General features: G+C 54.7%; 59 protein-coding genes. 37 read left to right on the top strand and 22 right to left on the bottom strand.

Annotated elements, in window-relative coordinates; translation table 11 throughout:
- Positions 1-85 precede the first annotated feature (85 nt).
- The 22 genes from N9C89_RS15895 to N9C89_RS15790 form a co-directional block, all read right to left on the bottom strand.
- Complete coding sequence (locus N9C89_RS15895) at positions 86-1,210, bottom strand: tyrosine-type recombinase/integrase (protein WP_263955017.1); 1,125 nt, start codon at positions 1,208-1,210, stop codon at positions 86-88.
- 144 nt (positions 1,211-1,354) lie between these two features.
- The gene (locus tag N9C89_RS15890) at positions 1,355-1,726 is read right to left on the bottom strand and encodes a hypothetical protein (protein WP_263955016.1); all 372 of its coding nucleotides are present in this window, start codon (positions 1,724-1,726) and stop codon (positions 1,355-1,357) included.
- A complete protein-coding gene (locus tag N9C89_RS15885) occupies positions 1,719-1,970 on the bottom strand; it encodes a hypothetical protein (protein ID WP_263955015.1) in 252 nt (83 codons plus the stop codon). Before N9C89_RS15885 ends, N9C89_RS15890 begins: the two co-directional genes overlap by 8 nt.
- Positions 1,967-2,371: a hypothetical protein gene (locus N9C89_RS15880; protein WP_263955014.1), complete on the bottom strand. Its 405-nt coding sequence runs from the start codon at positions 2,369-2,371 to the stop codon at positions 1,967-1,969. The genes N9C89_RS15885 and N9C89_RS15880 overlap by 4 nt, the downstream gene beginning before the upstream one ends.
- Complete coding sequence (locus N9C89_RS15875) at positions 2,368-2,754, bottom strand: hypothetical protein (RefSeq protein ID WP_263955013.1); 387 nt, start codon at positions 2,752-2,754, stop codon at positions 2,368-2,370. The genes N9C89_RS15880 and N9C89_RS15875 overlap by 4 nt, the downstream gene beginning before the upstream one ends.
- Entirely contained in the window at positions 2,751-2,966 is a 216-nt protein-coding gene (locus N9C89_RS15870; RefSeq protein WP_263955012.1) for a Lar family restriction alleviation protein, read from the bottom strand. Before N9C89_RS15870 ends, N9C89_RS15875 begins: the two co-directional genes overlap by 4 nt.
- Positions 2,959-3,240, bottom strand: a complete 282-nt coding sequence (locus N9C89_RS15865; RefSeq protein WP_263955011.1) for a hypothetical protein — start codon at positions 3,238-3,240, stop codon at positions 2,959-2,961. The genes N9C89_RS15870 and N9C89_RS15865 overlap by 8 nt, the downstream gene beginning before the upstream one ends.
- Complete coding sequence (locus N9C89_RS15860) at positions 3,230-3,559, bottom strand: DUF550 domain-containing protein (RefSeq protein WP_263955010.1); 330 nt, start codon at positions 3,557-3,559, stop codon at positions 3,230-3,232. Before N9C89_RS15860 ends, N9C89_RS15865 begins: the two co-directional genes overlap by 11 nt.
- A 67-nt stretch (positions 3,560-3,626) precedes the next feature.
- Positions 3,627-3,851 (bottom strand): hypothetical protein, encoded by a 225-nt coding sequence (locus N9C89_RS15855; protein ID WP_263955009.1) that lies wholly within the window; start codon positions 3,849-3,851, stop codon positions 3,627-3,629.
- A 37-nt stretch (positions 3,852-3,888) separates the two neighbouring features.
- The gene (locus N9C89_RS15850; protein WP_263955008.1) at positions 3,889-4,581 is read right to left on the bottom strand and encodes a hypothetical protein; all 693 of its coding nucleotides are present in this window, start codon (positions 4,579-4,581) and stop codon (positions 3,889-3,891) included.
- A 29-nt stretch (positions 4,582-4,610) separates the two neighbouring features.
- Positions 4,611-5,102 carry a hypothetical protein gene (locus tag N9C89_RS15845; RefSeq protein ID WP_263955007.1) on the bottom strand — a complete coding sequence of 164 codons (492 nt, stop codon included), beginning with the start codon at positions 5,100-5,102 and terminating at the stop codon, positions 4,611-4,613.
- Positions 5,103-5,360: 258 nt separating this feature from the next.
- Complete coding sequence (locus N9C89_RS15840) at positions 5,361-5,681, bottom strand: Lar family restriction alleviation protein (RefSeq protein WP_263955006.1); 321 nt, start codon at positions 5,679-5,681, stop codon at positions 5,361-5,363.
- Positions 5,674-5,862 carry a hypothetical protein gene (locus N9C89_RS15835; RefSeq protein WP_263955005.1) on the bottom strand — a complete coding sequence of 63 codons (189 nt, stop codon included), beginning with the start codon at positions 5,860-5,862 and terminating at the stop codon, positions 5,674-5,676. The genes N9C89_RS15840 and N9C89_RS15835 overlap by 8 nt, the downstream gene beginning before the upstream one ends.
- Complete coding sequence (locus tag N9C89_RS15830; RefSeq protein ID WP_263955004.1) at positions 5,859-6,287, bottom strand: hypothetical protein; 429 nt, start codon at positions 6,285-6,287, stop codon at positions 5,859-5,861. The genes N9C89_RS15835 and N9C89_RS15830 overlap by 4 nt, the downstream gene beginning before the upstream one ends.
- Before the next feature lie 3 nt (positions 6,288-6,290).
- On the bottom strand, positions 6,291-6,680 hold the full coding sequence (locus N9C89_RS15825; protein ID WP_263955003.1) for an HNH endonuclease: 390 nt from the start codon (positions 6,678-6,680) through the stop codon (positions 6,291-6,293).
- Positions 6,680-7,618, bottom strand: coding sequence for a hypothetical protein (locus tag N9C89_RS15820; RefSeq protein WP_263955002.1), 939 nt, complete (start codon positions 7,616-7,618; stop codon positions 6,680-6,682). Before N9C89_RS15820 ends, N9C89_RS15825 begins: the two co-directional genes overlap by 1 nt.
- 48 nt (positions 7,619-7,666) lie before the next feature.
- On the bottom strand, positions 7,667-8,449 hold the full coding sequence (locus N9C89_RS15815; protein WP_263955001.1) for a hypothetical protein: 783 nt from the start codon (positions 8,447-8,449) through the stop codon (positions 7,667-7,669).
- A gap of 11 nt (positions 8,450-8,460) precedes the next feature.
- Positions 8,461-8,838, bottom strand: a complete 378-nt coding sequence (locus N9C89_RS15810) for a hypothetical protein (protein ID WP_263955000.1) — start codon at positions 8,836-8,838, stop codon at positions 8,461-8,463.
- Positions 8,838-9,032 (bottom strand): hypothetical protein, encoded by a 195-nt coding sequence (locus N9C89_RS15805; RefSeq protein WP_263954999.1) that lies wholly within the window; start codon positions 9,030-9,032, stop codon positions 8,838-8,840. The genes N9C89_RS15810 and N9C89_RS15805 overlap by 1 nt, the downstream gene beginning before the upstream one ends.
- Positions 9,029-9,403, bottom strand: coding sequence for a hypothetical protein (locus tag N9C89_RS15800; protein WP_263954998.1), 375 nt, complete (start codon positions 9,401-9,403; stop codon positions 9,029-9,031). The genes N9C89_RS15805 and N9C89_RS15800 overlap by 4 nt, the downstream gene beginning before the upstream one ends.
- Positions 9,400-9,759, bottom strand: a complete 360-nt coding sequence (locus N9C89_RS15795; RefSeq protein WP_263954997.1) for a DUF2761 domain-containing protein — start codon at positions 9,757-9,759, stop codon at positions 9,400-9,402. The genes N9C89_RS15800 and N9C89_RS15795 overlap by 4 nt, the downstream gene beginning before the upstream one ends.
- A gap of 235 nt (positions 9,760-9,994) precedes the next feature.
- Entirely contained in the window at positions 9,995-10,351 is a 357-nt protein-coding gene (locus N9C89_RS15790; RefSeq protein ID WP_263954996.1) for a helix-turn-helix domain-containing protein, read from the bottom strand.
- Positions 10,352-10,410: 59 nt separating this feature from the next.
- On the opposite strand from N9C89_RS15790, the gene N9C89_RS15785 reads away from it, so the two are divergent.
- From N9C89_RS15785 to N9C89_RS15605, 37 genes are all read left to right on the top strand, one after another.
- Entirely contained in the window at positions 10,411-10,611 is a 201-nt protein-coding gene (locus N9C89_RS15785; protein WP_263954995.1) for a hypothetical protein, read from the top strand.
- Positions 10,612-11,064: 453 nt separating this feature from the next.
- On the top strand, positions 11,065-11,328 hold the full coding sequence (locus tag N9C89_RS15780) for a DUF2312 domain-containing protein (RefSeq protein ID WP_263954994.1): 264 nt from the start codon (positions 11,065-11,067) through the stop codon (positions 11,326-11,328).
- Positions 11,329-11,357: 29 nt separating this feature from the next.
- Positions 11,358-11,927, top strand: a complete 570-nt coding sequence (locus N9C89_RS15775; RefSeq protein ID WP_263954993.1) for an MT-A70 family methyltransferase — start codon at positions 11,358-11,360, stop codon at positions 11,925-11,927.
- 14 nt (positions 11,928-11,941) lie between these two features.
- Positions 11,942-12,298 (top strand): helix-turn-helix domain-containing protein, encoded by a 357-nt coding sequence (locus N9C89_RS15770; RefSeq protein ID WP_263954992.1) that lies wholly within the window; start codon positions 11,942-11,944, stop codon positions 12,296-12,298.
- Positions 12,291-12,884, top strand: a complete 594-nt coding sequence (locus tag N9C89_RS15765; RefSeq protein WP_263954991.1) for a hypothetical protein — start codon at positions 12,291-12,293, stop codon at positions 12,882-12,884. Before N9C89_RS15770 ends, N9C89_RS15765 begins: the two co-directional genes overlap by 8 nt.
- 107 nt (positions 12,885-12,991) lie before the next feature.
- On the top strand, positions 12,992-13,255 hold the full coding sequence (locus N9C89_RS15760) for a hypothetical protein (RefSeq protein WP_263954990.1): 264 nt from the start codon (positions 12,992-12,994) through the stop codon (positions 13,253-13,255).
- A complete protein-coding gene (locus N9C89_RS15755; protein ID WP_263954989.1) occupies positions 13,252-14,052 on the top strand; it encodes a YdaU family protein in 801 nt (266 codons plus the stop codon). Before N9C89_RS15760 ends, N9C89_RS15755 begins: the two co-directional genes overlap by 4 nt.
- Positions 14,053-14,069: 17 nt before the next feature.
- The gene (locus N9C89_RS15750) at positions 14,070-14,522 is read left to right on the top strand and encodes a hypothetical protein (RefSeq protein ID WP_263954988.1); all 453 of its coding nucleotides are present in this window, start codon (positions 14,070-14,072) and stop codon (positions 14,520-14,522) included.
- Between the two features lie 214 nt (positions 14,523-14,736).
- Positions 14,737-15,231 (top strand): hypothetical protein, encoded by a 495-nt coding sequence (locus N9C89_RS15745; protein WP_263954987.1) that lies wholly within the window; start codon positions 14,737-14,739, stop codon positions 15,229-15,231.
- Positions 15,232-15,252: 21 nt separating this feature from the next.
- Entirely contained in the window at positions 15,253-15,783 is a 531-nt protein-coding gene (locus N9C89_RS15740; protein WP_263954986.1) for a hypothetical protein, read from the top strand.
- Positions 15,784-15,792: 9 nt separating this feature from the next.
- Entirely contained in the window at positions 15,793-17,346 is a 1,554-nt protein-coding gene (gene terL / locus N9C89_RS15735) for a phage terminase large subunit (protein WP_263954985.1), read from the top strand.
- A 266-nt stretch (positions 17,347-17,612) separates the two neighbouring features.
- Complete coding sequence (locus tag N9C89_RS15730) at positions 17,613-19,877, top strand: hypothetical protein (RefSeq protein WP_263954984.1); 2,265 nt, start codon at positions 17,613-17,615, stop codon at positions 19,875-19,877.
- Between the two features lie 12 nt (positions 19,878-19,889).
- Positions 19,890-20,507 carry a DUF2829 domain-containing protein gene (locus N9C89_RS15725; protein WP_263954983.1) on the top strand — a complete coding sequence of 206 codons (618 nt, stop codon included), beginning with the start codon at positions 19,890-19,892 and terminating at the stop codon, positions 20,505-20,507.
- The gene (locus N9C89_RS15720; RefSeq protein ID WP_263954982.1) at positions 20,504-20,995 is read left to right on the top strand and encodes a hypothetical protein; all 492 of its coding nucleotides are present in this window, start codon (positions 20,504-20,506) and stop codon (positions 20,993-20,995) included. Before N9C89_RS15725 ends, N9C89_RS15720 begins: the two co-directional genes overlap by 4 nt.
- The gene (locus N9C89_RS15715) at positions 20,992-21,258 is read left to right on the top strand and encodes a hypothetical protein (protein WP_263954981.1); all 267 of its coding nucleotides are present in this window, start codon (positions 20,992-20,994) and stop codon (positions 21,256-21,258) included. Before N9C89_RS15720 ends, N9C89_RS15715 begins: the two co-directional genes overlap by 4 nt.
- The gene (locus N9C89_RS15710) at positions 21,255-21,635 is read left to right on the top strand and encodes a hypothetical protein (RefSeq protein WP_263954980.1); all 381 of its coding nucleotides are present in this window, start codon (positions 21,255-21,257) and stop codon (positions 21,633-21,635) included. Before N9C89_RS15715 ends, N9C89_RS15710 begins: the two co-directional genes overlap by 4 nt.
- 89 nt (positions 21,636-21,724) lie before the next feature.
- On the top strand, positions 21,725-22,912 hold the full coding sequence (locus N9C89_RS15705; protein WP_263954979.1) for a hypothetical protein: 1,188 nt from the start codon (positions 21,725-21,727) through the stop codon (positions 22,910-22,912).
- 36 nt (positions 22,913-22,948) lie between these two features.
- Positions 22,949-23,905: a phage major capsid protein gene (locus N9C89_RS15700; protein ID WP_263954978.1), complete on the top strand. Its 957-nt coding sequence runs from the start codon at positions 22,949-22,951 to the stop codon at positions 23,903-23,905.
- A gap of 70 nt (positions 23,906-23,975) precedes the next feature.
- A complete protein-coding gene (locus N9C89_RS15695; protein WP_263954977.1) occupies positions 23,976-24,806 on the top strand; it encodes a hypothetical protein in 831 nt (276 codons plus the stop codon).
- A gap of 12 nt (positions 24,807-24,818) precedes the next feature.
- A complete protein-coding gene (locus N9C89_RS15690; RefSeq protein WP_263954976.1) occupies positions 24,819-25,769 on the top strand; it encodes a hypothetical protein in 951 nt (316 codons plus the stop codon).
- Positions 25,770-25,945: 176 nt separating this feature from the next.
- On the top strand, positions 25,946-27,262 hold the full coding sequence (locus tag N9C89_RS15685) for a hypothetical protein (protein ID WP_263954975.1): 1,317 nt from the start codon (positions 25,946-25,948) through the stop codon (positions 27,260-27,262).
- The gene (locus N9C89_RS15680; RefSeq protein WP_263954974.1) at positions 27,223-27,711 is read left to right on the top strand and encodes a GNAT family N-acetyltransferase; all 489 of its coding nucleotides are present in this window, start codon (positions 27,223-27,225) and stop codon (positions 27,709-27,711) included. The genes N9C89_RS15685 and N9C89_RS15680 overlap by 40 nt, the downstream gene beginning before the upstream one ends.
- Positions 27,692-28,759: a hypothetical protein gene (locus N9C89_RS15675; protein WP_263954973.1), complete on the top strand. Its 1,068-nt coding sequence runs from the start codon at positions 27,692-27,694 to the stop codon at positions 28,757-28,759. Before N9C89_RS15680 ends, N9C89_RS15675 begins: the two co-directional genes overlap by 20 nt.
- Positions 28,759-28,962, top strand: coding sequence for a hypothetical protein (locus N9C89_RS15670; RefSeq protein ID WP_263954972.1), 204 nt, complete (start codon positions 28,759-28,761; stop codon positions 28,960-28,962). The genes N9C89_RS15675 and N9C89_RS15670 overlap by 1 nt, the downstream gene beginning before the upstream one ends.
- Positions 28,963-28,971: 9 nt before the next feature.
- Positions 28,972-29,748, top strand: coding sequence for a hypothetical protein (locus tag N9C89_RS15665; protein ID WP_263954971.1), 777 nt, complete (start codon positions 28,972-28,974; stop codon positions 29,746-29,748).
- Positions 29,748-45,764, top strand: a complete 16,017-nt coding sequence (locus N9C89_RS15660) for an LPD38 domain-containing protein (RefSeq protein WP_263954970.1) — start codon at positions 29,748-29,750, stop codon at positions 45,762-45,764. Before N9C89_RS15665 ends, N9C89_RS15660 begins: the two co-directional genes overlap by 1 nt.
- Positions 45,765-45,783: 19 nt before the next feature.
- On the top strand, positions 45,784-46,032 hold the full coding sequence (locus tag N9C89_RS15655) for a hypothetical protein (protein WP_263954969.1): 249 nt from the start codon (positions 45,784-45,786) through the stop codon (positions 46,030-46,032).
- A gap of 75 nt (positions 46,033-46,107) precedes the next feature.
- Positions 46,108-47,859: a phage tail protein gene (locus N9C89_RS15650; protein ID WP_263954968.1), complete on the top strand. Its 1,752-nt coding sequence runs from the start codon at positions 46,108-46,110 to the stop codon at positions 47,857-47,859.
- Positions 47,860-47,873: 14 nt separating this feature from the next.
- Positions 47,874-48,416 (top strand): hypothetical protein, encoded by a 543-nt coding sequence (locus N9C89_RS15645; RefSeq protein WP_263954967.1) that lies wholly within the window; start codon positions 47,874-47,876, stop codon positions 48,414-48,416.
- A gap of 88 nt (positions 48,417-48,504) precedes the next feature.
- Positions 48,505-48,882, top strand: a complete 378-nt coding sequence (locus tag N9C89_RS15640) for a hypothetical protein (protein ID WP_263954966.1) — start codon at positions 48,505-48,507, stop codon at positions 48,880-48,882.
- Entirely contained in the window at positions 48,879-49,367 is a 489-nt protein-coding gene (locus N9C89_RS15635) for a hypothetical protein (protein WP_263954965.1), read from the top strand. Before N9C89_RS15640 ends, N9C89_RS15635 begins: the two co-directional genes overlap by 4 nt.
- Positions 49,364-50,332 (top strand): TIGR02594 family protein, encoded by a 969-nt coding sequence (locus N9C89_RS15630; protein WP_263954964.1) that lies wholly within the window; start codon positions 49,364-49,366, stop codon positions 50,330-50,332. The genes N9C89_RS15635 and N9C89_RS15630 overlap by 4 nt, the downstream gene beginning before the upstream one ends.
- A 183-nt stretch (positions 50,333-50,515) precedes the next feature.
- A complete protein-coding gene (locus N9C89_RS15625; protein WP_263954963.1) occupies positions 50,516-50,767 on the top strand; it encodes a hypothetical protein in 252 nt (83 codons plus the stop codon).
- Positions 50,754-51,215: a hypothetical protein gene (locus tag N9C89_RS15620; RefSeq protein ID WP_263954962.1), complete on the top strand. Its 462-nt coding sequence runs from the start codon at positions 50,754-50,756 to the stop codon at positions 51,213-51,215. Before N9C89_RS15625 ends, N9C89_RS15620 begins: the two co-directional genes overlap by 14 nt.
- 8 nt (positions 51,216-51,223) lie before the next feature.
- Positions 51,224-52,090, top strand: coding sequence for a hypothetical protein (locus tag N9C89_RS15615; protein ID WP_263954961.1), 867 nt, complete (start codon positions 51,224-51,226; stop codon positions 52,088-52,090).
- A gap of 4 nt (positions 52,091-52,094) precedes the next feature.
- Positions 52,095-52,943, top strand: a complete 849-nt coding sequence (locus tag N9C89_RS15610) for a hypothetical protein (protein ID WP_263954960.1) — start codon at positions 52,095-52,097, stop codon at positions 52,941-52,943.
- Positions 52,944-52,946: 3 nt separating this feature from the next.
- Positions 52,947-53,303: a hypothetical protein gene (locus tag N9C89_RS15605; RefSeq protein ID WP_263954959.1), complete on the top strand. Its 357-nt coding sequence runs from the start codon at positions 52,947-52,949 to the stop codon at positions 53,301-53,303.
- Positions 53,304-53,455: the final 152 nt, after the last annotated feature.

Raw genomic sequence — 53,455 nt, 5'->3', positions numbered from 1 at the left:
CTGCCCTCCGAAGGCAGAGGTCACAGGTTCGAATCCTGTCGGGTGCGCCAATAATTACAATGGTTTACGCGAATAATTAGGGCGATCAATTTTCGCCGCGCCCACGTTTCGCCCACGATACGCGCTTGTCGATTGCATCAACAACGCTGCTTTGACAGTGCGGAGAATGGTGCCAGTACGTTGATTCTATTGTTTGAATAGACGTTGAGAAGAAAGAGGCTGCGTCTTCTTTGCTCGCGCCGGATTGCATCGCCCAAGTAATCGCCGTGTGCTTTAGGGTGTGGGGTGTAACGCCGGTGAAATCCATGCCTAGTTTGTGGTCGTCTGAGTACGCTTGCGCCAGCTCGATAGCCCTAGCCCAACCCTTGCGAACCTCTTTGACGCGCAAGCCGGTGTGGTCCTCACAAACGAAGCGGGAGCCAAGGCGTTTCCATCGCTTGACGTGCGCCAGTAAGCGCTCTGGGCATCGAGCGACCGAGCGGCGTTTCTTGGTCGCGCTTTCTCCTGTTCCCATGCGGTAAATGATACCGCGTTCGGTGTCGATCCAACCCGCGTGTGCGCTCGGCTGGTCTATGGAAAGGTTTAGAGCTGCTGCTTTACGTGTCCCTGTGTATAGGCTGACGATAATAAACCGTTGAAGCTGCTGCCGCCCATCAATCCGAAGCTGGCGGCAAACCCACAAAAGCAACGCGGCCTGGCTTCTCGTTAGCCATACCTCTTTCGCTCGTGGTTTGTCAGGAAGCGTTACGATGGGTGCGCCTAGCAGATAGCCTTCACGCGCACAATAATTCAGGGCTGCTTGCAGGGTTCCTAGCTCGCGCCGGATGGTGCCGTTCGATTTGTCTCTAAACGCGGCATATCGGCGGCACGTTGGCCCTTTGATCTCGCTGGCGTGTAAATCCCCCCAAAACGCATCCAGAGCGTCCAGCGCGTAGCCAATCCGCGCAGGATCGGCAACGTGTGGCGCGTGTTCTTCTGCGTATATGGCGAGAATATGGCCAATCTTTATTTCGCTTGCCGGTACTGGACCACTTGGGCGGAATTTTTGGCTGATATATTCCGCGAGGATTGTTTCAGCTTCCGCGCGGCTGCTTGTGCCGGTCGAGATTTCAACTCTCTTGCCGTTCTCTGTGTCGAGGATAACGTAGGTTGTCTTCCGGCCCTTGCGTTTTCTGGCAAGCAATCTTGCGCCTTTGGGGTCACGCGGCATACTTCCACCAGCCTTTCAATTTCATCTTCTCGGATTTTGGACGTGCGACCGCATTTAATAACGAGTCCGTTATCCGTTGCAATCTTCATCAAAGCGTCTTTAGGGAAGCCCAATTTCCGAGACAGATCATCAAATGACCACAAGTTAATCATCGCTTCCCTCCTGAATAGACTTTCTTAGCTCCGCAATTTCTTCCTTCGCTTCGGTCAGCTTGTCCCGAAGATCGGCGTTCACCCTGCGAATGTCGGCGAGTCCTTTTTTGATTTTGTCTTCATCTGATACTCGCAACCTCTTCACTTTGACCGTTTCAATTGGGCAAAGGAGGCCGGAACGGAAAGAGGTGTATTTGCGCGGCGCGTTCTCTGGAGCGTGTAGCACCCACAACGCAAGCCGAAAGCCAAGCCAGTAAAGAATCTGCTTCTTTCGATAGTACCGATAGCGCGGAGGGGCGGTGAAGGCGTCATAGTAAACCGCGACACGCGCCGGTGCATTTTTCTTGTCTCGCCTCTTAAACATCATCCTGCTCCTCAATCACCTCGCGGGACTTCGTGGGCTTGTCTATGAGGTCCAACGGGCTAGGTTCGAATGCTCCATGATACCCTTCTTTTGAGAAACAACACGGCTGACCCTGAATAGTGGCCCAAATGTGGTAGCGGTACGTTGAAACACCGACCATAATATCCGAAACCTCCCGACCATCGCGGGTTTGCCATTCGTGGCCCTCTGGTGCGTCATTTGGGTGTGTGAATTTATCGGTCATTGGGTGTCTCCTGCTGCTGGGCGATTGACGCGGCGGTATCCGAGATATTCCAAACCTTCGGGCGGGTCGGTCAGGAAGTGAGGAGTTCCCTTGTCGTCCTTCCAATAGGTGCCTTCTGACGCCTTTTCGTAGACGCAAACACGTCCTTTCCATCGCGTTTTTCGTCCGCCCTTGCGCCACATGACATAGCCAAGCCAGAAGGGGTGTCGCTCGCTTATGGGCTGTCGCTCCGAAATAGACCCGCCTTTATTCAGGAGTGCGGGGCCAAACAAATCGCTATCTTCAAACGTGTAACGCTTGCCCTTTACGCGAATTGCAAATGGTCCTTCGCCCCATCCGTCCGAGAAGAATGGCCGGCCATTAATTACGCCCTTGATTGCTTTGTGTCCAAATTCGCTCATTCCGATTTCTCCTGCGTTTCACGGTGGGCGGCGAGGGCTTTTCGGGCGGCAATAACCTCTGTGATTTTCTCCGCATCCCAAAATCCACCGTCACGGCTTTCAAATTCCTCGACTATCCAGTTCACGCTACCTTCCAGCGCTTCGACGAGCTGCTTTATGGTGGCGTCCTTGGCTTCAAATCGAGCCGCGTAATACTTCGCTTGGCTGTCGAAAATATCGCCATCCACGTACTTATGAAAATCGCGGTCGCGTTCTTCGTCACCCTCCCAACGCGCGACTGTCGCGGCTTCTGAAAGGACCGCGTAGGCCGAACCATTGTGATTGTCCTCAAGTTCGCCCATGAATATTTCGCGGGGCCAAGGGTTTGCTCGCTCTTCGGTCATGCTTCACTCTCCTGCGTTTCACGGTGGGCGGCGTCTTTGGCTTCGGCGTCGGCGCGGGTGTTCCAGTCGGCTCCGCTGTCGTCGTAGGCAGGGTGTGGCCCATACGCTCCGCAGTTGTTGCAGAACATTTGACCTTTACTCGACTGCACAATCCCCTCTGGCGAGGCGTTCGTTGAACCGCAAAATGGGCAGGGCTTTAGGGCTTCACTCATGGGTTGGCTCCTCTGCTGGCACGATGTCAAACTCCAAGGCACTCAAGTCCACACGCCCAAACAGGGCGCGGTTTTCTAGGGCGTGGAGATTATAGCTTTGGGTTGAGGTGATCTGACCTTCGGCGTCTATACCTACCAAGTGCGCAGCTCTTCCAACGACACTAAGAACCACCCAAGCAACAGTTTTGTGCGTGTTCTTGGACTTGTATACGTTCCCCTCCTCGACGGGGATTGGTCCTTGAGGTTTACGGCCTTCTGGGAAGTTAAATTGCATCACTTTTCTCCTCATTACGCACATGCTCGACAGACCCGTCTTCATTCGGCTCCTGCCATTTGCGCTTTATGTTGATGACCAGTTTATCCTCAGCCTCTTGCAGTAGGTCAGTTGCGGAAAAGCCTGCACGACGAGCAGCATCCAGTAACAGCAGGAAAGCATCCGCCCATTCTGACCCGTCAGCCGGTGCTAGGCGTATCTCACCAATCTCTTTTTCAAGATGGTTGAGTGGGCCGGTGTAGTCGCGCTCATTGTCAGCACCAAAGGTTGCTTGGCTCCACTCTGCATGTCGGGCGGCTAGGCGTTCAAATCTTTCCATCACTCTCTCCTCTGGCTTTTTGCAGGGCTGCGGGGCGGCTGTTCTTGCGGGGCATGGGATTCTCCGTTTAGGTGGGCGTTTCGATTTCGCGGATGATTTGCGTAAGACTGTCTCGGAAAACTAAGCTATCTCCTGCGCCCTTATTGCGGGTCAACGGAGACAGCATTTTCGCGTCGCCGCACACAATCCGACAGTGAACCCACGGGGTTTCGACGGATACTATTTTCGCCACGAACTTTCCCTTTCGGCTGTGGGAAATTTCGTAGGTTTTCCCTACTTCAAAGTCAGGCATGGGGTTCTCCGTTCTTGACTTGTGCATATCTCTCTCCTTAATCCGTGGGGCGGGGGCTATGGGCGTCGATGTTTATGCGCTCAACCGTGAAGGTGTAGGCGACTACCCACGGGTTTTCGGCCCATCCATAGCCGCGCTTGGCGTTCAGGCTGTCCCAGAGGGTGCGAAAACTCTTTACTGGGGGGAGCCACCAGCCATCTTCGCTTTGGGTTTGATAATTTAGGTATCCGGTGCAGCAAGGGTCTATGCCGCTGTAGGGTTCAATCCCTTCGGCTTCTGCATCGCTCTCGCTTATGTCCTGCAAGCGCTGTACGCGCACGTCAGTAACGGTGAGCGTAAGGCGTGAGGCCCAACGGGGCATAAACATTGATGGACGGTTGCGGCCATATACCTGCGAGTGTTCCCATCCCCATTTTTGCTCGGCACCGTCTGCCATGTATTTCAGGCATTCTTCCCCGCTTAAATCGCGCGGCGGTAGGTCGTCATAAGCTGGTCCGACCTTCCAAGCTTCACGCACCCAGAGGCGGTCGCCAACGGCGTATTTGACCCCGCTAATTGGGCTTTGATGACCACCTTCGCTGTCCATCACAATTGGCTCGCCGTCAGGAAAATAACCAACTTGGTCAAGATCACCGATTTGCGGCTTAAGCACCCGCCGTGTTTGGGTCTTTCTCCCGTCGAGTAGAGCGCGAACCATTTCGCCGCTGAATAAGATCGGTTTGTCTGTCATTTGCTTGTCCTTAATCCGTGGGGCGGGGGCTATGCGGGAGCGCCCTCTAGTCGCTTAAAACAAGCGACCAGAGCGACAAATGCATTCTGGGAACCAGCGAGAGACCAAGCGGTGACATCTGCTCCCTCGGGATCAATCAGAGTTATGGAATTTCCCTGGATTACGTCCTCAAAGAAAGCAGCAGCGTCATCTCGTTGGAAGGTAAAGGCCATATGGCTTTGGTTCCAATCAGCGTCTGGTAAGGTCCAGTCTGTCTTGCCGATATTGAATTTGGCGTCGTACACTTCGTCATACCAGAGGTCGTACTCAGTGTTAAAAAATGCAAACATCTGCATCTCACCATCATCCCAAATAGTGAAGTCTAGGATGTGCCCAGCATTGTTTTGGCTGGTCATGGAACATGCATCCCTATTTGTGAAATTCTGGAAAGCAACATCCCAGGCTTTATGAGAGCTCAGGGTGTGTGATTCAGCAGCAGCTTGGGAGGCACAGAAGAGAATAGCTAAGAGAATGCGTTTCATGATTTTCTCCTTATTTGGTTCGCCAGACTCGGTAGGAACCGTCAGTCTGTTTACGTGTGGTGAATTTCTTTTCTGCTTTGCGCCCGTAGGCATAAGCAGCATGAAACACCCGAGGGGTGCTCCTCCCATCTACGAGACGAGCTGAAGGGCTATCCGCGGGGACAAGAAAGGACTCTCCGATCTCCATCTGAGCAAAGGGGTACTTTGCGTTTGGTCGATCCAAGGGAGGTAGCGGTATGTCTTTATCTACAGCGAAGTTCATGAGGTCTCCTTACGTCGCTGGTCTATGGCATCAGCCACAGATTTTCCTCCGAAGCACATAGTTGCCGCCTCCTCGAACGCCGCTTTGCGCACTTCGGCGACAGAGCGGGTGTTCCAGAGGTTGCGTAGGTCTTCATAGAACAGAGGGCAGTCATTCCCGTTGCTGTAATATTTCTCAGGGGATTTTCCGCCGCACTTGCTGCATTTAACGGCGCAGTAGTACCCCATGCCTTCAACGCAAGGTTCACGGTGAATGTGGGCTTTCCCTTCACAGAACGGGCAGGGCAGTAGCTTGGGCGGTTTGCTTAGGTCAGTCATTTTCTAATTCTTTTTCTTCGAGTTGCCGCATTTCTTCTTGATGCTGTTGTTCGTCCAATTCTGCGAGTTCATCTGAGCGGCGGGTGGCGCATTCCATGCAGGTGGTCGGTATCCCTTCAACATGGCAAGGCATGTATGTCGGGCCTCCACATTCATCGCAGGGCAATCCAAGGTCAGTCATTTGTCAAAGCCTTCCATCCAGTACAGATAGTGGCCCTGCTTGGTGCGCCTGGACTCTACTTCTCCGCTGATCCGTAACGCGCGGAGGTAGTCAACAATCCGGTCAGTCGGGAAATCAACCTCTTGGCAGATTTGACGCGCAAACATCGGGCCAGACTTTTTAAGGGCTTCTTTAATCTTTGCCTTTCTGGCCGCAGAGATTTGGTTGCGGGTCATTGGTGGAACCTCGTCCAGCTTGTTTGAAACGCGCTTGCGTGAAAGAGATTCCGTTTGGCTCCGCTGCGCAGCTCGCATCCGCTCAACCATTCGTATCTCTAAGGATCGAGCGTCTTTTGCGGACATGCCTTTTGCGAGCTTCGCGTGGACGGGGTGCTTGCGTCCGAAATCCTCTTCGGGGCGCTTGCGCATGATTATCCGGCCTTCCATTCTCTAAATCTCCTCTCCGGTGTTCCGGTCAACAACGCCACCGCCAATTTTCTTCTTGAAGCGGGTGTTGCGTGATCCGGCGATGGGGTTCTTGGCTTCGCGCAATCCGAGATGCTTCTTCCGGACTCGTGCGTTCTTGGCTTTCTGCGCCACGTCCCGCGCGGTTTTCTTCTTGTGTTCGGATTTTAGGGCAGGGGCGAGATTGCTTTCGCGGTTCTCGCCGCCCAGAGACAGAGCCAGAACGTGTTCCAGCTCCCACTTGTCTGCGGCTGTGATCTTGCGACCGGATAGGTAACAGCGCCCTCCGTGTGCCTCGAACACGCGAAGTTTCACGCGAGGAGGCACAGGAGTATCAGGCGTCTTGCCTATCCATTCTGGGACGGATCGCGACATTACTCTGCCGCTTCGCTTTCAGGGACAGGCCACTCCATAAGCGATTTGTATTTTTCTGGAGCGTGTTTTTTCAGGAGGGCCAAATGGCCTCCCTTGTGGAACTTTAGAATCTCGTCCTTGGCTTCTGGGGAGCTGGTTAGATCGGCCTCAACCGCGCCAAAAGCCCATTCGATTTCATCTTCGCTTATCGGCTTGTCTTCTGCCTTCTCTTCTTCGGCCTCCGGCTCGTCCGCCTCGTTGACAACCGGCGCATCTGCCTTCTCTTCCTCTTTGGCTTCGCCTTCGTCGCCAATCGTTTCCGCCTCTTCGACGTTTTTCGCTGCCTTTTTCAAGGTTGGCTCGATGTGGAATGAATCGTCTGGGGTTACGTCTTTCATCCCCCCGTCGATCTCGATTGTGGACGGGATGCCAACCATAACTTCGGGACAATACAGGCGGATCAACGATGTTGCTGACCGATAAGACAGCATTTGCTTGGGCATAGATTCGTATTTTGTGTTCTTGGTCCAGCCTTCGGCCTTGGCCATTGCCATCGAGGCGGTTGCCTCAACACGCTTTCCGGTGCTGGCCATGATACCATATGCGGTTACAACGAGGTCGTCGCCTTCGCCTTCGTACTCCCATGCGATAGGGTTCTCGAAGACTTGGTGCTGGTTCGCCTTTGAAATCATATAGCTTGCAGACCAGCCAGGTTTCCCGCCAACGAAATAGATGTTTTGCGCGACCGTAAGCGGGTCTTCGTTCAATCGGTGCGCCATATTCATAACAAGCGCACCATTGGCGGCGGCTTCGTCTGGCTTACCTTTCCGCAAGTGTTCTGGGAACAGGGGAGAAAGCGCGAGCAACTTCCCAACACGGAAGATGTGGTTGAAGGCTTCGGGGTCCATCAATGGCGATGGGCGTTGAACTCGCGTGAGGCTGTTTTTTGAATTAGACACAGTGTTTCCTTTGATCTTTTAGAGATTGATGGGGAGGCGTGGGCGGCGTTAAGCCGCGCTCACTTTCTCCGCGATAGAGATTCCAGGGATTTTGGTTTCATCCACGTCTTTCGCGCGAACGTCCGCTGTTGCGAGGCGCGTAAGAACGTCGATCACGTCTGGGTGGTCGCGGTAGTACATGAAGACTTGCAGCGGGTTCTCAACAACAGCATGGCGCGATTTGCGGGTTGAGATCGTGCGCCCTGCGCCTGTGGCAGAGCCGACAGATTTCTTTACTGGTGCGCTCGCCTTCTTAGCTTCCTTCTCTGCGGCCTTCTTGGCCGCTTCGGCTTCCACCAGCGCCCCAACGTCATTCTCTTCCTCGGCCTTCTTTGCGGCCTCTTCGGCAAGACGTGCCTTTTCGCGAGCTTCGGCCTCTTCTTTGCGCTTCTTCTCTTCTTCGGCCTTTGCCTTCTTGTCGATGTAGCTGGCAATTAAGGGCTTGAGCTTGTCAGCGGCGGTTTTGAGCTTGTCGAGCTGCGGGGTATATGCGGCTTGTACGGCTTTACCTGCATCGTCATGCGGCTTTTTCTCCGCTTTGCGAGCGGTATCGACTTCTTTGTAAAGTCCGCGAAGGCCGGCAATCATATCTGTCGCCTTTTCGGCGTGATCGTCTGTCTCAATCTGTTTGAGGTCCAACCAAGCCTTGTTGGCCTTCATAAACTCGGTGACGCGCTCAACAAAGCCAGCCAGCTTCTCTTGCGAAAACGGGGGCGGGTTGTTGTGTCCGAGTCCGGCCAGCTCCGCTTGCTTTGGCTTGATCTTCTCGTCTGGGGTGATGGGGGCGTTCATTGGTTTTCCTTTCAGGGGGTAATGGGCGTGAGTGCCAGATTGATCGGCGTGTAATCGTCTTTCATCGCCGGAATTGATCGACGGTTTTCAAAGAGCTGGTGAAATGCCGCCTCGCTGATCGGCTTTAGGTGCGACCAGATTTCTTCGATTTTGTCTTCGTTGATGCCATCCACCTCGCAGCGCATCCGCTCGTCGTCGGCGAGTTGGCCGGTGTCTGGGTCAATGTCTTGCTCAACGGTGATTAGAACCGGCACCCAAGGGCCGAGCTTTACGCGGCGCATCTTGTACCAGCCGCATTGCGGCTCAATCTCGTGGCGCTCAATATCCGGATTGGATAGCGCCTCTTGGTGCCACTGGTGCAGCTCCTCGATGGAACGGGCGTAACGCATCAGCTCTCTTCCGGCTCGGAGAATATGTTGGTTTTGTGACCAGTGCCGCCGCACGAATAGCAAGGCTCTGTCAGGATCGTTCCTCTGCCGCTCGGATAGGACACGGTTTTCTTGCCACGACATGCGCGGCAGAAATCGGAAGGATCGAGAACCGGACTGATTGGAGTTGCGACAGTTGTTCGTGAAAGTGTCATTGGTACACCTCAAAAGCGCGTGTTGCGTCAAAAGCCGCTTGACCGATTGCTTTGGTGGCGATGGTGCCGAGAAGCATTGCGAGCAGGGCCGCGATAAGGAAACCTCCGGCGAAAACGAGAACGCCAAAGAGCATTTCGGTGAACTTCTGGCGCTGAACTTCGCGCTTGTGCTTCGTCCAGTCGAAACCTCCGAGGGAGCGGGGAGGAAGAGGAGTGTTCACTCCCCCAGAGGTTTCGGGCGTGGCCGGATCGCCAACGCCATCCCGCGAGTGAACTGAATAACAATCTTCACTAGCTAACTGGTGAGCGGGAACGCTCGCCGCTCGCAGGAAATCGAATGTGTTGTCGTTTACGGGGCGAGGAATATTCATTGTGCTGCCTCCGCAAGAACCGCAAGCAGGGCAGAGTCCACGAAAAGCCGGATGCCTTTGGTGTCTTCCTTTGTGACCGTGATGGGGTTTGGACAGTTTTCAAACCAAACATCGAACCGATCATTGTTAATGTATGGGTCAACGCCTTCGAGATAGCGCCAAGGATCAAGCCCTAGCTCGCCGCTTTTCGTCAGGTATGCATAAAGATTGCCGTGATATTGGGCTTCGACAGCACCGGCCAACGTGACTTCTTGGCGTCCTGTACGTGACGCAAGCGAATGAACGCTGTCGATATAGGCTTCAACGCCGCTCGGATAGCGCGTCTTTTCGTGAGGGATGATTTCGATGTTTGGCACTCGCGCCTCCCAAGCAGGTTGTTGCTGTTTGAGAGGAGCGTAAAATAGGAAAAATCCTACGTCAAGAATAAAATAGGAAAAATCCTACAACGGGAACAAAATTAAATTGTTTCCAAAATTGCCATAAAGTTGCCGCAAGGGAACTACACTAATTTCGACAGAAATTAAGGAGAGAATATGTCGGAAGTAAGAGAATCCCGAATTTTGGAGGTTTGTGAAATGTTGGAGGAGCTGGCTACTTGCCCTTCTCCGGATCGGGAATCTGAGCTTCTGCTGATTTTAAAAGCACCTCCCTTATCTCGTCTGATAATTGAGACATTGCAAAAAGCATCCGGCGTTCCTCTGGAGTAAGGTTCGCGGAGCGATCCCCTCCGGTGATCTCCCACACAGGAACGTCCAGGGCGTTCGCCAGTTTTACAAGGGTAGCATACTTCGGACTCTTTGCTTTTCGAGTAAGAATATCTCGAACAGCCGTATGATTCATCCCCGCCGCTTTGGCGAGGGCGCTCGTGTTTGTCTGCTTCTCTAATATTAGCCGCTTCAAGTTTGCGACGATCAAATCATCAATATCCATATTACGTTGATTGTGCATGGATGGGATTCCCGCAAATATGATATTTCCTATTTACAAGATAGGATTTTTCCTACATCGTGCAGCGCATGATGCTGGAAGAATTGAAAAAAGAAGTCGAGGCGTTTCTAGTCTCCGAGCGCATGTCTGCAACAGCTCTAGGACGCGAGGCGGTATCTGACCCAAACTTTGTTCACGACCTGCGAAAAGGTCGCGAACCACGATTCAAGACAGTGCGAGCGGTGACAAGTTTCATGCAACGCAAGCAAAAAGGCGATTAGCCATGTCCGCTGAATTTATCTCCTCCCGTTCTAAACATCTGTCTTCACCTGAGCAGCCTATGCGCAGAAAGGGCGGAAGGTCTTCTCCAAAGTTTTCGGAGAGGGTCGGCTCTCGCGATTTTCGCAAGCAATTTGTTGTCCAGTGGCGTGACTTTATCCGCGCCAATTTTGAAAGCCCTGCGCATGTGGCTCATGTTTTTCGCGTCGATCCTTCGACCGCTGAAAACTGGTGGGCCGGATCACACGCGCCTTCTGGGTGGGCCGTTGCTTTCGCTCCTCACGCGGTCAGGAGGGAACGAAAATGAAATCTGGCTGGTGGGGCATAGAGCAGATTTACCGTTTTGAATTTTATTGCGCCGCGCTCCTTGGAGCGTTGGCGAGCTGGTGGGCCGTTTCGAGTGCGAGGCGGCTCAAAAACTTTCGGGAAAACTTTCCAACAGAGGACGAAACGATATGAAGACCGATACGAATAACGCTGACGCAAGTTATCGAGTAACCGCTGACGAGCTGCGCCAGTTTGTTGAGCGGATCGAGCGGCTGGACGCCGAGAAGAAGGACATTGCCGAGCAGCAGAAAGAGGTGATGGCCGAAGCGAAAGGGCGCGGTTATGACACCTCCGTTCTTCGCAAAATCATCGCTCTGCGCAAGCGTGACAAAGACTCCATTGCCGAGGAAGAAGCTGTCCTCGAAATGTATAAAGAAGCGTTGGGCATGTGATGGAGCCGCGTACCGAATTGGGGTGCAGCATGGGTGACAGCTCATATTCCGATATTAGCGAAATTCCGCTTTTCAGATATGGGCTGATCGTTGCTGATCCTCCTTGGACGTTTGCAACGAGGTCGCGCAAGGGAATAACCCGCAAAGGCGCGAGCGGCCAATATTCCACAATGTCTCTAGAAGACATTAAGAACATGCCGGTTGCCGAAATTTCTGCGCCAGACAGTGTTCTGTGGTTATGGGCAACAAACCCGCTACTCGATATTGCCTTCGAAGTGATGAAGGCTTGGGGTTTCCAGTTCAAAACCGCCGGCCATTGGTCAAAGAAAACCGTTCACGGCAAGCAAGCGTTCGGTACTGGATACATTCTCCGGTGCGCGGGTGAGCCATTCCTGATTGGCACCATAGGCAAACCGAAGACAGCGAAGAACGTGCGCTCCGTCATTGAGGGGCCGGTTCGAGAACATTCCCGAAAACCAGACGAAGCATTTGAGGCCGCGTCACACCTCTGCGGTGACGTTCCGAAAATAGAACTCTTCTCACGCCAGCCGCGCAAAGGATGGGACGTGTTCGGAAATGAGATTCACAAGTTTGCGTAATAGGAGACAGTCACATGACACACCAGACGACAATCCTTGGACCTTCGAGCCGCGTGTTTGAAGCCGATTTCGAGGAGATCACGGAAAAAGTATGCGATGTTTACGGGATTTCCCAACAGCTACTTGTTTCCAAGAACCGCAGCTTCCGCGTTTGTGAGGCTCGAAATGAAGCGGTTTGGCACCTTTTACAGCTCGGTCATTCGTATACGGCGATTGGTCGGGCGTTCAATCGGGATCACAGCACGGTTATTCACGCCGAAAAGAGGCACCAGAAGCGAGTGGAAGAGGAGTCCAGGTTCTCCGCGTATCGCTTCACTTCGGCTCGATCCCCTGTTGTGGCCGTTAAATCCGAGGGGTTTTCTCATGGTTAAAGAAGAAGTCATTTATTTCTATATTCCGGAGTTTGAAAACTCGGTCAAAGGCATGAGTTCAAAGGCTGTTGGCGCTTATGTGTTGGCGCTTATGGCGTTCTGGAAGAATGGCGGCTGCATGAAGTGGGAAGACTTGCGCCGCGAGGTTCCCGCGCTCGTTGAGACAGGCGATACAGATTGGCTTGGCGACCAGCTTCTTACAATACGCGACGATGGGTATTTGACGCCCTCCGCGCCAGCGTTCCACGCAGCGGCTGAATCCTTCGGCATCCTGAAAGACCCGCAAGCGCCAATAAAGCCGGAGCGCGAGATTGCGCCGGTCGAAGAGAAAACAGAACCGAAGTTTTCCGAGGCTGGCTTGCTGCAAGCTATCTTGAAGGCCGCGCGTATTAAGACACCAGAAGACCAGCCCTTGTTCTGGCAGCGCCGCGAACATCAAATCGAGGCGGTAAAGCTGGTGAATGATAGCGGACTGTCGAGTGAAGAGGTTATCGCGCGTCTTGAGGCGTCCGACGCGCAGCCAGAGCTGCGCCGGATCGCAGCTCTTGCGCCCCTCCTGAAATCAAAAGGGAGGGCGTCACGGTGAATATGAGGCCCAATCGAGATAGGTTTTGGCGCAAACCAAACACCGAAAGCCTCGATGATCGACGCCAGAGAGCCTACTTGCATTTCCGCAGGAGGCTTCACGAGCGCGTGTCAGAGGACATTGATGCGCTTGAGCTATGGCGCACCCTGACGGATGCGGTGCAACAGCTCGATAGCAGCAAGGTAACTTATGTGGGCCGCGCTCACAGGCTCAACGAGCGCCGTGTGTGGCGTCTTGATGAAAGCGTTATAGGGAAAGCTCTGTGTTTCGTGTGGGATCGCGAGATTGAGCGTCCTGTAACCATCTTTGCCGAGGATATGGAAGTGCGCCTACATGGCCGAGAGCCATTCCTTGCGGGGGGTGAGGCGTGAACGGTCTACCATACTATAAGGCTTATCCGCGCGACTTCATCGAAGGCACCATTGGGATGCCGTTCGAGGTGAAGTGCGCCTACCGCGTTGTTCTGGACATTATCTATATGCAGGGCGGCAACCTTCCTGATGATGCTCGATATATTTCTGGCTTGCTTGGGTGTTCTATTCGGAAGTGGAAAAGCATCCGGAAACACTTGGTTGACGCCGGTAAAGTTGAGGTTTCAGGCGAGTTTCTGACGAATAATCGAGCCGAAAAAGAACTCGAAAGTCTCGCGAAACTTCAAGATAAACAGCGCGAAAAGAGGTCCAGACCTAATAAAAACAACAACTTACAATCTCCGCAGTCACACCAACCAAAACCAGAACCAGAACCAGAACCAGAGAGAGTAATAACCACCACCACCAAGAGGATAGTAATGGAAGCCGACTGCAAGCCGCCGGAAAATGGTGGTGGTGGTGGCTCCTCACGCTCAATTCCAATTGATGATGATCGAAAAAGGATTCTCGCCGCTGTTGGTTCTGATCGCTACGGCTTCACCGATTTCATGGAAGCAAAGCGCTGGAGTGACGAGCTTTCCCTGACCCTCGAAGCGCAAGAAGCCGTGATTACTGACGTGATGGACGGTCGCAGCGATCCGCCGAACTCCCTGAAATTCTTTACTCCGGCCATGCAGCGAGCTGCCGGAGCTGATGCGCAACCCGCATTGACGCCGACCGCACCGCAATCGGACGGAAGAAAAACAGGGACAGGGTACGCCGAAGAGCTGCGCAAGATTTTTGACGAAATAGCCTGAAAAGAAAGGGGTTCAACATGACCGAAGACATACTGAAAAATAGGTTTCTCGCTTATTTGCAACGCCTTTCAGCGCCACGAGCTATTGCGGAAAACATCGAGGCCAAGAAAGCCGAGGTTGAAGGTCTTCTTGCCATTCTGCGCAAATACGCAGCGCCAGAGCCGCAACAGTGGTGGGAGAAAGTCGAGCTGGTGTTGATGGAAGAGTGCAAAAGCCGCTCTTGGCCAACAGGTAACGAGCTGCGCGAGGCTTGCACGAAGGTCAACGCAAAGCTCGGAACCGTCCAGACAAGCAGAAAGGCCGGCGTTGGCAGCGGATACCGTCCAGACAAGGCGAAAATCACCGCAAAGCGCATAAAAAAAGGGGAACCAGTAGGTGAGCGCGATCTAACCGGCGTTTTGGCGCGAGAAATGATCGAGCGAGAGTTGGTGACGCAAGCTGAACTAGATTCCTATGGCATTTCAGGTTGATAGCGGCATGGCTAAGTGTTTCAAAGATGGTTGTTCGAACCTCGCCCCCTACGGGGTTCGGCTTCCTGGAATACTTAGCGACCTGCCGGAAAACAAACGCGGATCGTTGAGAAGCTGCAAAGACCATTTCGAGGAAGCGGTAAGCCGCCGAGACAAAGCAATAAGCGTTTCGAGGGATGAAACCAACAGTGATAGCTAAGGGGCATTTGGGGATATGACGGGCGAAATTTTTAAGTCGGAAGTCTCGACCACATCGGGGCTTTTGGATTGGGCAAAAGGCGCATTGATGGGCGATTGGTGCGTTTATTTCACTGGCAACATTTCAATATCGCGCGTGAAAGATAAGGCCGTGGGCCAGCTCGCAGACACAGCGTTTTTTTTATCGGAGTGTTCTTGGATCAACTTGTCGCAAGGGCGGCACCCTGCGAGTGACGGTTACACCTACATGGCAACCCGCACCGGCAGAGGGCATGTGCCTAAGTCGGTTATGTCGCAAGAGGTCAGCGCAGCCGAGTATCAGGCGTTAAGCCTCGTGTTGAAGCGATCCCCAGACATGAGCGCAACCCGTGCTATTCGATATGGGCTTGGGGTTCCTGAAAACATTGCGGAAAACATTCTAAAGACCCTCGACAGCCGTGGTTTTGTCACGAAAAAAACGACAGGAATACCGTGGGAACTATCGCCGCTCGGTCGGTCGGTTCTGCTTTGATTGCGAAAGGTGTTCAACTAGATGGCTTCGGATAAGAATTACCTCAACAAGCTGCCGGTTTTGGTTGAAGAAGAAGACCCGCGAGCTGGCAACGCTCGAAAGTATGATGCCGAGCTGCATTGCCAAATGGTGCGCGATCTGGGGCAGGAGGGCGCTTTCCCTGCCGAATGGTGCGCAAACATCGGTATTCATCGCTCAACCCTGCATCGGTGGGCCAACCAGCACCCAGAGTTTGACGAGGCGCTAAAACAAGCGTGGTCACTCTGTCAGGCATGGTGGGAGCGCAAGAACCGCGAGAGCATCGGCAACCCCAACGCCAAGACCGCCCTGATTATCGAAACCCTGCGCAAGCGCTTCCCTTATTCTTGGGGGAACAACAGCGCCATTGATACCGAAGAGGATTACAGGAACCGGCCTCGCGATATTACAGAAGACGGGACACCCAAGGCCGAGGAATTGAGCGCGGATGAAGTCGCGAGCATGGACGACGACGATCTGAAAGAGAAAATCCGCGTCTTGCAGGAGCGCTTGAAGATAACGCGGGATGGGTAGCGGTGCCGTATGAAGTACACCAGCGAAGAGGAGCTGTTATTTAACCTTCTGGAAGAGGAGGAGAAGCGGGAGGCGCAAAACTCTTTCCTCGCGTACTACATGCGTATGACCGGCTTTACGCCGGAGCTGCACCACAAGATCATTTGCAAGCTCTTGCAGTCGATGGACGAAGATAAGGTTGACCGCGCAATGGTCTTCCTGCCGCCGAGGATGGCGAAAAGCACCCTCTGCACCATGCTTTTCCCGTCTTGGCTCATTGGCAAGTATCCCAAGACACAAATCATGTCCGGCGTTCACACGCAGCGCTTTGCGGACAAGATGGGCAAGATCGTACGCAATTACGTGCGCAACGCGAAGTATCCATTCAAAACCGAGCTGGCGAAGGACAGCCAAGCGAAATCAGCGTGGGGAACAACAGAAGGGGGAGAATACAACGGTTTCGGCCTCATGGGCGGATCGACACACGGCAACCCCGCTGAATGGCTTATCATGGACGATCTGATTAAGGGCCGAAAGATGGCGCTATCAGCTCACATGCGCGAGGAGGCGTGGGAAACCTACAAGGCTGACTTGCTCACCCGCCTACAGGGACGCCGCAAGCAGCTCATTGTTACAACCCGATGGCATGAGGACGATCCGGCAGGGCGCATCCTTCCCGCTGACTTCGACGGGAAAACCGGATGGTACAAAGATCGCGAGACAGGCGAAAAGTGGTTCGTGCTGTCCATTCCTGCGCTCGCCGAGCATGAGAACGATCCTCTGGGCCGGAAGATTGGCGAATGGCTATGGCCAGCCAAATGGGGCGCGAAAGCGTGGGCCGCTGTCCGAAATCGTGGCGGTTATATCTGGTCAGCGCTCTATCAGCAGCGCCCAAGCCCAGAAGAGGGGCTGATGTTCAACGACGAGCATATCATGCGCTACAACCCCGCGCAGCTCGACACGACAACCTTGCAGATTTACGGCACGTCCGATTACGCGGTGACTGCCGAGGCCGGTAACAACGATCCGGATTACACGGTGCATCAGATTTGGGGCGTCGATCCTGAGTTTAACATCTATTTGCTCGATATGTGGCGCGGTCGCACAACGTCTGACGTGTGGGTCGATCAGTTTATTCGGCTCGTGCGCAAATGGAAGCCGCTGCGCTGGTTCGAGGAAAGTGGGCAGATCATCAACGGCGTGGGGCCATTTCTCAAGCGACAGATGCAGCAAGAGCGGGTTTTCGTTAATCGCGTGGGCCTCACGTCCTCCACATCGAAGGAACAACGCGCTCAATCGCTTCTGGGGATGGCCAGCATGGGCAAAATGTATCTGCCAGACCGAGACAAGGTGCAAAAATACCTGCTGAACTACCTCGATGCCTTCGAGAAAGAGCTGAAAGCCTTCCCCGCCGCCAAGCATGACGACACGGTGGACCCTGCAACGCTCTTCGCGCGGGGATTGGATCGGATCATTGCCGGTAAGCCGTTCACTGGACCAGACCCAGAGGGCGAAACACTCGATCAGCTCCACGCAAGACACGAAGCCGAGAAACGGGCGCGAGAACGAGGCCGAAGACGTTAAGGAGAAATCACATGAAAAAGTTTGCAAAACACCTTTTGACATATTTCCGCTCGCGTTCAACGCCCGATCCGCGCGTTGACTCGGATACCTGCGACCACGATTGGAAAATATTCCCCGCCGTTATCTTTACTGCGCTGCGGTGTTCGAAGTGCGGTTTGGTCTATCATCATCGCCCCAGAAAGCGATGAACGGTTGATTTGGCAAATTCGCCGCAACTCGTAACCGCTCCAAAATAGCTTGGCTCCAACGGAAAAAAGGGGCCACCTATGAAACGCGAGCTGATTTCAGCGACAGAAGCCGGTCGGGACGGTGACGAGATCATACCGCACCAGCCAGTGCGCGAGTTTCTGCACGACGAGGCAGAGACAGACGAAGAAGCGCAGCAGCGTGGGCCTGACGAACAGCATCGGTTCTGGGATGAACAGATTGCCGCAGCTCTGACGCATGAAAACCGGTGGCGCACAGAGGCGCTTGATTGTGAGATTGCCTATTTCGGGCGTGACGACGATCCTGGTCGCGGCTCCGACCAACACGCTTCCGGTGGCGATCCGAACCGCATTACCGACAAGCAAGCGTTGATCCACGCCAATATCGACGTTCTAAAGCCCCTCATTTACTCGGAAACACCACAGCCGCTTGTTCGACGCCGGTTCCGTGGCGATGGACGCCACACAGACCCGACCGACCTGATGGTTGCCGAAGCCGCGCAGCGTGTGGCGCAATTCCTGATCGAAGACGGATTTGATGATGCAATGGCAGGGGCGCGGGACGATTATTTGATTGCCGGTCGTGGCGCAGCGCGTGTCATTTACAAAGCAGACTTTGAAAAGGTCAAAATCCCGAATCCGGAAACAGGGCAACCGTTCATTGATCCGGAAACAGGCGAAGAAATCGAAATGGAGTTCAAGTCTGACGAGTGCGTGAAAACCTCTTACTCGGAATGGCAGCGCCTTCTTTTCGCACCTTCTCATTCATGGGATCAAATGCCGTGGCTTGCCTACGAGGTTCCCATGACCCGCGCCAGTATCACGCGCCGCTTTGGGAAGGAAAAGGCAGACGCCATATCCTATGTGAAGAAGGGATTGAAGGGCCAGAGCCGCGCGGATGGCGACGAAGAGCGCGAGAACGAACGCCACACCGGCGATTTGACCGATACTTTCGCGAAAACCGTTTCCCCGTTCGATACCGTCAGCGTTTGGGAGATTTGGGACAAGGAAAACCGCAAGGTTATCTGGTGGTGCAAGGAATATCCGGTCAGCGTCCTCGATATGGAGGATGATCCGCTTGGGCTGGAGGACTTCTATCCAATGCCAGCGCCGCTATTGGCCACAACCAAGGGCAAGGAGCTGACGCCGCGCCCTGATATTAAGTATTACGAAGGTCGCGCCGACGAGATCGACGAAACAACCAACAAGATGCTCGACATTATGGAGGCGCTTTCTGTCTCCGGCGTCTTCCCTGGCACCATGAAGGAAGAGGTTCGCAAGCTCTTATCCGGCAAGAACCAGATGATCCCTATCGAAGATTGGGTCGGGCTGATCGAGAAGGGCGGAGTAAACAACATCATCCAATGGTTGCCGATTGACCAGATGATTAAAGCGCTTCAAGCCCTCGACACGATGCGCGACAGAGCCAAGCAAGCGATGTTCGAAGCCTCTGGCGTGTCTGACATTATGCGAGCGCAAGGCGATCCGAGCGAAACAGCCACAGCCCAACAGATCAAAGGCCGCTATGCCGGTTTGCGCTTGAGTGATCGCCAGCAATATATGGCCGTTTTCGCGCGAAATATGATCCGCCTCATGGTTGAAGTCGCTGTTGAACACTTCGACACGACAACACTGGCCGAGATTTGCGGGTTGGACATTCCGTTGACCGAGGCAGAGCGCCAACAGGCGATGGCCAACAACGAGATACTGATAGCCAAGTTCCAACAGGAGCAGCAGGATTATCAGAATATCGTGCAGCTCATTCAGCAATCCGGACTTGAAGCGCAGATGCCGCCCGAACCTACGCCGCCAGAGCTGCAAGAGGTGGCCGAAACATCGTGGGAGCTGGTTCACGACAAGCTCAAACAGGACCGCAAGCGCAAGCTGACAATCTCGATTGAGACAAATTCCACCATTCTCGCCGATGAACAGGCCGACAAGGAGGCGCGTATCGAGTTCTTGGGCGCGTTTGCCAACTTTGTTGAACAGCTCGTGCCGCTCGTGGGTACAGGGCAGTTTGATTTCAAGACGATCAAGGAGCTTCTGCTCTTCGGTGTTCGCGGTTTCTCCAAGTCGCGCACCCTCGAAGCGATGATTGCGGACATTCCCGACGAACCTCAACAGCAAGAGGAGAAGGAAGATATTCAAGTCACGGTCGCAAAAATCCGCGCCGCTTCCGCCAAAGAGCTGAAAGAAATGGAGCTGGCCGACAACGAGGCAGATCGCCAGCACGAGTCCAAGAAAAAAGCCGCTGATGTGGTGATGGATGGACAGAAGATTATCGCCTCGAACCAGCCACAACCCCCGCAGAACCCCCAAAAATAGAAAGGAAACTGCATGTCACGCACCTATCGTAAGAAGCCCGTCGATATTCAGGCTGTTAGAGTCCCACTCAATATCGAAAGCTCCCCAGAAGCCGCCAAAAAGCTCGCAGAGATCGCAGACTGGTGCAATGGCGACATAACGGAAGACCTTCCAGGACGCGGCTATGCCATTGCTATTTCCACGCTCGAAGGCGTGATGCTGGCCGAGCAAGGGGATTGGATCATTCAAGGCGTTCTTGGTGAGTTCTATCCCTGCAAGAACGAGGTTTTCCAAAAGACCTATGAGCCGGTGGCAGAGGATGAAGCCCCACAACAAGAGGGGTTAACCTTCGGGCAAGCGATTGAAGCGGTCAAGAACGGCGAGAAAGTCGCGCGAGCTGGATGGAACGGCAAGGGAATGTGGTTGGCGCTGTCTGGCGGCATGGATGGCCACGTTGTTCACCATTCTAACTTCTGGTCAGAACACAACGCCGCATGGGCGCGTTCAAACCCTGACGGACATGCCAAGGTTTTGCCCTCGATCACCATGAAAACCGCAACCGGCGAAATCCTCATGGGCTGGCTTGCATCCCAAACCGACATGCTCGCCGAGGATTGGCTTATCGTGCCTTCCCCGAAAGGTGACGCATGAGCGCGGTAGGTCTTTCGAAAGAGGAATACGAGCGCGTCTTTGGCCCCAAGGACGATCTCGACCGGCAACCAGGGCGAACGCGCCTCTGCAAAACATGCGGAGGTTGGCACCTGCTTAACCGCTGGCCGCACAACTGCATGAAACCCCAAGACACGCCGCCTCAAATACTCCCTGCGCCGCAGCTCGCGCCCACGTTTGAACCCTTTATGACCGGCAAGACGGATACAGCCACCTATATCGGGAGCCGGAACGACAAGCGCGAATACATGAAGCGCAACGATCTGGTCGAATACGACGAGGGCGTGAAGCACGACACGGTGAGCGAACGCGAGATCGAGCGCGAGATTGTCCAAGACCTCAAGCGATTTGAGGAAACCGACCCGCTCAACATTCCGCCAGACCTCAAAGTGAGCGAGCGTGTGGGGGATTTGGAGAAGAGTTCCGATAGCCCAGACGTTCAGGCCGACAATGTGGAGATAATCAAGTGAAGTCGAAAGCAGAGCGCGAAATCATCCCCGCGCGAAAAGGGGAATCTGACGAGGAACAGCGATTGCGCGAGGCCATCAACAGGCATTGCGGCCAGCTCTGCGCCTCCCTTGATGCCGCTATCCGGCTCCGGACAGCTTCAAACGAAGCCAAGAAGGCACGGCACCAAGCACGGAACCACCTCACCGAATTTGCGCTCAAAGCGATGTATGCCCAAGCGCTCAACTGCTCTGAACAGAGCGAAACCCAAGGAGAGAAGCCATGAATACACCTGAAACAGAGGGCCAAGACGCCACAGCAGAACAAACCCCTGCGGAAAACGAGAACCAAGCGGCAATCGAGGCCGAAGTTCCTGCCGGTGAAGCCGCCGCACCTGCGGTAACTCAGCCCGAACCTGCTCCAGAGCCAGAGCCAGAGGCAGCAGCTCCAGAAGAAGAGGCCGCGCCAGAGCCAGAGGCCGAGGCCGAAGAAGAAGCCCCCAAGGGCATGACAACAGCCGAAGCCGTTGCTGCGCTTCAATCCGGAAAGTGCGTTAAGCGCACCGGCTGGACGGATGGCCGACACATCGACCCAAAACACATGGGTCACGGCTTTGCCATTACAAAACAAGACTTTGACGCAACCGATTGGACGGAAATTTAAGCGTCTAGCGAAATTCGCCGCAACTCTGCTCCCCCTGTCTCCACGATAGGGGGAGTTTTGCAACCCAACCCCATGCGGAGAATTTCACAATGCCAAACAAAACGCTTGAAGAGCTGAACGAAGTCGAGATTTTCGAACAAGACGAAGCCGAGGACGAGTCCGAAAAGGATATTCGCGAGGCGTTCGATCAGATGATGGCCGACGACGACGAAGACGATGGCGGCTTTGATGCTCCTCTTGAAGAAGATTCAGCCGAGCTGGCAGAAACCGTAAGCGCCGAAGAGGGCGCAGAGATCGCCGCCGAAGCGCGAACCAAAGGCGCAGCCGCGAAAGCCTCCGAAGACGCCGAGGATACCAAGCCGGAAGACGAAGACGCTTCCGAAACCTCCGAGAAGACAGCGAAAGACGACAAAGGCGAAGGGCCGGACTACGGTTCTATGTCGAATGACGATCTTCTAGGCGGCATCGAGGGCGACCATAAGGAAGAAGTGAGCCGCCGCCTGTCCAGCTATGACGAGCTGATGGGCAAGTTTGACGCCCACAAGGAAGAGCTGGAGCGCCACGGTGGAACGCCAGCACAGGCAATCGACCGTTTCCTTGAGCTGAACAAGTTCGCCTCTGAAAAGCCTGACGAGTATGTGGCTTGGGTTTTGAAAGAAGTGGGCGGGGATAACGCGCAAGAAGCTCTTCAAAAAGCCGCAAGCCACCTTGGCCTGAAAGTCTCTGAGCAAGACAGCTCCGACGATCTTGACGACGACGAAATGTTTATGACGGATCGTGAGCGCGAGCTGATCGAAGAAAATCGACGCCTCCGTGGGGAAGGCGGCGAGGGCGCACCCTCTTTCGGTCCAGACACGCCAGACCGCAAGAAACAGCGCGAGGTGCAAGACGCGATTGATGGTTTCTTGAACGAAACCGACGACGATGGGAACCTCGTTCACGGCAATTTTGACATGCTGTCGCCGCGTATTTCGCAGCTCGCAGCAGCTCATAAAGCGCAAACAAATCAAGATGTTACGATAGATACCTTGCGCGAAATTTACGCACAAGCGGATCAGGAAATGCGCGACCTCTATGGGGGTGGCAACACTTCTGCCGCAACTCAAGAAACATCTATGACAAAAGAGATTCAAACCAAAGCCGCCGCAAGCGCCAAGGCGAAGCGAGCGAGCAAATCTGTTGATGGGACCGGCCAGGGAGCCAGCCATCGCCCCGCGCTGCCGGAAGACGCCTCACTTGAGGACACAATACGGCACTTTTCGAGCCTTCAAAGCTAAGGACAAAGCGCGGTTATCGACTGAAAGGTTTTAGTCATGTCGAACCCGAATTGGGGCGAAGTGGCCACCACCACGCTGGCCCATCGCCGTAAGCGGATCGCTGACGCAGTTTCAAAAAACAACATTCTGTTGTATGAGCTTCGTCGTCGTAAAGCGATCAAAACCATTGGTGGCGGTCGCACGATCACCACGCCTATTCTCATGGGCGACGAAAACGCAAACTTCCAATGGTACACAGGCCGCGAGGCTCTGAATGTTGCCGGTCAAGAAGTCCTCACATCTGCGGAATTTCCGTGGAAACAGTGGGCTGTTGGCGTTTCCATCAGTGGACTCGAAATGCTGCAAAACAGCGGACCAGAGCAAATCCACAACATGATGGCGTCCCGCATCAAACACGCGGAAAAGACCATCCAGAACCAAATGCACAAATCCGCATATGGTGACGGTACTGGTTCTTCCGGTAAGGAGTTTGGTGGTCTTGGCCTCTTGGTCAACGAGACAGCTGGTGCAACCGTTGGCGGCATCAACTCCACAACATACGGCTGGTGGGACAACATGCGTTCGATCACCGGCGTTGCGGTGTCCACCACCAATATCTATGCAAACATGCTCAACCTCTTCCTGAGTTTGCGCCGTGGCACAGATATGCCGGATTTGATTGTGTCGGATAACACTTACTACTCCGCATACAACCAATCGCTCCAATCGCAACAGCGCTTCATGGACAAAAAGCTCGCGTCTGGCGGCTTCTCCAACATCATGTTTGAGACAGCGCCCGTTGTGGCTGATGGCGGCAATGGCGGTTACGCCGATGCTGGCATGAAGTTCCTGAACATGGATTCGATAGAACTGATTATGCACAAGAAGCGCAATAACGTGGTTCTTGGCGGTCCTCGTCGCCCTCTCACAGAGGACAGCGATACCGTTATCATGGCCGGTATGGGTAACTTCGTTATCAACAACCGGATGCTGAACGGCGTTCTCGCGTTCTAATTGACGCATTGAAAACACGGTCGAGGCGTTCGCGCCTCGATCCCAACACTTTTCACGGAGAAAGCACCCAATGGATATTTCGCAACAGTTCAACACAGGTGGCAACAGCCTCGCATCACGCGATCTGACAAACCAAACCTTCTCGGATCACCTCGCTCCTGTCGCGTCCAAAGGTGGTTTGAATATCGCCTTTTCTCATGTGCGCGTCCGTCTATCGACCATCGAGCCAGAGAAAAACGGGAAGATGGAAACCCGCCTTGTCGTGTTCAAGCAGCCCAAGGGCGACCGCTACACAGTCGCGGCGCGTATGATTACGCCGGAAAAGGCAATGGCTGACCCAGAGCTTGCCCACGCCTATCAAATGTTTGTCCAGTATGCCGAAGTTCCGACTACAGGCACACCGCTTCACGAGCTTCCTGGCATTTCTCAATCGCAAATCGGCCTTCTTACCATCAACGGGCTTCGCTCTATCGAAGACCTTGTGGAAACACCCGACGAGCTTATCAACCAGATGGGCCTCGAAGTCATGGCCGCGAAGAAAATCGCTATCCGCTGGACGAAGCAGAAGGGTGATGCAGCCGAAACGATTGAAACCGCAGAGCTGGAAGCCAAGCACGAAGTCGAGCGCAAAGCCCTGTCGGAACGCCTCGCAGCTCTTGAGCGCCGCAACGCCGAGCTGGAAGCCGAAAACAAGGCGCTCGGAAAGATTCAGGTCCAATCCGGCGGGGATCAGGTTCATTCGGTACACATGCCAGGGGTTTCCGCGTCCGGCTCCGGTACAGTCGAGGTCGAAAGCGATGTGCCAGACATTGACCCTGACGATGGCTTTATGAGCGGCGGTGACATTACCGCAGACGGGAACGCCGATCTAAACGATGGCGATGTTGACCCTCTAGGGTAAAGGGGGCGTTAAATGCCGCGCACGATACTGGAAATTGCAAGGGAAGCCGCAGAACGGGACGCAACAGCTCCCCCGCCTTCGACTCTGTTTGGCACAAACAACCGTATCGCGCGTACCCTGCGCAACGCTGCAAAAGACACTCTGCGCGAGTATATGCGGCGTTGCGGATCGAGCGGCCTCAGTGAATTTCATTCAACGTGGGTTTTCTCGATCATTCCTGGGCGGTTCACTTATCAGATGCCGCCTGACTTCCTCCGCGCCATTCCCCACACAGAGGGGCGCTTTGGGTGGGATTTGAGCTTTCTAGGGCCAGCAACGCCGCAAGTCTGGGCCAATTGGCTATTGCGCCGCAGCCATGTAACGGCCTCGATGGGCTGGCGGATCAAAAACGGCGTCCTCTTCATTGATCCGGTGCCGCGCGAGACAGCGCTTGTGTCGTTCGAATACATTTCAAACTATCCGGTTGTGTCTGAAATCCGCGAAGGCGATTACGACTTGAACGCCGATCCGATCAACACGATTGCGCCTCTGGTGCCGCGCGATGGCTTTCTGGACGTGACGGACTCTGCCGCGCTGAACGAAATGGGCGCTTCTTCAAGTTTCGAATACGGAGAAGGCGAGGGATATGACGATGCCGAGTGGGACGAAGGACCGTTCGAAATCCTGCGCCGGATCGACCCGAACAGCGAAATCAACCCTCTGCCACAGGTGCGCCGACCAGAGTTCACGCAAGACGACGATATGCCGGCCTTTGTTGACGATTATGCATTGTCGCTTGGCATGACGTACCGCTTGCGCCGCGCTCTTAGCAAGCCTTACGCAGAACACGCGGCGGAATACGAAGCCGAGCTGGACGCCAAAGAAAGCCATGACGCCGGTGGGGCGCGTGGGTTCTCGCTTGGCCGGAGCGGTCAGTGTCACGGAGCCGTGCCTTTGGGCGCTGGAAAGTGGATGGTGTCGTAATGTCCTACGCAAGACGCCGACAACAGCAGCTCGCAGCGCGAAACAGCGGATACGGGCAATCACAAGAAATAACCATACCTTTACCAGTCGGCGGATTGTTCTCAGAATCCAAGAACGCCGAGCTTAAAGGTATGTATGCAGGGGAGTTATTGAATTGGCGTTCAACTGGATTCTCGTTGACTACTCGACCTTTGCTAAACTTCTCTGGTCGAGCCTCGAAAGGCAGACACCGCGCCATTCAACGGATTCCTTACGAGTTCGGCGGCAACAGCACCTACCTAACCACCTATCGCGAAAGAATTACGGACGGGAACACGATCTTCTCGCGCGTCTTCAACGGCGAGGCCAGCGTGGCATACATCAGTTCCCACGCAGTAATTGTTGATGGGTTGGACGATATTCTCCTCTATGACGGGGTGAGCTTTTCGCCCTCGTTTATGACGACGAACACGGGCTTTAATCCGGCAGAGTTCGACGGTGTGACCGCACACCACGACCGGCTTTATCTCTGGAAAAGCAAGGGCGGTGTGCTGGAGTTCTATTATGGTGGCGTTGGCGAGATAAACGGCGAGCTGACGCGCTTCCCTCTGGACCGTCTGGGCAACATCACCGGCACAATTAGCAGTATTGTCAGCCTGACAATCGACGGTCGGGAGGGGGTAAACGATGTGCTTTGCATTGTCACCACCACTGGCGAGATCGTTCTATATGAAGGGCTTGACCCAGGGGATGCTACGTCTTGGTCAACAGCCGGACGCATCAAGGTTGCGCCGCCTGTTGGGCCAAAATGCTTTACGCGCGTTGGCTCCGACTGTTGGATTTTGACCGTCAGCGGCTTGGTTTCTGTTGCAAACTCGCTGTCAAACGGTGCAATGGCGCTGATTTCTGAACTAACGCGGCCTGTCGCCGAAGAAATGCGAAAACATCTTGCGGAAGACGACAGAGATTGGCAGCTCCACACAGCCGCGAACGGCTCTATGGCAATCATCCACTCCAGTAAGACCGACACAAACGAGTGTTTACAGTTCCTTTTCAATCTGGATAGCAAGAGCTGGTCCACAGCCGACTATCCCGTGAGCCGGTGGCACAATCTTGGTTTCAAAACCGGCGCGACAGACTTCGACGGGCGCGTTGCGCACCTAGATTTCGTGGCCGATGGCGGCGATACGCCGATCACAATGCGATGGGTGTCGAGCTGGTTCCGGATGCCAAAGCGCGGCGGGATCGAATACATCGTCCCACAGATTGTCGCGCACGGCCCCGTAACGGTTAAGGCGCTTGTGCTGACCGACCACAACGCCACACAAGCCGACTACGACGAGGCCGAGCAGGTCGTGACACTCTATCCTGAAACCCCTGCCGACAATCCCCAAGGTCGCGTATCAATCAACGAAGAAATCGCACTCGATGCCTCTGGGTCTGTCTATCAACTGCACTTGGAGGTAACTGCAACATGGGCGGAAATACTGAGCCTGACCGCAGCCGTGGTTTAGTAATAGAGCGCGTGGGCAGCGTCATGTTTGGCGCTGACAGGATCGTTGGCGAGTGGGTTGCCGAGCGTATTCCAACCTTTGTCCATACTCCGGAAAGCAAGGCACTAGGCGTCATTAAAGGCGATAAGCTCGTGGCCGGTGTTGTTTATGAGCGGTTTAACGGTGTGCATATGGAGGTATCCATTGCAGCCGATACCGGAAGCCCGTGGGCGGATCGCGAAACGCTCCGGACCTTATTTCACTACCCATTCATCCAGCTCGGTTGCGCGGTGATTTCTGTGATCGTACCGGCCAGCAACCTGCAATCCCTCAACCTTGCAACCAAGCTCGGTTTTCACCCAGAGGCATATATAAAGTTTGCCGCACATGACGGTTCCGCGCTGGTAGTTCTGAAAATGTTCCGAGAAACCTGCAAGTGGATTGATTACGATGGGCAAAAAGGGCGGTAGCGCACCAAAAGCGCCAGATGCAAATGAGGTCGCCAAGGCCGAGTCGCAATACAATCGCTTGAACACCTACTCTCCGTCTGGGGCAGGGGTGCGTTACGGCTATACAAACTCCAAAGGTAAGTTTGTCGAGGGACAGCCGAAAGGCAATGCGCAAGCTGCCGTGATGCAGAAAGAAAGCGCCACACAAAGAAAACTTCGTCAACTTCTGGAACCCGCCAGCGTCAATGTCACGAAGAGCGTTCTGAACGACCGCATGAAAAACATGCCTGATGTGGCCGAGATCGGCGACAGGGGCGATATTGCGCAAACCATCTTTGATCGAAATATGTCAATGATGGAGCCGACGATTGAAAAGGGCAACGAGCGCTTGATTAGCAACCTGCAAGCGCGTGGCCTTCCGGTCGGTGGTGAGGCGTTCAACGAAGCCTATGGCGAGCAGCAGCGCCAAACCCAAGACACGATCTCGCGGCTCGCAATGGATGCAGATATTGCCGCAGGTCAAGAGCAATCCCGACTCTATGGCCTCGAAGCGGACGCCCGTTCTCGCGCAATGTCCGAGCTGGCCGCTATTATGGGCGGTTCTTATCAGGCTCCAACATCACAGCCGAGCGGATCGGCGAACCCTATCAACTATTCGGGCGCAGCCAACAACCAGTACAACGCTGAACTAAGCCAGTACCAGCAGAAGCAAAAAGAAAACATGGCGACAGCGAACGCGGCAGGAAGTATCGCCGGTGCTTTGATTAAGAGTTCTATAAATTTCAAAACCGTTAAGGGCTATCTCAACGGCAATGCGGCAACGATGGCGCTCCAGCGTATGCCCATTCATGTTTGGCAGTATACGCCAGAACACCGCCCCGAAGGCGATCATGGCGGCAATCATGTCGGGCCAATTGCCGAGGATTTCCATGCACTTACTGGCTTGGGCATCTCGACGCATATCGACCCGATTGATTACCTCGGTATTCTGTCGAGCGCCCTGAAAAACGCGCTAGATCGCATTGATAACCTAGAGCGTGAATTGCTCTACCGTGAAGGGGGTAACTAATGTCTAAGCTCGTTGGACCATTTGCGAACGCCAATGTTACGGCCAACCCGAACGGGCCGAAAATGGCAGCTCCGAGCGCGGCGAAAGCAAAGCTCGATCTAAAGTCAGAGGAAGGCAAGAAGATGCTCATGGCCATGCTTCTTAACGGCATGGCTGGCCGCAACACGCTCATGGGTCAAACCATGATGAACAGCAAGAAATAGGGGCAGATCATGGCGAAGTTTGGACAGGGCGGTATGCCATCCGGAGTCGGGCAGGGGATCATTCCCGAAGGCTCTGGGTCAGGTTTCGGTGATTTCTTTGACAGTATCCGACCGGAGCAAGGTTCCCGTGCGCAACGTGATCTCGTTTTGGGCTTGATCGGCGGAGCCAATGAGGCCGCAGCTCAAACAAACAACCCGCTGTTGGCGTTCCTTACGCCGCTGGTCGGTGGTGCCGTGGCAAACCGGACGGAAAACAAGTTCAACGAGGCTGAAAAGCTGCGCACAAAGGAATTGAGCGCGGACCTTCTCGCCAATCTCGGAGGCGGTGAGAAATCCGCCCAGGCGCTTGATATTCTGTCCAACCCTGATGCACCGGATCACCTCAAGAAATTGGCGGAAATGATGCTCACGCGCGATACCGCGCCACCCAAGCGCGGACGCGCAAAGTCTCGAAAAACCCTCAAGGATCGTTTCGGCGTTACTCGATACGTGGACACGGGCGAACCCGTCTTCCCGAATGTCGAGGGCGGCGGCATTGATCCGGCTCGATGGGGCCACGTCAATACGACCATTGAAACTTTGAATGGAGCGGCAACAGAGCTTTACAATTCGGGCCAAGCGGACAGCATGGAAGAGGCTGAAAAAATGCTGCGCGGCAACCCGATGTATGCGCCTCTGTTTACGATTCTGGATAGCGCGAGTCCGTCACAAGCGCCGACCAACGATCCGGCGGATATTCGCACGGAAGAAGCCCCACTTGACCGTCTTAACTTGGACCTGTTTTAATGAGCAAGACTTTAAAAGAAATTCGCGCTAAGTACCCAGAGTACGATAGCGTATCCGATAATGACCTCGCCGCAGCCCTACACCGAAAATATTATTCGGATATGGATCAGTCCGAGTTTTATAAACGGATTGAGTTTTCGCCGATAAGCGATGTGCCGCCAGAGGTTTCAGGCACCACGCCACAAAGTATACCGCCCGTTGAAGGGGCGGGGGATGCGCTGATTAACGCGCTCAATCCGGTGTCTGGGGTTGAAACACCTCAAACACCAGCGCAACCAGCCGCAGTACCTCAAGTCGCCGCGCCTACGGTCCAAAATAACGCGGTTCAAGCCTTGAGCGAAATCCTTGCCCCTTCAATATCTCCACGCCCTGCGCCTCGACCAGAGGCCGCGCCGATCGTATCCCCACGCCCTGCGCCTCGACCGCTCGATGTGGCGACAGCTCAAACGCCTGTTGGCGCTCCGAGCGCCGATCTGGTGCGCCAGCTCCTTGAACCGGATGCGGCTCCACCAGCTCCAGAGGAAGTAAACCCCGCGATCCGCAACATTCTGGAGCGCGATCCGGCAGACTTCGCGAGCGAAGCGCCTGGGAGCCACCTTAGCGGTCGCAATGCGAACCCTCGAAAGCCGAGAGCGAAGGTCGATCAGGGGAGCGTTAACCCTGAAAACCCTGATGGCACCGGCTTTTCCCGTGCCGTTGAGCGCGGTGTTATCCGTGCGCGTATGACGCCAGAGGCTTACGCACAGGCCGCAAGCGGGACGCTTATTGCTGATGCAGCCGGAAGCGATGAAGACCTCCTGAAATCAATGTTCATGGAATATACGGGCCTTCCTGAAATCCCAGAGGGGCTTGATATTTCAACGCCGGAAGCCGCGTTTACTGCAATCGCAGAGCTGCGCGGACCTCAAGCCGCTACGATGTTCAAGGACGTGTTCAATATTCGCGCGTCCAACGCCGAGGCCGCGCGAGGGGAAGACCGCCGCGACTCTTTGTCGATCACAAATGATGTGACCGTTGATGAAGCCCAACAGCGAGGGGTGGAAGCCGGTAAGAAGTTAAGCGAGCTGCGCGGGAAAGCCGCCGCGCTCCCTATGTCGCCACGCGCCGAAGAGTTCGGAAAGGCATATCAAAACGCCCCAGATACCTTTCTGGATGGCCTGAAAGTCGTTGCCTCTGATCCTGTGGGCGCTGCGACCTTCTTTGGTGAGGTGGCCGCTGAAAGCGCTCCCTCAATTGGTGCGTCTGCCGCAGCCGGTCTAATCACTCGAAGCCCAACACTTTCAGCTTTGACAATGGGCGCAGGGACCGTTGGTCAAGAATACGGCGCGTCTTACGACGAGTTCCTAGAGGAACGAAACATCAAGCTGGAAACAGAAGAAGATGCGATGCTTCTTTTGCAGAACGAAGAGCTGTTGCGGGAAGCCGCCGAGCGCGGCGCAATCCGGTCGCTCGTGATTGCGTCCTTCGAAATCCTTGGTCAAGGAGCGGTCGCAAAATCCGTCTTCAAGACTTCAACAGCCAATGCGGCGCTCGATACCGGCGTTCAGGCCGCAACCGGAGCTGGTGGCGAGGCGTCAGCCCGTGCCTTGGCCGGTCAGGACATGAGCGCCAAGGAAATTCTCGCGGAAGCGCTTGGCGAAACCGTTACCGCACCTGCCGAGATCGGCGTTGCGCACATGAGCGACCGGAAGAAGAAGAAGGCAGATGCCGCGCCAGACGCGCCGGAAGCGCCGACACCTCCAGCAGCTCCGGACGCAGGAACCGCACCGGCACCAACACCGGACACACCGCCACAGATGCCGGACGCGCCACAAGCGCCACAAGCTCCGCAGGGTGGTGAAACCGCGCCAGATGTTGACGCGAACGCGCCAGATGTTGACGCGAACGCGCCAGAAGATGCGTTCGAGGTAATGGACGAAATCGAAGAGGTTGACGGGGAAACCGTCGAGACAGGACGTAAGATCAAAGTCAACCTAAGAACGGGCGAGGCGACAGTCGTTGACGCTCAAGAGGGTGCTGTGGGTGCCAGCACAGACCAGTCGGACGCAGGAGGCGCGGTTTTGGGGAACCCCTCTGACGCTCCGGCTGGTCAACCCACATCAGAGAAGCGCGAAGGCAACATTCACATCGAGACTCTACCGACCGAAGAGGTTGCGAAGGTCGAAACCGATGCGGAAACCTTCCAATACAAGGATCACGGCGACCAAGACGGTGTGACCGAACGCTTGCAGGGCGTTAAAGATTGGGACGAGCGCTCCGCAATGGGCGGCATTGTCTATGAATATGCTGACGGACGCCGCGTTGTCGCCGATGGCCATCAGCGCCTTGGCCTCGCAAAGCGCCTACAGGAACAAGGCAAGCAAACGCCTTGGAATGTTGAGGTGATCCGCGAGGAAGACGGGTTTACACCGCAAGACGTGCGCCGCCTCGCTGCGCTGAAAAACATTCGCGAAGGCAGCGGAACCTCGATTGATGCCGCAAAGGTTCTCCGCGACAGTGATGAAGACATTGACGCGCTGAACCTGCCGCCCAAATCTGCGCTCGTTCGCGATGCCAAGGGGCTTGCTAAACTGTCTGATGATGCCTTTGGTATGGTGGTCAATGAGGTCGTGCGCCCAGAATGGGGCGCTGTTGTGGGGGATAACGTCGAAAACCCCGCTCTTCATGCCGATGTTGTCGCGCTTCTGAACAAACTCAAGCCGAGCAATAACGCTCAAGCGGCCATGATCGCGAAACAGGCCGGTCAGGTTTCAGTCACCGAAACACAAGACAGCCTCTTTGGCGAGGAAGACATTGCCGAAAGCCTCTATCTGGAACGCGCGAAGGTTCTGGACACCGCGTTGAAGCGGATCAAGCAGGATAAGCAAACCTTCAAAATGTTGTCGGATCGCGCCGGAACCATTACAGAGGAAGGCAACGTGCTGGATGCGGACGCGAACGCGCAACGTGTCGAAGCAGACTCCAAAGCTGCCGCCTATCTATCAGCGGAGGCAAACCGAAAGGGACCGATCAGTGACGCACTCACCGCAGCCGCCAAAGACCTCAAGGACAATCCACGACACGGATCACGGATCGTCAAAGAGTTCCTCGCCGCGATCCGGAAAGACCCTCAAGGAGCTGGACGGAATGGCGCAACGGATGATCCGCAGGGAGCGCCTCGCCAAAAGGGACTTCAAGCCGAACAGCGAGAAGTAACACCAGACAGCGCCGAACCGGCCAAGACCGAGAAAACAGACGCCGGAGAGCAAACGCTTATTGATGGCGTCGAGCCGATCACACCACGCGACCGCCTCGAAGCCGCAATGGGCAAGCCTATGGAGGGCGGAAATGCGCCAGCTCCTAGCGGTCGTACCGATCTGTTTGGCGATCCGATGGACCGCGCAGACCTCTTTGATGGGCTATCAGAGCCAGCACCGAAAAAAGAGGACAGCAAAAAGACCGCCTCGCCAACCAGCGATGGCGACAGGGTTTCACTCGAAGAGCAAGAAGAGATTGCCGCGCGTAACGGCACTCGGAAGCCGCCAAGCCCCAAGCGCACCGCGCCGGATGATTTCGTGCCGGATGCGCCGACTCTGGCTAAAGCCGCGTCACTTATCAGCCGAGCGAAAAAGGCCGGCATGGATGATTTCGCGCGAGGCATGGAAGGCGCTGTTGCTGTTTACGAGGCCCAAGCCAAAGGGCTGACCAAAGACGTGTTCGATTTCTGGGAAAGCCGTATCCAGGAAGGCGAGGCGCAAGCTAACGGAACCGCAGCTCCTAAATCGGATAAGAATGTTTTCGCGCGTTTCATTGACGACAAAAGCAAGTTCGCGGATGCGAAGAAGGTTCGCGGCGTTGAAAACGTGCTGGTCGAGGCGGAAAATCGCGTTGACGAGCTGGTGAAAGAAGTAAACGGCGCAGGTTACAGCATCAACGGCATTGACGGTCGCGCTCCAAAAGAAATGCGCGACAAGAGAGCCAAAGTTAGCACACTTGCAGCCTTGTCCGTTCGCGTGATTAAGAACGGCGCGGCATACCATCGAGGACATAAGACAGCAAACCCAGAGCGCCTTGAGGCCGATATTGCCAAGCTCTATGGGGAGATCGGCCTGTCTGCACCGGCTGACACTTTCAAGGCCTCCGAGGCCGAGAAGGCAGATTTCAACCTTTCCAAAGCTGAACGCGCCTTAAAGAAACTTGAGGACGCGCCGCAGCGGGACGTGCTGAAAATTGACGAGGCCAAAACCGCGCTCGAAAAAGCGAAGCGGATGAAGGAAGCCGCAGCGCAAGCCGATAAGAACCCAACGGACGCCCAGAAAGAGGCCGGTAATTACAAGATGGGCCATGTAAAATGGCAGGGCTTGGATATTACCATTGAAAACGCCAAAGGATCGACGCGCTCCAAGACCAACAATGCCACCGGCAAGTCATGGTCGGTCAAAATGCCAGCGCATTACGGCTATATCAAGCGCACCGAGGGCGCAGATGGCGACCATGTGGACGTGTATCTGGGGGAAGACCTCGACAGTACGCGCGTCTTTGTTGTGGATCAGGTGGACGCCGAGACAGGCGAATTTGACGAGCATAAGGTTTTAATCGGTTTCACCGACCGGCGCGATGCAGAAGATACCTATGACGCCGGTTTCAGTGACGGGAAAGGCCCGAAGCGCCGCCAGAACGGTGTCGTCATGATGGACGTTGCCGAGTTCAAGGAGTGGGTTGCCAACGGTGACACCTCAAAACCAGCGATGGAAGTCACGCCGCCTAGCAAGAGCGTTGACCCGAAGGTGCGCGACATTCTCTTGCACCAAGTTGAAATGGGGCTTGAGTTTGAGAAAATGAGCGCCAGCGATGCGTTCGAGCTTCTTGAGCGGTCGGGCATTGAGCGCCCTAGCGCCGCGCGTGTGTCTGAACTCTTGGAGAAAGCCGCCTACATCGGCAACACCGAGCAGGGGGCAAGCCTCGATTTTACCCACCCAGACAGCGAGGCTTACGCAGCCAAAGGTATCGCGAAGCACACCAGAGGCGAGCGCCTTTGGGTTAAAGCAATCCTTCTTGACCAAAAGAAGATGCGTCATCGCGGTCAATTCTTGACGCCAACAGATGCGCTTATTGAAGAGCTTAACAAGCCGATGCCTAAACACCAGAAGGCAGGTCAATATTCAAAGCGCACCGTGCCTTCATGGGCCAAGACCACGAGCCGGTTCAAAGACAGATCGAGCGACTTCGAGGGCTTTTCGCCCGAAAACATCGGAGAGCAAGCCAGAGATTACGTGCTTGAAAACGGGAAGAGAACCGGAAACGAGCATTTGATACTGATCGACGCCGAAGGTCAGGTGGTTGCTGTTGGCGAAGGCACAAAAGACACCACAGGAACACCCGCTGAATTTGCCCTGTTCCTTGATGGCTCGGAGAGCTTGGTGATTTGGCACAATCACCCGCTCGATGTTGCTCTATCTGAACCGGACATTGTGACCGCTGCCGCTCCTGGCGTTTCTGGTGTTTATGCTGTCGGGCATGACGGAACCGTATTCTATGCAAAGCCAACGCCAGCCTTTAGAAAGGCATTGGGGTATACTGGTGTTGTCGATACCGAGGCGCAGTTCCGTCAAGAGGACCAGAAAAGAGCGCGTATAGACCACGCGTTATATAACACAGGGCAAAGCCTTTGGAAAAAGGCGTCTAGTGTGCTGGTCAAACTCGCGAATGATGGATTTTTCAAGGACTCTAAATCAAGACAAGGTGGCTTTAACTCGCTAGATGCTGGTCGATACCACAAAGCTGCGGTTACAATGGCGCTGGTCGATGCAGGTCTGATCGAGGCGGAAGTAAAAGGAGCTGGCGAAGCGTTCTTTGATCGGGACGTAAACCCGTTCACTTCACACCCAGAGCTGAAACCGACTTATGATAGAATGGTCGCAAGCCTCAAGAGGGTGTGGGCCGACCCAAACAAAGGTGACGAAAATGCGAGACTTTCCACTTATGAGCGCCACCGTGGAGACTTGGCGGGAGTTCTTGAAGGAGCTGAAAGAGGACGCACCAAGCAAGGGCGATCCGATGTATCAGACTCACAAGGCGCAAGTCCGTCACGCGATGGACGTAATCAAGGACAAGGAAAGCGGGGCAATGCTCTAAAGAAGGGCAAGGTTGGCGATAAGCTCGCCGCCGGTGAGGTTGTACTCACAAGCACAGGCCGCAAAACAACACCCTTCCCGAAGCTCGACTTTAGCACAGAACGCAAGTCGCAAAACACAGGCAAGCGGGTTAATGCGTGGCTGATCGAGAACGCACGAGCCGAAGCAGAGGCGCGGGGCGATGATTACAACGCCCGAATGTTCAACGCCACCGATACGAAAAATCCAAGCCAATCGGACAAGGATAGCGCCGAAAGCTATCTATTCGACCCTGATTTCGTCTTTGACACTCCGGCACCCATCACCAAGCCTCTGACCAGCAACAAGCCCAAGCGCAAGCGAGCGTCTAAGAAATCCTCCATGACAAGCGAGGAAACGGCGCGGCTCGATGCCATCAAGGCCAAGTTTGCCGACAAGATGAAAAACCAGCTCAACGCGGGGCTTGATCCTGAGTTGGTCGCGCTCGCGGTCGAGGCGGCAGGTATTTACATCAAGGCCGGAGCGCGGAAATTCCGTGACTATGTTCTTGATATGTCAGAGGATTTCGGATTACCCGTGTCTTCGATTGGCCGTTATGCGCGGATCGCGTATAATGATGTTCGCGATGAAATGGATGCGAACGGTGAAGACGTATCCGATATGGATGATAGCAAGTCTGTTATTCAGACTTTGAAGGAGCTGAATGATGTATCAAGCGCCAGCGAGAATCTGGAACGAGATAGCGGAGAACCACCCGCTTCGGACGCCGTGGGCGCAACAGATGTTCCCGCTTCCAACGGACCTGATGGAAACCGCTCTGGAGAAGGAAGAAGCGCGGATCGAGAAGGAAATCGGGAGCGCGACACTGGCAGCGAGCTACCTGAAAGTGATGCCTCTTCTATGGGAGAGGGAGGCGATAGCCGCCTATCTACGGGAGAACGGGCCGCAGCCGAGCCTTCTGGTTCTGGAGACAGCGGACGAAGCCGTGTACGTGGCGAACCAAGACTTCCGAATGACAGAGGCGGAAATGCAGACGCTTCACAAGTTGCTAGGGAAAATGCCGACATAACAGATCGAGCTGCGGCGCAAGCTGCGGCGGATAAGCTGCCGGTCAAGCTGGCCGATCAAGACAACATTCGCAAAACCTTGCCTCTGCTTCTTCCAGAGCAGCAAGAGGACGTTTTCAAGGTCGAGAGCCGCTATCAAGCAAAAGATGGCCACGGGATGCTGATTACGAACGGCACCGGCACCGGCAAAACATATACCGGCCTTGGTGTGGTCAAGCGTTTTGCGCAACAAGGCAAGACCAACACGCTCATTCTCGCCCCATCGAAAGGGATTCTGAAACAGTGGATCGCGGCGGGTTCTGATCTTGGGCTAAACATCAGTTTGTTGAAGAACTCCAAGGACAAGGGCGAGGGGATTGTCGCGACGACCTTCTCGAACGCTCGAAAAAACAACCTTCTTGCGAAGCGCGATTGGGATTTGGTGGTGCCGGACGAGGCGCAAAACATCAATTCGAACCAAGAGGGAAGCGAAACTTCAACGCAGACCTTCTTCCGCGCGGTGACAAACCACCCTAAAGGCTTGCATGATCGCTTCAATATGCTCCATGCCGACGAGCTGGCGGCGATTAAGGCCATGAAGGACGGGGAACGGAAGTCAGCTCGCTATGCCAAGTTTGCAAACGAGCGCCGCGCATACGTGAAGAAAATGGAAAGCGCTCCGCGTTCTAAGGTTCTGTTCCTGTCTGCCACCCCGTTTGCCTACGACAAGAGCCTCGATTATGCCGAGGGCTATTTGTTCAACTATCCTTCGGATGGCGTCACCGATAGCGGGAGCCGCCAAGATGGCCGTTCGTTCTTCTTCGTTGAAAACTTCGGCTATCGCATCCGTTACCACAAACTGACAGCTCCGGAGGCCGCTGTTGATAGCGGTGTATTCGAGCGAGAGTTCCACGAAAAACTCAAGAGAAGCGGCGCTCTGTCCGGACGCGCGATTGATGTTGATGTTGATTATGATCGCAAGTTCGCGACCGTTCACAGTAAAGTCGGCGCAGAAATCGACGCTGTTCTGGATTGGGTGAGCAAGCAAAAAGACGCCAAAGGCAAGCAGGGTTGGAGCTTACTGCGCGAAGCTCTTCGCAAGCAGTTTGATTATCTGACACGCTTGCGGTTGCTGGAAGCGATCAAAGCGCAATCCGCTGTTGAGGATATTCGCAAACATCGGGAGCTTGGCCGGAAGGTTGTGGTTTTCCATGACTACAACAAAGGTGGCGGCTCAAACCCGTTCATGCTGCCGTTTTCAGAGGGCGCAGAGGGGTATAGCGAATACCAAGCTCTGTTGAACAAGTTCCCCCAGATCGAGAAATGGGATTTCCACAAATACAAATCCCCGATTGAAACGCTCACAGGTGCGTTCGGTGACGATGCTATGGTTTACAATGGCGATGTTCCGGAAGCAAAACGCGAGCAGCGCAAGAACGACTTCAACACCGACAACAACGGCAAGGATATTATCATTGTCCAATCGGCGGCGGGTGAGGCAGGGCTATCGCTGCACGACACCACAGGCGAGCATCAGCGGGTTTTGATTAACCTTGGTATGCCAGCACGACCGGCAACCACGCTGCAACAAGAGGGCCGCATTTATCGCGTGGGATCGGTTACTGACGCGATCTATCGCTATTACACGATTGGCACCTCATGGGAGCGCAGCGCCTTTGCTGGCTCAATTGCCGATAAATCCGGAACGGTCGAGAACCTTGCTCTTGGGGAGCAAGCACGGGCTATTCGAGGTAGCTTTATTGAAACCTACCTTGAAGCCTCGGAGATCGAGCCAAACCTATTGGAAGGCACGGGCGGCAAGGAGCGCGACAAGGGCGACAACGCCCTAAGTAATTGGGATCGGGCCAAGACGCACTACCACGGTCGGATGAAGAACACCGCCAAGCGCGACCAGCGCAAAGGCGTTGATTTCTATTCCACGCCGGAACCTGTCGGATACAAAATGGCCGGTTGGGCAAAGCTGCGATCCGGCGAGCGCGTACTGGAGCCATCGGCAGGGGATGGCGCGATTGCGCGTTATCTGCCGGATGATGTGGATCGCACCTTGATCGAGCCTTCGTCAGACTTGAGTTCGACAGCCATGCTACACGCGCCAGGATCGCGCGTTCACAACATTGGTTTCGAAGACCACAACATTGTTAACAAGTACAATGCCGTTGTTATGAATCCGCCTTACGGTTCTGGTGGCAAGACTGCCATCGAGCATGTGGCCAAAGCCGCAAAGCACCTTAGAAACGGGGGACGCATTGTGGCGCTGATCCCGACAGGGCCGAGCGCAGACAAGCGTTTTGATGCGTGGTTCCACAACGAAGACGACAAGTCAGTGAAGAACCTGCACTTGAGCGCCGAAATCAACCTTCCATCAGCGACCTTCGAAAAGGCCGGCACAAAGGTTATGACGCGGATTGTCATTATCGACCGGATCGACAACGCCGAGGTTGCCGCAGAACACGCCGCGCAGTTCAAGCGCGTCAATCTGCACAATGCAAACACTGTTGAAGAGCTGTTTGACCGGATCGAGGATATTGACGTTCCGAGCCGCGTAGCACCGGATGAAGCGCCGGATGCGTTCGAGGATGCCGCAGAGGCCGAAGAGGCGGCGCGTCCTGATGTGCCGGTTGATACTGGTGACGGTTTCAAGTTGGGCGAGACAGTTCACGCGAAAACAGGCGAAGACCTTTTTGTGGCCTCCTTGAAAACGCGCGTGAGCAAGGATGCCTTCAAAGGCATTGTGGCAATCGCCAAAAAACACGATGGTTGGTGGTCCGGTTACAATCGAAAGGGCGCTATTCCTGGCTATCAATTCAGAAGCCCAGAAGATCGAGCCGCGTTCGTTGAAGAGGTCGAAAACACCTCGATCACATCGAAAGATCAGCGACCGCTCGATATGTACTATTCCCCGCTCTTACGCGGGATCGAGGGATTGAAGCAGAAGAAAGCTCAAGCGAAAGATTGGAAAGCAATCCTCGCCAAGCTGCCATCGGTCAAAAAGGTCGAGCTTGAATGGCTTGGTGTCGAAGAGTGGCTGGACACGCAAGAGGAGCAGCAAATCCCCAAGGAAGCGCTAGAAGCCTTCGTGCGCAGCAACCAAATCGAGATTATCGAAGAGGTTGGGGCGGAGGAGGACGATATTTCTGTTGATGTTGAAACCAACGATGCAGTCGAGCCAGACAGCGATTTCATTAAGGAAAACGCCAAGGATTTCTATTTTGACGACTTGCGCGAGGAAGCTGTTGCGGAGCATGGCGAAGATGGTGTTGACGAAGACGATGTGATGCGGAAAGCCATCGAACGCGCAACCGATGCGTATTACACAGAGCCAGACCAATACGAGGCGACTGTTGCGGTGTATAACAGCACAGCTCGAAAGCATGAACACTTCCACGGCACATATGATGCCATCAGCGATAACTACTACTTCCCTGATCTTTTTGATGATCCTATAAGTTTTCCAGAGATCGAAGAGATTGCGCGAGAAAAAGCCAGTAGGCATGACTTCGAAGCCAATTTTGAACAGTACACCGAGGGCGGAGGCGAAGATTACAAAGAAATTCTGCTTCGGATACCTGCCTTGCACAAGGAAGGCAAAAACAAGCCGATTGAGTTCGACCGCAACCAACTGGATCAGGATATTCACGAGGCGGCGCAGGAACACGGCATAAACTCGGAAGAGCATAAAGCGGCGTTGAAGTGGCGCGACAAGGCGCTTAACTCCGTTAAGGCTCCGTTCGTCCAATCCCATCACTTTGAGCAAGAGAATGTTGTCGTTCATGCGCGGATCAAAACCCGCGAGACAAGCACGGGCGAAAAGGTTCTCTTTGTCGAGGAAATCCAAAGCGATCTGGCAAGCGCATGGCGTGAAGGTACAGAGCCGGAGTCCGTGACCGCAAGACGTGCGGAAATGCAAGAGGCGTATGACGAAGCGAACCGCGTTATTGAGAAATATTCACCGTACAAGTATTTCCACGAGTTCATTGACAAATACAACGAAACGGCAGCGGAAAAAGTTCCTGCTCACAAGTTGTCCTATATGGAGTTTGCGGGGTTCAGACGCCCCGACGATCCAGATTTCCTCGAAGAGCCGCGCGTAAAGGCTTTCAAAAAAGCCTATATGGAAGACCAAACGCGCAAAGATTTTGAGGCAAAAGCGGAGGAAGCGCGAGAGGAGTCTAAACGCGCTCACCTTGAGCTTGTTGCCCTCGGATCAGAGAAGACTTTGGACAAGTCGATCCCCGATACGCCTTACAAAGAAGAAGCGACCTATGCCCTCATGGTTAAGCGCCTGTTGCGTATTGCCGCCGAGCAGGGCTACGACAAGCTGCAATGGACGCCAGGCTATATGCAAGCTGACCGATGGGATAGCGCAGCGCAAAACGTGGTTGAGGAGATCGATTGGGAAACGTCCACCAGTGACAATGCCAAAGTGGTAAAACTTGAAATGGCAGACGAGGGCGGACTTCTAAATATCATCGCAAGCGCCGAGGGTGTCATTCTTGAGACTGACGATGCCTCACTAAAAGGCAAGACGCTTTCCGCGCTTCTTGGGCCTTCCGTTGCCAAAGAAATCCTTAGCAACGAAGAGGGCGTGATTTCAGGGCAGAAAATCACCTTCTCCGATAGCGGTTATTCCATCGCATACGACCAGCAAATCAAACGCTCGATCAGCCGCCTTGCCAAGAAAACAGGGGCGAAGGTGGAATTGAACCGCGATATGGTTGATTTCTATAATGACGATGTAGTGAACCCTTACACTTTCGCCTCCGAGATCGGCCACAAGGATATGTTTAAGTGGCTCACCGAGAAGAACGGACTCGAGTTTTCAGAACCGCAATACAAAGATTATCTGGACGCTATGGGTGGCGAAGATAAGTCTTATGATACTGCCGTGCGTATGTTCCATAACCTCACCACGGAACAACGTATCGAAATGGCGAAAGATTTCGACTTGGCTGGTGCTATCAATCCGGTTTGGTCTATCGACATTACGCCCGATCTGCGCGAAGCCGCTATGCGCCCAATGGCAATCCTTCAAAAGCCAGACGCCCAAAAGGCGCAAATTGAAATGCAATCGCAGGAGAATGTTGCCAGCGTCTTGCCTGATCTGCGCAAGGAGCTGGACCGGCTGAACCTCAAGCGCGTGAAGCTGGACGCGGATCGCTCAGACAGCAACCGTCAAGGTGCGTTTGAAGTAAACATGCTTGGTCGCATGAAGATCGTTATCGGCGCGAGCCTAGACCCGATGCAGACGCTTCGACATGAGGCCGTACATGCTCTGCGCTCGATGAACCTCTTTACACCGGCTGAGTGGAAGGTTCTGGAAGCCGCCTCCTCTAAGAAGTGGGTTGAAAAACACCGGATCGTGCAACGCTATCCAGACCTTTCCCCATCCGAACAGATCGAGGAAGGCATTGCCGAGGAGTTCGCAGAAGCCTTCACAATGAAGAAAGCCCCACAGAACGGGCTTGTGCGTCAGTCTTTCAACAAGATTGTGCGCTTCTTCAAGGCGCTTAAAAACGCGGTGACAGGGAAGGGCTTCCAAACCTTCGAAGACGTGTTTGCTCGCATGGATAGCGGCGCGGTAGGGGCGCGGAGCAAAGGCGATGGCAGTTCCGGCGCAATCCCTCGCGCCCGTAATCAAGCCGAGGCCGAGGCCGTTCGTCGCGAGCGCGAAAAGTTTAACAAGCTCATGGACGAGCTGGATCGCGGGGAATACGACGAAGACAAACCAAAGCGCCTATTCGAGCAATCCGGAAAGCTGTCTAAGGCGCGTGACAGCTTGGCTGATACCCTGGCGAAGAAAGAAGGGGGCGTTGAGCTGTTAAACTCGAACGGCTCTCACATAAAGGTTGTTGTCACCAGAAGCCAAAACGGCACGGATGGTTGGCGCGTGACCTACTATGATGAACACGGGTTCTCTGGCCACGAGGAACACGCGGACAAGCGCTCTGCGCTCCGTCAGGCGTTTTCGTCTGGATATGACACGCTCGACACTGGTGGATTGCGCAAAGCCATGAAATCGGGGGCGTTCTTCACGCGGTCAATCAGCGAACAGCGTTCGAAGACCACGAAAGAGCAACGCGCGTATTTCAACCCGACGACGACAGCTCAAGGCCGCGCACATCGCCGGACCTCGATGCAAGGCGCTGCCCATATTCCGGATCGCCGGATTTGGGAGGAGCTGACCGATGCCAGCAATGGATACTGGCGGCGTTTGGGCAATGCCTCTGGCGCGGCTTATGATTGGATCGACAAGGCGCGAGTAAGGATTCAGGATCGCTTCTTGCCAGTTCTTCGCGCCCAAGAAGCTATCGTGCGCAAAACCGGCACCCAATTGCCGGAAGAAATGAACGTATACGCCGCAGAGGAAACCTTTAGCGGCAAGGTCGGCCATCACCTCTTCAAGATTGATGAAGAGTTTACCAAGCCCATCATTGAAGCCATCGCGGCGACAAAGGGCAAACTGACGATGGACGATGTGGGCCTATGGCTCTATGCGCGTCACGCCAAGGAGCGCAACGAACACATTGCGCGGATCAACCCCGACATGGAGGATGGCGGCTCCGGCATGACCACTGCCGAAGCTGAAAGCATCCTGATGCAAGGGAGCCTTGGTCCTCACCGCAGTACGCTTGAATTTATCGGCGGCAAGATTGACGAGCTGCGCGAGAAAACCCTCGCGATGCGGGAAGATTCCGGCCTGATTTCAAACGAGGACGCCGACCTATGGCGCAACCAGTACGAGTTCTATGTTCCGCTCAAGGGCTTTGAGGAGTCTGACCATGCCGATGCAACGCTTGATGTGACAGGCATAGGCCGGAGGTTCAACACGCGCGGCGCTGAAAGCAAACGCGCTCTCGGTCGCAGATCGGAAGCCTTCAACCCGCTGCAAGCTGCGATCACGCAAGCGCAAGAGGTTGCTATCCGTTCCGAGAAAAACATCGTGGGGAAAGCCGTTGTCGAGCTGGCGAAGGCGCACCCATCCAAGCGCCTTTGGTCTGTGAAGAAGCCGAAGAGCAAGCGGTATTACAACAAGACAACCGGCCTCGTTGAAACCCGCGTTGAAGACCCCGTAACGCTCTTCATGGAGCCGAACGAAATGGCCGTGAAAATCAGCGGACAAGAACACCGGATTATGTTCCACGATGATCGGCTTGCACGGGCGTTGGGTTCGGTCGGTGCGGATCAAATGGGCTGGTTCGTGGGGCTTATGTCCAAGTTCGGGCGGTTCTTCTCTTCGGTAAACACCATGCTCGATCCTGAGTTTGTTATCCGCAACGCCTTCCGAGACATGCAAGCGGCGCAGATCAACATTCGGAGCTTCGGCAAAGACGACAGAAACAAGTTGGCCAAGGCGATGCTGAAAAGCTGGCCGAAAGCCTTTGCCGGTGCCTACCGTGGGCAGCTCAACAAAGAGGATTCCGAGTGGACTCGCTATTATCGCGAGTTTGACGAGGCCGGTGCAAAGGTTTCCTTCTGGAAGATGGACCAGCCAGAGGCCGGACGCGCGGACATGGAAAAGCGTATCAAGATGGCTGGCGCAACACGGCTTGGGAAAGCCAGCCGGTTCGCCAAGTTTTCAACGCGCGATAACCCCGTTCTAGGCTTTATCGAGCGCACCAACCTCGCTGTTGATAACGCGGTTCGCTTGGCTGCATACGTCGAAGCTCGCAAGGCTGGATGGAGCAAACAGGACGCGGCAAGCCTCTCCAAAAACCTCACGGTCAACTTCAACCGCCGTGGAGAATGGGGCGCAACAATTAACGCCCTCTATCCTTTCAGTAACGCGGCCCTCCAAGGCACTCAGATTTTGTTCCGTGCTATGACAAGCAAACGGATGGCAAAATATGGCGTTGGAATGGTGGCGCTGGGCGCGATCCTCGACATGGTGAACGCTGGCCTGTCCGAAGAGGACGAAGACGGGGAATTGGCATACGACAAAATCCCTGACTACAAGCAGCAGACAAACCTTATTGTCATGCTTGGGCCTGATAGCGGCTCCGCTGCGGGTGTGTGGTTGCCTTATGGTTACAACACCTTCCCGTATATGGGGGTTCAGATCAGCAAGGTTCTGCGAGGAGTGAAAGACCCAGAAGACGCCATTGCGGATTTCGCGGGGGCTGTTTTCGGTGCGTTCTCTCCGATTTCGGGCGGCTCCGTCCAGCAGACGCTTACGCCGACTGTCCTCGACCCAATCAACGAAATGGCCATGAATGAGGATTGGCTTGGTCGGCCAATCCGCCCAGAAAACCCATATGGTGACTACGGGCCGGACGCTTACAAATACTATGGCGGCGCTTCTCTGACCTCACGCGCTATTTCGGATATTGCGAATAAGGCTACGGGCGGCACGGTTGCCGAGTCCGGAGCGCTCGATGTGTCGCCGGAGTATATCGACCATGTGTTCGGCTTCCTCTCTGGGGGTGCTGGCCGCTTCCTTGGCCGCGCTTGGGACGTTGCTTCCAAGACCGTCACAGGCAACGCCTCTGAAATCGAGGGCCGAAATATCCCGTTCTATCGCTCTGTTAAGATCGACACCGGCGTTTGGATGGATCGGGACCGCTACTATCGCTTCCGTGACGAGCTGAACGAAGCGAAAGAGTCCGCGAAACTTTACCGCGAGGCAGGGCAACCCATTCCGGAGCATGTTCGCAAGGCAATGCAGTTGGATAATACGCGGAAAGAAATAGAGAAAGTTTTGCGCGAGAACCGAAAACAACGCCGCGCCCTTGACGAGAACAAGCGTTTGTCGCGTAATGAGCGGGATCGTCGCAAGAAAATCATCTATGATCGGGAGCAAGAGCTGTTCCTGCGCTTCAACAAGCGTTTCGTCAAAGTTATGGGGCCACAAGCTGAATAAAGATGTTGTTTTAACCTTTGTGTTTGCCTTGATCGGTGTTGCTGCCCTGTCTTTCAGTTATGGCAAGCGCACCGGCCTTGATGCTGCGCCCCAAGATGCCATCGAAGAGCCAATGGATTCCGCACTTTGGGATGGCTTCTGGGACGAGGCGAGCGACCGGCAGCTTGTGTGTGGCCAGATATTCGATCTGGTGGAAGACCAGCTTGCGATGGATCAGTTCTTGCTCGAAGAGGATATGGATACCCACGCGCCGCCGCGTTGGGATTGATCCAGCCAAACAATCGCCGCAACTCTATAACTTGCCCTGCCATATTTCCCTCAACAATTATGAGGGAATTGCGGGATGCCGTTCGACCACAAAGCCAAGCGCCTCGCGCGTGTATGGAAGTTCGTAAATCGTTATGCACAGGGCGAGAAAGCTACGCGCACAGCTTTAGACACCTCGCACGATGATATTGTGTCTGGCGTCAACAGCGCCATCGAATATCTCGAAGCCGAAATTCTGGACTATGCGGATCGGACAGGGGAGCCGGTCAACCTCACGAAAACATATTTCACCGGCGATGGAACAACTCTTGATTTCACGCTGCCCTTTGCGCCGGAAAGTGAGGAAAACGCAATCATCTATGTGGGTAGCACTCTGCAAACCACGCAAGACAGCGACTACACAATCACTGACGATGTTCTGTCTTTCCCAATCGCGCCGGATGATGATGTTATCATTACCGTTCTTCTTCTTCCGAAAGCTGGCGTGTTTTTCTCTGCCGCTGTTGAAGAGCAAGCCGCTCTTGCGCGGAAATGGGCAACAGAGGCCGAGGATACTGTCGTTCAGAATGGCGAGTATTCGGCGATGCATTGGGCGAAGAAAGCCGAAGCCTCTGCCGATAATGCTGTCTTAGGGGGGCTTGCGCCCAACAAGAACCTAAGTGATGTGCAGAACGCGGCCCTAGCGCGAGAAAACCTTGGCTTGCGGATCGGCTCAGATGTTCAACAGTTTTCGGAAGCGCTCTATAACACGACCGCGCCCTTTACCATCGAGGACAAAACCAATGTTGACCTTGCTGCCGCAAACATAGTTCCGGTCGGCACTGTCTTGTGGTTCTTGGCACCCACGCCTCCAGCCGGTTTTCTTGAAGCCAACGGCGCGGCGGTGACGACCGCCCACCCAGAGCTGCGCGACTTCCTTATTGCGGCTGGCTCGCCTTATGGGACTTCTGGCTCAGACCCTAGACTCCCTGACCTGCGCGGCGAGTTTATTCGCGGTTGGGACCACGGGCGCGGCACTAGAGATTCAGGGCGCGGGTTCGGTACGTGGCAAGACGATATGTTCCAAGGCCACGGTCACAACATTCAGCGCACAAGTGGCGGCAATACCCAACTCCATAAGGAAGGCGGTTCCGAGGAGGACGTGGAAGAAGGTGGCCAGAACGACGATTCAAAATACTATCTGGACGAGCTGGCCGGACAGCTTTCCGCTACTAAGCCAGAAACCTATGGCAGCAATGGCTCGCCGCGCTACGGCAAGGAAACTCGACCACGTAACAGGGCGCTTCTGCCCTGCGTCAAAGCCTATGGGGAGGTTGTGCTTGGCGGCACCCTTGAATTGAGCGCGGTAGACTCACGGAAATATACCACCACCAACGGCACAGATGCTTGGCTTCTCGACATGAACCTTGACGGGGATACAGCCGCGACCTTGCATGATGTGGAGGTTAACCGCCACACAATCGGCGATGTAGCTCATTACAGCATCAAGCTGACAATCAGAGGCTTTTCGAAGCGCGTCGATAATGATGCAACATTCAGTGGTCGTTTTGATCTCAATGCGTTTTGCGATGCGCAGGGTTGGCCTTTGCCTCACATCGAAACTGGCACCATAGCTTCGGGGGGGATGGAGTTCGCAATCACGAATGTCGCCGACTTCCCAGAAACCTCGCTCGAAGCGTGGGTATTATCCAATAGTGATCCGTCTTGGCCCAACACCCTAACTTTCCGATCTAAGGACCGAGGGCAGTATACGGGCGGTTCTGACTTAACTCAGAACGCGAGCGAATGGATCGTGCGCTTGCACTTCACAGCTCAAGTATCCGCGTAAGAGGCTAGATAGATATGCACATTGTAACCGCAACCGCACAACCTGACGGACTTGTTCTCATAGAGTTTGAAAACGGCCACACCGAGCTTGTCGATAGTGGTGATGGCAGCTCCGAGGCGGTTTTATACGCGCAATGGTGCCGTGCGGGGAACCGCGCTAATCCTTACGTTCCGACCAACGAGCAAGAGCAAGAGCGGTTGCGACAGCTTGTGAATGAAGAGAAAGATCGCCGGAAATACGGGGGCTTTACCTTCAACGGCGTTGAGTATCAGAACGACCCTTCTTCGCTTGCCAACATTAACGGCGCTGGTTCTCTGGCTGGCTTCGCGATGCTAAACGGCGCACAAGCTGGCGATCTGTATTGGCATGGTGGAACGGAGGCGTTCGGATTTATCGCGTCCGATAATACAGTGACGCCTATGGACGCCCAAACGACCTTTGCTTTTGCACAGGCTGCGGCAGCTCACGTTACGCTTGTGACGTTCAAAGCCAAAGCCTTGAAGGATCGCCCAGGCGGTATTCCGGCAGACTTCACCGACGATTCCTATTGGTCCTGAAAAAACGCCGCACAACGGCAATCCTGACAGGCATAGTCCAAAACATCTATCTCGCCCAAGAGGGCGGGACGCTGTTGAGGATCGTCGCATGAATATTCAGATGAATATTATGCGCCTTGGAAATGAAAACAAAAGGGGCGCATACGTGTTCAACGGAAAACCTTTGGAGTTTTATCTCGCTCTGGTCGGCTCTGCGCTGTTCGTGTTCCAACGGACATGGGTGCAAAGCAAGCAACGCTCGGTGGTGATTGTCGCGATCTCAACTCTTCTGGGTTACTCGCTGGCTCCTGATGTGGGCGCGATTTTAGGGCGGTCGGAAACCCTGTCGGTTGTTCTGACGACAACCCTGATTTTCTGGCTCCTCGATCTGGTTCTAAGCGTCATTCAGGACGTGGACACAAAGCAATTGGTTGCAGCGGCGGCAAACAGGATTTCGTCATTATTCTTCGGAGGTAGCACGAAATGACCCATACACGCGCTTGGCTAAGAAACAACAACAACATCGTGAATTGGCTGTTGCTTGCCGTGATGCTTCTGGTCACGGCTCCTATTCTGGTCATTCCTTATGCCTACTACGATTTGAAGTCGGTGCAGGTGAGTCCAGTTGGAACGGGATTTTACGTCACCGCTGACCGCTCAATTCGGCAGGACTTCCAAGGGAAGTACAGCGTTGCAGTCTTGCGCGAGGATCATTCCGCAGTCTGCCACTACAAGACGCCGGAATGGCTCGGCTATCGCGCCAACGCGGGAAATACAAACCCCCTTGTGAAGCCGCTCTGGTGGTGGATCGGTTCTGATGTGGCGCTGGAAAACTGCATAAATCGCGGCTTCCACTCTGGGCAATTCTACATCGAAACCTGCCATTGGGTGCAGTTCTGGATAATCCCGATGGGGCCGCGCTGCGTTCTCTCTAACCTCTTCGAAGCTCCCAAGCATGAGGCGCTACAATGATGCACTTTACACCCCCAAAATATAATGCTCCGCTGCTCGATGCGGCTGGCTCTTGGATCGGCCTCAAAGAGTGGGCTGGCTCAAAGCACAATCCTAAAATCGTCCAGATGTTCGCGGACTCTGGCCACTCATGGGTCAAGGATGATGAAACCCCGTGGTGCGCCGCTTTCGTCGGCTCTGTGCTGGCGCTGATCGGCCTTTATGGAACGGGCAAGCTCAACGCGCGGTCCTATCTGGATTGGGGCGAGAAGGTAGGCCAATCCGAGGCTGTGGCCGGTGATGTGGTCGTTCTATGGCGAAACCATCCGGACGCTAAAGAAGGGCATGTGGGCTTCCTTGTCGGGTTCCAGGGCGACAAGGTGATTATTCGCGGCGGAAACCAAGGCAACGAAGTCAGCGACCAGAAGTATCCAATCAAGCGGGTGCTTGGCTATCGCCGCGCGGTGGACGCGCCTCCTGCCGGTCTGCACACGATCCGCAGGGGCGATCAGGGGCCATTGGTGCGCCACCTGCAAACAAAGCTGCATGACCTGAATTACAACATTGGCCGCATTGATAGCGATTTCGGTAAGCTCCTCGATGATGGGGTGCGCCTCTTCCAGAAAGACAATGGCTTGGTGGCTGACGGGATCGTGGGGCGCAATACATGGCTGGCGCTGAACGATGCCCAGCCGCGCATGATCGAGCGCGATGTGACCATGAAAGACCTCAAGGAAGCCTCTGTGACGATCAAAAACGCCAACAACGCGGAAAAGGCCGCTGGTGGCGGCTTTGGTATCGTGGCGGTCACTGAGGCGGTCAAGGCGGCGAAAGACGCGGAAAGTGTGCTGGATACGATCTCTGCAATGCCGTGGACCACGATTGCCGCTCTCGGCGCGGTGGCGGTGGCTGTCATTTACTTCTCGCAGAAAACGAAACGCGCTCGGCTCATGGACGCAATCACGGGGGCAAACGTTAAGCGATGATGTTCTTGACGCGATATGCGCCCTTTCTGGTGGCTCTGGCAGCGGTGGCGGGGCTGGTCTGGTACGTCATGGACCTACGGAGCGACAAAGCCGCCCTGATCTCTGATAACGCCGCTCTGAGCGCTCAAATCGAGGGCTGCGAGGCGCGGGTGAACGGAAACCTTCAACACAGGGAGCGAGCCAATGAGATTAATTCTCTGTCTGATGATGATCTGCGCGACCGCGCTATTGAGTGGCTGCGGCCCTGATCCTGTCCCTGTCTATCAAGGGCCGCTCTTTTGCGACCGATATGAACCGCGCGAGTTCACGCAAGCCGAAGTCGATGCACGGATTCTCACGGGGCCAACCAACTTCAAGAAAGACCTCGTAAACAACGAAGATTGGAGGGCGGAATGTCCTCACAAACAGAAGGAAGCTCAACATGGCAGCAGATGATTTCTTTGTTTTTGCCCACGCCCTAGAAGAAATTCACAAGGGCAATGTGGATTTTGAAAACGACTCTTTCCGCATGGTGCTGGTAGCAGACAGCTACACACCGAACCAGCTCACGGATGATGCTTGGTCGGATATTTCCGCTGATGAAGTCGCCAACGGTGGCGGATACAGTACGAACGGCGAAACCTTGGCCGTTACGGTATCGCGATCCGGTAATATCGTGACCGTCGATTGCGACAACCAAGTGTGGTCTTCCGCGACAATCACGGCGAAATATGCGGTTATTGTGCGCGATGCTGATGCAAACGGCACTCTGGCGGCGAGCGACTTGCCGATTTCCTTTGTTGATCTGCTTCCTTCTGGCGGCTCCGCGTCCAGTACGAACGGCGATTTTAGTGTCACCATCAACGCAAACGGCGTCTTCCGCTCGACCGCCGCTATTACATAGGTGTTGCAATGGCTTGGAATGTTCCCACGCCTGACATAACCCACAACAACGAGGATGGTTTCAGGTTCAAGGCGACCACGACAGAGCATCAAATGGCTGATCCGTGGGACGTAAGCGCACACACATGGCACGAACTTGACGCTTCCACAGCGGAAGATTGGGGCGGGTTCAGAGTCAATGTTACGAACAATGGTCGTGTTCACGGCCTGTTTCATGTGGCCATTGGGGCGTCTGGCTCCGAGGTGATTATCGCCGATTTGCCGCTTTACACGGGCGGCGAGATCAACACGATCAGTATGGACGTTACAATCCCTATCCCCGCTGGAACCCGCATTTCTGCGGCTTGCTCCCAAGACGTGCGGTCGAATATCACGGGGCAGATTGTCGGGCTTAAAGCGAGCCTGTTCAGCGCCACTCCGAGTTTTACACGTTTGGAGTGTGGGCCGTTCGATCTATCGCCTGGGAACTATGGGCGTTGGGCGACTGTCGATAGCGGCGGGTCTGCTGATACGTGGGGCGCATGGACCGAAGTAAGCATGGCCACGTCGAATTATAGCAATAATCCTCTCAAGGGCGGCTCTCTCTCGCACGATTACGCTTATTTCGGGGTGATGTGTAACGACAACTTCAACCTCGCGCAGCAAGTGAACCATAGCTGGTTCGATTTTGCCAAAGGGGCCGCTTCCTCTGAGGTTACAATCATCGAACAGCTCAAGGATTTCTATCTGACAGAGGAGCGCCCTGTCTTATCCAGCGCGATTCAATGGTTCCCAAGCGACCTTGTTTCTGGTGATCGAATTTCTGTGCGCAAGCGATGCAACATCACCGATGCGACGGACCGTGTAAGCGGTGTGCTTCTATTCGGACTGAGGTAACGCCATGTCGTTGCTGATCTTTTGGCAGGACTATCAATCAACCGGAACTTCGGTGACTATTGAAGCAGGGGCCGGTTCTGTCAGCACGTCAGGGGAAGCCCCAGGCTTAACCTCTGACGCCGCGATCAGCTCAGGGGCAGGGGCGGCAGACATGCAGGGGGAAGCTCCTGTTGTGTCTGGGCAGTTTGTCGGCAGCTCTGGTGCCGGAGCTTCGACCATAGAAGGTTTAGGGCCGACCGTATCGGGCAGCGCGGCATTGTCGCTCGGAGCTGGAGCGATCGAAGTACAGGGTTTGGCTGCATCATTCAGTAGCGAAACGCCGGTATCCGTAACCATACTCGCCGGAGCTGGTGCGGTTGAGATCGAGGGGCGGTCAGCAACGGCCAGCGCCAGCTCTGCAATCAGCGCCGGAGCTGGAGCGATCCAGATCGAGGGGCAGACACCCACATTTTCCGGCGCGTCAACGGCAACTGCCGGAGCAGGTGCAGTCGAGATCGAGGGGCAAGCCTTCCTGTATAGCGTCAGCGCCACTATCAACGCCGGTGCTGGTGAGGTGAGTTTGCAGGGCTTGGATGCTGTCGGCTCCGGATCGTTTGGAGCTGCGGCTGGAGCTGGTGCAACTGCGTTGGACGGTTCGCCTGTCTCGATTTCAACAAGCGCTGCTATTGGGCTTGGGTATGGGAAAGCGAGCGTAACGGGATATAGCGCCACCTTGGCGATCATTTATCCCGTGACCGACATTTTCGATCCCCTGATAACGGGCAACACTTCGTTTGTCGCGCTCAATGGCGCTTCGATAGACATTTCATTGGCGGGGAACTCGTCACACACGCAACTCGTTGGGGAGGGCTGAACAATGGCCGTACTTGAACACCTTACAGAATTTACAGCCGGTGAAACCATTGAGTTTAGCGCCGCTCTAAAGAAGGACGGGGCCGCATGGCCAGACGCCTCGAATAGCCAAGTCGCTCTAATTATCGGATCCGGTAGTAACTCGATTTCAACCGAGATACACCGCTTCACAACAGCGCCGCAGGTAAATCTCGTGGATATTCCAGGAGCGGTCTGGAGCTTCTTTCTGCAAGAACCGGATTACAATCAGCTATCCGCAAACTCAACCTACCGATATGAGATTTGGGTTTCGGATGCCGGCAATAATCCGAGCTTGCAGCTCAAAGGAAACTTTCGCCTGAATAGCGCGATTGGGCCGTGATAAAATCCGAGGCGTGAGCGAACAAAACAGGTTTGGCCCACGTTTCGCCCACGATACAGGCGTCTAAACGGACTCGAAACAGGTCGAAAACAAGAACAAACGGGGTTTAAACGGTGAATATAGCCCCTAGCACTGCCCTCCGAAGGCAGAGG

Origin of the sequence: Halocynthiibacter sp. SDUM655004 (assembly GCF_026015885.1) — a bacterium.
Classification (GTDB): Bacteria; Pseudomonadota; Alphaproteobacteria; order Rhodobacterales; family Rhodobacteraceae; genus Falsihalocynthiibacter; species Falsihalocynthiibacter halioticoli.
The sequence above is the reverse complement of the archived record's forward strand: the minus strand, read 5'-3'. Positions and strand labels throughout refer to the sequence as shown.

Bases quoted from the DNA above. Each gene is read 5' to 3' on its own strand.
- N9C89_RS15765 (WP_263954991.1), top strand. From the start codon at position 12,291: ATGGTTAAAGAAGAAGTCATTTATTTCTATATTCCGGAGTTTGAAAAC.
- N9C89_RS15890 (WP_263955016.1), bottom strand. From the start codon at position 1,726: ATGTTTAAGAGGCGAGACAAGAAAAATGCACCGGCGCGTGTCGCGGTT.
- N9C89_RS15615 (WP_263954961.1), top strand. From the start codon at position 51,224: ATGGCTTGGAATGTTCCCACGCCTGACATAACCCACAACAACGAGGAT.
- N9C89_RS15635 (WP_263954965.1), top strand. From the start codon at position 48,879: ATGACCCATACACGCGCTTGGCTAAGAAACAACAACAACATCGTGAAT.
- N9C89_RS15825 (WP_263955003.1), bottom strand. From the start codon at position 6,680: ATGTCGCGATCCGTCCCAGAATGGATAGGCAAGACGCCTGATACTCCT.
- N9C89_RS15650 (WP_263954968.1), top strand. From the start codon at position 46,108: ATGCCGTTCGACCACAAAGCCAAGCGCCTCGCGCGTGTATGGAAGTTC.
- N9C89_RS15870 (WP_263955012.1), bottom strand. From the start codon at position 2,966: ATGAGTGAAGCCCTAAAGCCCTGCCCATTTTGCGGTTCAACGAACGCC.
- N9C89_RS15800 (WP_263954998.1), bottom strand. From the start codon at position 9,403: ATGAATATTCCTCGCCCCGTAAACGACAACACATTCGATTTCCTGCGA.
- N9C89_RS15630 (WP_263954964.1), top strand. From the start codon at position 49,364: ATGATGCACTTTACACCCCCAAAATATAATGCTCCGCTGCTCGATGCG.
- N9C89_RS15645 (WP_263954967.1), top strand. From the start codon at position 47,874: ATGCACATTGTAACCGCAACCGCACAACCTGACGGACTTGTTCTCATA.
- N9C89_RS15670 (WP_263954972.1), top strand. From the start codon at position 28,759: ATGTCTAAGCTCGTTGGACCATTTGCGAACGCCAATGTTACGGCCAAC.
- N9C89_RS15815 (WP_263955001.1), bottom strand. From the start codon at position 8,449: ATGAACGCCCCCATCACCCCAGACGAGAAGATCAAGCCAAAGCAAGCG.
- N9C89_RS15790 (WP_263954996.1), bottom strand. From the start codon at position 10,351: ATGCACAATCAACGTAATATGGATATTGATGATTTGATCGTCGCAAAC.
- N9C89_RS15640 (WP_263954966.1), top strand. From the start codon at position 48,505: ATGAATATTCAGATGAATATTATGCGCCTTGGAAATGAAAACAAAAGG.
- N9C89_RS15840 (WP_263955006.1), bottom strand. From the start codon at position 5,681: ATGACTGACCTAAGCAAACCGCCCAAGCTACTGCCCTGCCCGTTCTGT.
- N9C89_RS15875 (WP_263955013.1), bottom strand. From the start codon at position 2,754: ATGACCGAAGAGCGAGCAAACCCTTGGCCCCGCGAAATATTCATGGGC.
- N9C89_RS15665 (WP_263954971.1), top strand. From the start codon at position 28,972: ATGGCGAAGTTTGGACAGGGCGGTATGCCATCCGGAGTCGGGCAGGGG.
- N9C89_RS15730 (WP_263954984.1), top strand. From the start codon at position 17,613: ATGAAACGCGAGCTGATTTCAGCGACAGAAGCCGGTCGGGACGGTGAC.
- N9C89_RS15805 (WP_263954999.1), bottom strand. From the start codon at position 9,032: ATGACACTTTCACGAACAACTGTCGCAACTCCAATCAGTCCGGTTCTC.
- N9C89_RS15845 (WP_263955007.1), bottom strand. From the start codon at position 5,102: ATGAAACGCATTCTCTTAGCTATTCTCTTCTGTGCCTCCCAAGCTGCT.
- N9C89_RS15620 (WP_263954962.1), top strand. From the start codon at position 50,754: ATGGCAGCAGATGATTTCTTTGTTTTTGCCCACGCCCTAGAAGAAATT.
- N9C89_RS15780 (WP_263954994.1), top strand. From the start codon at position 11,065: ATGAAGACCGATACGAATAACGCTGACGCAAGTTATCGAGTAACCGCT.
- N9C89_RS15885 (WP_263955015.1), bottom strand. From the start codon at position 1,970: ATGACCGATAAATTCACACACCCAAATGACGCACCAGAGGGCCACGAA.
- N9C89_RS15865 (WP_263955011.1), bottom strand. From the start codon at position 3,240: ATGCAATTTAACTTCCCAGAAGGCCGTAAACCTCAAGGACCAATCCCC.
- N9C89_RS15690 (WP_263954976.1), top strand. From the start codon at position 24,819: ATGCCGCGCACGATACTGGAAATTGCAAGGGAAGCCGCAGAACGGGAC.
- N9C89_RS15700 (WP_263954978.1), top strand. From the start codon at position 22,949: ATGTCGAACCCGAATTGGGGCGAAGTGGCCACCACCACGCTGGCCCAT.
- N9C89_RS15660 (WP_263954970.1), top strand. From the start codon at position 29,748: ATGAGCAAGACTTTAAAAGAAATTCGCGCTAAGTACCCAGAGTACGAT.
- N9C89_RS15705 (WP_263954979.1), top strand. From the start codon at position 21,725: ATGCCAAACAAAACGCTTGAAGAGCTGAACGAAGTCGAGATTTTCGAA.
- N9C89_RS15740 (WP_263954986.1), top strand. From the start codon at position 15,253: ATGGCTTCGGATAAGAATTACCTCAACAAGCTGCCGGTTTTGGTTGAA.
- N9C89_RS15710 (WP_263954980.1), top strand. From the start codon at position 21,255: ATGAATACACCTGAAACAGAGGGCCAAGACGCCACAGCAGAACAAACC.
- terL (WP_263954985.1), top strand. From the start codon at position 15,793: ATGAAGTACACCAGCGAAGAGGAGCTGTTATTTAACCTTCTGGAAGAG.
- N9C89_RS15695 (WP_263954977.1), top strand. From the start codon at position 23,976: ATGGATATTTCGCAACAGTTCAACACAGGTGGCAACAGCCTCGCATCA.
- N9C89_RS15745 (WP_263954987.1), top strand. From the start codon at position 14,737: ATGACGGGCGAAATTTTTAAGTCGGAAGTCTCGACCACATCGGGGCTT.
- N9C89_RS15895 (WP_263955017.1), bottom strand. From the start codon at position 1,210: ATGCCGCGTGACCCCAAAGGCGCAAGATTGCTTGCCAGAAAACGCAAG.
- N9C89_RS15675 (WP_263954973.1), top strand. From the start codon at position 27,692: ATGGGCAAAAAGGGCGGTAGCGCACCAAAAGCGCCAGATGCAAATGAG.
- N9C89_RS15860 (WP_263955010.1), bottom strand. From the start codon at position 3,559: ATGGAAAGATTTGAACGCCTAGCCGCCCGACATGCAGAGTGGAGCCAA.
- N9C89_RS15810 (WP_263955000.1), bottom strand. From the start codon at position 8,838: ATGCGTTACGCCCGTTCCATCGAGGAGCTGCACCAGTGGCACCAAGAG.
- N9C89_RS15750 (WP_263954988.1), top strand. From the start codon at position 14,070: ATGACCGAAGACATACTGAAAAATAGGTTTCTCGCTTATTTGCAACGC.
- N9C89_RS15855 (WP_263955009.1), bottom strand. From the start codon at position 3,851: ATGCCTGACTTTGAAGTAGGGAAAACCTACGAAATTTCCCACAGCCGA.
- N9C89_RS15880 (WP_263955014.1), bottom strand. From the start codon at position 2,371: ATGAGCGAATTTGGACACAAAGCAATCAAGGGCGTAATTAATGGCCGG.
- N9C89_RS15720 (WP_263954982.1), top strand. From the start codon at position 20,504: ATGAGCGCGGTAGGTCTTTCGAAAGAGGAATACGAGCGCGTCTTTGGC.
- N9C89_RS15680 (WP_263954974.1), top strand. From the start codon at position 27,223: ATGGGCGGAAATACTGAGCCTGACCGCAGCCGTGGTTTAGTAATAGAG.
- N9C89_RS15835 (WP_263955005.1), bottom strand. From the start codon at position 5,862: ATGACTGACCTTGGATTGCCCTGCGATGAATGTGGAGGCCCGACATAC.
- N9C89_RS15605 (WP_263954959.1), top strand. From the start codon at position 52,947: ATGGCCGTACTTGAACACCTTACAGAATTTACAGCCGGTGAAACCATT.
- N9C89_RS15830 (WP_263955004.1), bottom strand. From the start codon at position 6,287: ATGGAAGGCCGGATAATCATGCGCAAGCGCCCCGAAGAGGATTTCGGA.
- N9C89_RS15775 (WP_263954993.1), top strand. From the start codon at position 11,358: ATGGGTGACAGCTCATATTCCGATATTAGCGAAATTCCGCTTTTCAGA.
- N9C89_RS15725 (WP_263954983.1), top strand. From the start codon at position 19,890: ATGTCACGCACCTATCGTAAGAAGCCCGTCGATATTCAGGCTGTTAGA.
- N9C89_RS15770 (WP_263954992.1), top strand. From the start codon at position 11,942: ATGACACACCAGACGACAATCCTTGGACCTTCGAGCCGCGTGTTTGAA.
- N9C89_RS15850 (WP_263955008.1), bottom strand. From the start codon at position 4,581: ATGACAGACAAACCGATCTTATTCAGCGGCGAAATGGTTCGCGCTCTA.
- N9C89_RS15625 (WP_263954963.1), top strand. From the start codon at position 50,516: ATGAGATTAATTCTCTGTCTGATGATGATCTGCGCGACCGCGCTATTG.
- N9C89_RS15610 (WP_263954960.1), top strand. From the start codon at position 52,095: ATGTCGTTGCTGATCTTTTGGCAGGACTATCAATCAACCGGAACTTCG.